60 protein-coding genes (2 of these 60 running past the window's edge) are annotated in these 54,671 nt (G+C 70.7%); 36 read left to right on the top strand and 24 right to left on the bottom strand.

Going from position 1 to position 54,671, the window contains the following annotated elements; all coding sequences use genetic code 11:
• Positions 1-79: the 3' portion of a citrate/2-methylcitrate synthase gene (locus tag HJ588_RS10885; RefSeq protein WP_171154838.1), read on the top strand. The gene continues 1,085 nt to the left of window position 1, outside the view; 79 of the gene's 1,164 nt are visible here — the last part of the coding sequence; the start codon falls outside the window, past its left edge; the stop codon is at positions 77-79.
• On the opposite strand, the gene HJ588_RS10890 is transcribed toward HJ588_RS10885, so the two are convergent.
• Complete coding sequence (locus HJ588_RS10890; RefSeq protein WP_171154840.1) at positions 34-1,194, bottom strand: citrate/2-methylcitrate synthase; 1,161 nt, start codon at positions 1,192-1,194, stop codon at positions 34-36. The genes HJ588_RS10885 and HJ588_RS10890 overlap by 46 nt on opposite strands.
• 74 nt (positions 1,195-1,268) lie before the next feature.
• On the opposite strand from HJ588_RS10890, the gene HJ588_RS10895 reads away from it, so the two are divergent.
• Positions 1,269-2,855: a protein kinase domain-containing protein gene (locus tag HJ588_RS10895; protein WP_171154843.1), complete on the top strand. Its 1,587-nt coding sequence runs from the start codon at positions 1,269-1,271 to the stop codon at positions 2,853-2,855.
• A 2-nt stretch (positions 2,856-2,857) separates the two neighbouring features.
• Here the strand turns inward: HJ588_RS10895 and HJ588_RS10900 are convergent, their stop codons facing one another.
• The 3 genes from HJ588_RS10900 to HJ588_RS10910 are packed head-to-tail and all read right to left on the bottom strand — an operon-like array spanning position 2,858 to position 5,390.
• Positions 2,858-3,670, bottom strand: coding sequence for an ABC transporter permease (locus HJ588_RS10900; RefSeq protein WP_171154845.1), 813 nt, complete (start codon positions 3,668-3,670; stop codon positions 2,858-2,860).
• Complete coding sequence (locus HJ588_RS10905) at positions 3,670-4,452, bottom strand: ABC transporter permease (protein WP_171154847.1); 783 nt, start codon at positions 4,450-4,452, stop codon at positions 3,670-3,672. Before HJ588_RS10905 ends, HJ588_RS10900 begins: the two co-directional genes overlap by 1 nt.
• Complete coding sequence (locus HJ588_RS10910) at positions 4,452-5,390, bottom strand: ABC transporter ATP-binding protein (protein WP_171154849.1); 939 nt, start codon at positions 5,388-5,390, stop codon at positions 4,452-4,454. The genes HJ588_RS10905 and HJ588_RS10910 overlap by 1 nt, the downstream gene beginning before the upstream one ends.
• Positions 5,391-5,526: 136 nt before the next feature.
• On the opposite strand from HJ588_RS10910, the gene HJ588_RS10915 reads away from it, so the two are divergent.
• Entirely contained in the window at positions 5,527-7,884 is a 2,358-nt protein-coding gene (locus tag HJ588_RS10915) for a GNAT family N-acetyltransferase (protein ID WP_171154852.1), read from the top strand.
• A gap of 46 nt (positions 7,885-7,930) precedes the next feature.
• Here the strand turns inward: HJ588_RS10915 and HJ588_RS10920 are convergent, their stop codons facing one another.
• Positions 7,931-8,821 carry a TIGR01777 family oxidoreductase gene (locus tag HJ588_RS10920; RefSeq protein WP_171154854.1) on the bottom strand — a complete coding sequence of 297 codons (891 nt, stop codon included), beginning with the start codon at positions 8,819-8,821 and terminating at the stop codon, positions 7,931-7,933.
• Between the two features lie 79 nt (positions 8,822-8,900).
• Between HJ588_RS10920 and HJ588_RS20020 the strand changes: the two genes are divergently transcribed.
• On the top strand, positions 8,901-9,599 hold the full coding sequence (locus HJ588_RS20020) for a helix-turn-helix domain-containing protein (protein ID WP_171154856.1): 699 nt from the start codon (positions 8,901-8,903) through the stop codon (positions 9,597-9,599).
• Between the two features lie 10 nt (positions 9,600-9,609).
• Here the strand turns inward: HJ588_RS20020 and HJ588_RS10930 are convergent, their stop codons facing one another.
• From HJ588_RS10930 to lpdA, 3 genes are all read right to left on the bottom strand, one after another.
• Positions 9,610-10,095: a VOC family protein gene (locus HJ588_RS10930; RefSeq protein ID WP_171154858.1), complete on the bottom strand. Its 486-nt coding sequence runs from the start codon at positions 10,093-10,095 to the stop codon at positions 9,610-9,612.
• A 186-nt stretch (positions 10,096-10,281) separates the two neighbouring features.
• Positions 10,282-12,216 carry a 2-oxoglutarate dehydrogenase, E2 component, dihydrolipoamide succinyltransferase gene (sucB, locus tag HJ588_RS10935; protein WP_171154860.1) on the bottom strand — a complete coding sequence of 645 codons (1,935 nt, stop codon included), beginning with the start codon at positions 12,214-12,216 and terminating at the stop codon, positions 10,282-10,284.
• A gap of 44 nt (positions 12,217-12,260) precedes the next feature.
• Positions 12,261-13,640, bottom strand: a complete 1,380-nt coding sequence (gene lpdA / locus HJ588_RS10940) for a dihydrolipoyl dehydrogenase (RefSeq protein WP_171154862.1) — start codon at positions 13,638-13,640, stop codon at positions 12,261-12,263.
• 183 nt (positions 13,641-13,823) lie between these two features.
• Here lpdA and HJ588_RS19435 point away from each other — a divergent pair, with 183 nt between their 5' ends.
• Complete coding sequence (locus HJ588_RS19435) at positions 13,824-14,003, top strand: DUF5302 family protein (RefSeq protein ID WP_171154864.1); 180 nt, start codon at positions 13,824-13,826, stop codon at positions 14,001-14,003.
• Between the two features lie 93 nt (positions 14,004-14,096).
• On the opposite strand, the gene HJ588_RS10950 is transcribed toward HJ588_RS19435, so the two are convergent.
• Positions 14,097-15,596 (bottom strand): leucyl aminopeptidase, encoded by a 1,500-nt coding sequence (locus tag HJ588_RS10950; protein WP_171154867.1) that lies wholly within the window; start codon positions 15,594-15,596, stop codon positions 14,097-14,099.
• A gap of 105 nt (positions 15,597-15,701) precedes the next feature.
• Here HJ588_RS10950 and gcvT point away from each other — a divergent pair, with 105 nt between their 5' ends.
• Complete coding sequence (gene gcvT, locus HJ588_RS10955; protein ID WP_171154869.1) at positions 15,702-16,805, top strand: glycine cleavage system aminomethyltransferase GcvT; 1,104 nt, start codon at positions 15,702-15,704, stop codon at positions 16,803-16,805.
• Positions 16,806-16,846: 41 nt separating this feature from the next.
• Here gcvT and HJ588_RS10960 read toward each other — a convergent pair whose 3' ends face one another.
• On the bottom strand, positions 16,847-17,383 hold the full coding sequence (locus HJ588_RS10960) for a bifunctional adenosylcobinamide kinase/adenosylcobinamide-phosphate guanylyltransferase (protein ID WP_171154871.1): 537 nt from the start codon (positions 17,381-17,383) through the stop codon (positions 16,847-16,849).
• A gap of 148 nt (positions 17,384-17,531) precedes the next feature.
• On the opposite strand from HJ588_RS10960, the gene HJ588_RS10965 reads away from it, so the two are divergent.
• The gene (locus tag HJ588_RS10965; protein WP_171154873.1) at positions 17,532-18,683 is read left to right on the top strand and encodes an NAD(P)-dependent malic enzyme; all 1,152 of its coding nucleotides are present in this window, start codon (positions 17,532-17,534) and stop codon (positions 18,681-18,683) included.
• Between the two features lie 45 nt (positions 18,684-18,728).
• Here the strand turns inward: HJ588_RS10965 and HJ588_RS10970 are convergent, their stop codons facing one another.
• From HJ588_RS10970 to HJ588_RS20025, 3 genes are read right to left on the bottom strand one after another with little or no spacing between them, the layout of a single operon-like run.
• Positions 18,729-19,358: a DUF937 domain-containing protein gene (locus HJ588_RS10970; RefSeq protein WP_171154875.1), complete on the bottom strand. Its 630-nt coding sequence runs from the start codon at positions 19,356-19,358 to the stop codon at positions 18,729-18,731.
• Positions 19,359-19,413: 55 nt separating this feature from the next.
• Positions 19,414-20,109: a response regulator gene (locus HJ588_RS10975; protein ID WP_343036673.1), complete on the bottom strand. Its 696-nt coding sequence runs from the start codon at positions 20,107-20,109 to the stop codon at positions 19,414-19,416.
• Positions 20,090-21,292 carry a histidine kinase gene (locus HJ588_RS20025; protein ID WP_171154877.1) on the bottom strand — a complete coding sequence of 401 codons (1,203 nt, stop codon included), beginning with the start codon at positions 21,290-21,292 and terminating at the stop codon, positions 20,090-20,092. The genes HJ588_RS10975 and HJ588_RS20025 overlap by 20 nt, the downstream gene beginning before the upstream one ends.
• A gap of 111 nt (positions 21,293-21,403) precedes the next feature.
• Here HJ588_RS20025 and HJ588_RS10985 point away from each other — a divergent pair, with 111 nt between their 5' ends.
• From HJ588_RS10985 to HJ588_RS10995, 3 genes are all read left to right on the top strand, one after another.
• A complete protein-coding gene (locus HJ588_RS10985; RefSeq protein ID WP_171154879.1) occupies positions 21,404-22,303 on the top strand; it encodes an ABC transporter ATP-binding protein in 900 nt (299 codons plus the stop codon).
• Positions 22,300-23,103, top strand: a complete 804-nt coding sequence (locus HJ588_RS10990) for an ABC-2 transporter permease (protein WP_171154881.1) — start codon at positions 22,300-22,302, stop codon at positions 23,101-23,103. Before HJ588_RS10985 ends, HJ588_RS10990 begins: the two co-directional genes overlap by 4 nt.
• Before the next feature lie 85 nt (positions 23,104-23,188).
• Complete coding sequence (locus HJ588_RS10995) at positions 23,189-23,401, top strand: hypothetical protein (RefSeq protein ID WP_171154883.1); 213 nt, start codon at positions 23,189-23,191, stop codon at positions 23,399-23,401.
• A gap of 82 nt (positions 23,402-23,483) precedes the next feature.
• Here the strand turns inward: HJ588_RS10995 and HJ588_RS11000 are convergent, their stop codons facing one another.
• Complete coding sequence (locus HJ588_RS11000; protein WP_343036674.1) at positions 23,484-24,089, bottom strand: DUF3043 domain-containing protein; 606 nt, start codon at positions 24,087-24,089, stop codon at positions 23,484-23,486.
• Between the two features lie 78 nt (positions 24,090-24,167).
• Between HJ588_RS11000 and HJ588_RS11005 the strand changes: the two genes are divergently transcribed.
• The 13 genes from HJ588_RS11005 to HJ588_RS11065 all read left to right on the top strand — a co-directional run bounded on the left by HJ588_RS11005 (position 24,168) and on the right by HJ588_RS11065 (position 35,811).
• Positions 24,168-25,559: a dipeptidase gene (locus tag HJ588_RS11005; RefSeq protein ID WP_425483540.1), complete on the top strand. Its 1,392-nt coding sequence runs from the start codon at positions 24,168-24,170 to the stop codon at positions 25,557-25,559.
• Positions 25,560-25,565: 6 nt separating this feature from the next.
• A complete protein-coding gene (locus HJ588_RS11010; protein WP_171154886.1) occupies positions 25,566-26,600 on the top strand; it encodes a glutathione S-transferase family protein in 1,035 nt (344 codons plus the stop codon).
• Positions 26,597-27,559: a nucleoside hydrolase gene (locus tag HJ588_RS11015; protein ID WP_343036675.1), complete on the top strand. Its 963-nt coding sequence runs from the start codon at positions 26,597-26,599 to the stop codon at positions 27,557-27,559. Before HJ588_RS11010 ends, HJ588_RS11015 begins: the two co-directional genes overlap by 4 nt.
• Positions 27,560-27,631: 72 nt before the next feature.
• Positions 27,632-27,838, top strand: coding sequence for a type II toxin-antitoxin system HicA family toxin (locus HJ588_RS11020; protein ID WP_171154888.1), 207 nt, complete (start codon positions 27,632-27,634; stop codon positions 27,836-27,838).
• Positions 27,835-28,218, top strand: coding sequence for a HicB family toxin-antitoxin system (locus HJ588_RS11025; protein ID WP_171154890.1), 384 nt, complete (start codon positions 27,835-27,837; stop codon positions 28,216-28,218). Before HJ588_RS11020 ends, HJ588_RS11025 begins: the two co-directional genes overlap by 4 nt.
• A 126-nt stretch (positions 28,219-28,344) precedes the next feature.
• Positions 28,345-29,040 (top strand): M50 family metallopeptidase, encoded by a 696-nt coding sequence (locus HJ588_RS11030; RefSeq protein WP_171154892.1) that lies wholly within the window; start codon positions 28,345-28,347, stop codon positions 29,038-29,040.
• A 162-nt stretch (positions 29,041-29,202) separates the two neighbouring features.
• Positions 29,203-30,231: a glycerate kinase gene (locus HJ588_RS11035; RefSeq protein WP_171154894.1), complete on the top strand. Its 1,029-nt coding sequence runs from the start codon at positions 29,203-29,205 to the stop codon at positions 30,229-30,231.
• A gap of 107 nt (positions 30,232-30,338) precedes the next feature.
• Positions 30,339-30,704, top strand: a complete 366-nt coding sequence (locus HJ588_RS11040; protein WP_171154896.1) for a HesB/IscA family protein — start codon at positions 30,339-30,341, stop codon at positions 30,702-30,704.
• A 132-nt stretch (positions 30,705-30,836) separates the two neighbouring features.
• A complete protein-coding gene (locus HJ588_RS11045) occupies positions 30,837-31,823 on the top strand; it encodes a carbohydrate kinase family protein (protein ID WP_171154899.1) in 987 nt (328 codons plus the stop codon).
• Between the two features lie 28 nt (positions 31,824-31,851).
• Complete coding sequence (gene aat / locus HJ588_RS11050) at positions 31,852-32,601, top strand: leucyl/phenylalanyl-tRNA--protein transferase (protein ID WP_171154901.1); 750 nt, start codon at positions 31,852-31,854, stop codon at positions 32,599-32,601.
• Positions 32,602-32,694: 93 nt separating this feature from the next.
• Entirely contained in the window at positions 32,695-33,624 is a 930-nt protein-coding gene (ctaC, locus tag HJ588_RS11055; RefSeq protein ID WP_343036676.1) for an aa3-type cytochrome oxidase subunit II, read from the top strand.
• A gap of 2 nt (positions 33,625-33,626) precedes the next feature.
• Complete coding sequence (ctaD, locus tag HJ588_RS11060; RefSeq protein ID WP_171154905.1) at positions 33,627-35,402, top strand: aa3-type cytochrome oxidase subunit I; 1,776 nt, start codon at positions 33,627-33,629, stop codon at positions 35,400-35,402.
• A 7-nt stretch (positions 35,403-35,409) separates the two neighbouring features.
• Complete coding sequence (locus tag HJ588_RS11065) at positions 35,410-35,811, top strand: aa3-type cytochrome oxidase subunit IV (RefSeq protein ID WP_171154907.1); 402 nt, start codon at positions 35,410-35,412, stop codon at positions 35,809-35,811.
• Between the two features lie 73 nt (positions 35,812-35,884).
• On the opposite strand, the gene HJ588_RS11070 is transcribed toward HJ588_RS11065, so the two are convergent.
• Positions 35,885-36,745: an alpha/beta hydrolase family protein gene (locus HJ588_RS11070; RefSeq protein WP_171154908.1), complete on the bottom strand. Its 861-nt coding sequence runs from the start codon at positions 36,743-36,745 to the stop codon at positions 35,885-35,887.
• A 25-nt stretch (positions 36,746-36,770) separates the two neighbouring features.
• On the opposite strand from HJ588_RS11070, the gene HJ588_RS11075 reads away from it, so the two are divergent.
• Positions 36,771-37,349: a PadR family transcriptional regulator gene (locus tag HJ588_RS11075; RefSeq protein ID WP_171154910.1), complete on the top strand. Its 579-nt coding sequence runs from the start codon at positions 36,771-36,773 to the stop codon at positions 37,347-37,349.
• Between the two features lie 7 nt (positions 37,350-37,356).
• Here HJ588_RS11075 and HJ588_RS11080 read toward each other — a convergent pair whose 3' ends face one another.
• Complete coding sequence (locus tag HJ588_RS11080) at positions 37,357-37,716, bottom strand: metallopeptidase family protein (protein ID WP_246241803.1); 360 nt, start codon at positions 37,714-37,716, stop codon at positions 37,357-37,359.
• Between the two features lie 121 nt (positions 37,717-37,837).
• Between HJ588_RS11080 and HJ588_RS11085 the strand changes: the two genes are divergently transcribed.
• Positions 37,838-38,836, top strand: a complete 999-nt coding sequence (locus tag HJ588_RS11085) for a sigma-70 family RNA polymerase sigma factor (RefSeq protein ID WP_171154912.1) — start codon at positions 37,838-37,840, stop codon at positions 38,834-38,836.
• A gap of 6 nt (positions 38,837-38,842) precedes the next feature.
• Positions 38,843-39,436 (top strand): TIGR03086 family metal-binding protein, encoded by a 594-nt coding sequence (locus tag HJ588_RS11090; RefSeq protein WP_171154914.1) that lies wholly within the window; start codon positions 38,843-38,845, stop codon positions 39,434-39,436.
• Here HJ588_RS11090 and HJ588_RS11095 read toward each other — a convergent pair.
• The 5 genes from HJ588_RS11095 to ctaE are packed head-to-tail and all read right to left on the bottom strand — an operon-like array spanning position 39,378 to position 44,637.
• Complete coding sequence (locus tag HJ588_RS11095) at positions 39,378-40,175, bottom strand: 2-phosphosulfolactate phosphatase (protein ID WP_171154916.1); 798 nt, start codon at positions 40,173-40,175, stop codon at positions 39,378-39,380. The two genes, HJ588_RS11090 and HJ588_RS11095, sit on opposite strands and share 59 nt — an antisense overlap.
• A 38-nt stretch (positions 40,176-40,213) precedes the next feature.
• Complete coding sequence (gene qcrB / locus HJ588_RS11100) at positions 40,214-42,007, bottom strand: cytochrome bc1 complex cytochrome b subunit (protein WP_171154919.1); 1,794 nt, start codon at positions 42,005-42,007, stop codon at positions 40,214-40,216.
• Entirely contained in the window at positions 42,004-43,146 is a 1,143-nt protein-coding gene (gene qcrA, locus HJ588_RS11105; RefSeq protein WP_425483549.1) for a cytochrome bc1 complex Rieske iron-sulfur subunit, read from the bottom strand. Before qcrA ends, qcrB begins: the two co-directional genes overlap by 4 nt.
• Positions 43,143-43,922 carry a cytochrome bc1 complex diheme cytochrome c subunit gene (qcrC, locus tag HJ588_RS11110; RefSeq protein ID WP_171154923.1) on the bottom strand — a complete coding sequence of 260 codons (780 nt, stop codon included), beginning with the start codon at positions 43,920-43,922 and terminating at the stop codon, positions 43,143-43,145. Before qcrC ends, qcrA begins: the two co-directional genes overlap by 4 nt.
• Positions 43,923-43,974: 52 nt before the next feature.
• Positions 43,975-44,637 carry an aa3-type cytochrome oxidase subunit III gene (ctaE, locus tag HJ588_RS11115; RefSeq protein ID WP_171154925.1) on the bottom strand — a complete coding sequence of 221 codons (663 nt, stop codon included), beginning with the start codon at positions 44,635-44,637 and terminating at the stop codon, positions 43,975-43,977.
• 320 nt (positions 44,638-44,957) lie between these two features.
• Between ctaE and HJ588_RS11120 the strand changes: the two genes are divergently transcribed.
• On the top strand, positions 44,958-45,398 hold the full coding sequence (locus HJ588_RS11120; RefSeq protein ID WP_171154927.1) for a response regulator: 441 nt from the start codon (positions 44,958-44,960) through the stop codon (positions 45,396-45,398).
• An 11-nt stretch (positions 45,399-45,409) separates the two neighbouring features.
• A complete protein-coding gene (gene trpD / locus HJ588_RS11125) occupies positions 45,410-46,474 on the top strand; it encodes an anthranilate phosphoribosyltransferase (RefSeq protein WP_171154930.1) in 1,065 nt (354 codons plus the stop codon).
• A 218-nt stretch (positions 46,475-46,692) separates the two neighbouring features.
• Here the strand turns inward: trpD and HJ588_RS11130 are convergent, their stop codons facing one another.
• From HJ588_RS11130 to HJ588_RS11140, 3 genes are read right to left on the bottom strand one after another with little or no spacing between them, the layout of a single operon-like run.
• The gene (locus HJ588_RS11130) at positions 46,693-46,974 is read right to left on the bottom strand and encodes an Lrp/AsnC family transcriptional regulator (protein WP_171154932.1); all 282 of its coding nucleotides are present in this window, start codon (positions 46,972-46,974) and stop codon (positions 46,693-46,695) included.
• 37 nt (positions 46,975-47,011) lie between these two features.
• On the bottom strand, positions 47,012-48,760 hold the full coding sequence (locus tag HJ588_RS11135) for a DEDD exonuclease domain-containing protein (RefSeq protein WP_171154933.1): 1,749 nt from the start codon (positions 48,758-48,760) through the stop codon (positions 47,012-47,014).
• 49 nt (positions 48,761-48,809) lie between these two features.
• Positions 48,810-49,406: a LysE/ArgO family amino acid transporter gene (locus tag HJ588_RS11140; RefSeq protein WP_171154935.1), complete on the bottom strand. Its 597-nt coding sequence runs from the start codon at positions 49,404-49,406 to the stop codon at positions 48,810-48,812.
• Between the two features lie 72 nt (positions 49,407-49,478).
• Between HJ588_RS11140 and HJ588_RS11145 the strand changes: the two genes are divergently transcribed.
• The 8 genes from HJ588_RS11145 to HJ588_RS11180 all read left to right on the top strand — a co-directional run.
• Entirely contained in the window at positions 49,479-50,348 is an 870-nt protein-coding gene (locus HJ588_RS11145) for a LysR family transcriptional regulator ArgP (protein ID WP_171154937.1), read from the top strand.
• 87 nt (positions 50,349-50,435) lie between these two features.
• Positions 50,436-50,654, top strand: coding sequence for a hypothetical protein (locus HJ588_RS11150; RefSeq protein ID WP_171154939.1), 219 nt, complete (start codon positions 50,436-50,438; stop codon positions 50,652-50,654).
• Between the two features lie 15 nt (positions 50,655-50,669).
• On the top strand, positions 50,670-51,527 hold the full coding sequence (locus tag HJ588_RS11155; RefSeq protein ID WP_171154941.1) for a hypothetical protein: 858 nt from the start codon (positions 50,670-50,672) through the stop codon (positions 51,525-51,527).
• A 10-nt stretch (positions 51,528-51,537) separates the two neighbouring features.
• Positions 51,538-51,981: an SRPBCC family protein gene (locus tag HJ588_RS11160; RefSeq protein WP_171154943.1), complete on the top strand. Its 444-nt coding sequence runs from the start codon at positions 51,538-51,540 to the stop codon at positions 51,979-51,981.
• Positions 51,981-52,967: a hypothetical protein gene (locus tag HJ588_RS11165; RefSeq protein WP_171154945.1), complete on the top strand. Its 987-nt coding sequence runs from the start codon at positions 51,981-51,983 to the stop codon at positions 52,965-52,967. The genes HJ588_RS11160 and HJ588_RS11165 overlap by 1 nt, the downstream gene beginning before the upstream one ends.
• Entirely contained in the window at positions 52,964-53,449 is a 486-nt protein-coding gene (locus HJ588_RS11170; RefSeq protein WP_171154947.1) for a hypothetical protein, read from the top strand. Before HJ588_RS11165 ends, HJ588_RS11170 begins: the two co-directional genes overlap by 4 nt.
• Entirely contained in the window at positions 53,450-54,409 is a 960-nt protein-coding gene (locus tag HJ588_RS11175; protein ID WP_171154950.1) for an ROK family glucokinase, read from the top strand.
• 41 nt (positions 54,410-54,450) lie between these two features.
• Positions 54,451-54,671 carry the 5' portion of an ROK family glucokinase gene (locus HJ588_RS11180; RefSeq protein ID WP_171155681.1) on the top strand. 799 nt of this gene lie beyond the right edge of the window, so the window shows 221 of its 1,020 coding nt (coding positions 1-221); its start codon is at positions 54,451-54,453; the stop codon falls past the right edge of the window.

Here is a 54,671-nt window from a genome sequence, read left to right on the forward strand (position 1 = left end):
TCACGATCGCAAGATCATCCGCCCGGGCTCGCGCTACGTCGGTCCGCTGCCCGACGCGGTCTCGGCCCGCCCGGTGTAGGTCGCACGCGGCCGGAAGCGCAGCGGGTGTCCCTGCTCCTCGATGCCGTGTGCGACGAACCCGGCGAGCCGGGAGATCAGGAAGATCACCGCACCGGCGTCCCGCGGCAGGCCGGCGCCGACGGTGAGTGCCGCCAGGCCGAGGTCGACGTTGGCGGCGCGTCCGTCGCGTCGCGCCACGCGCACGGCGAGTTCGTCGACCACCTCGACGACTTCCGGTGCGAAGCGGCCGACGGCGACACGCAGCACGTCGAACCGCGGGTCGGTGCCGGTGTAGATGGAGTGCCCGAATCCCGCTGGACTGTCTGGGATTTCGGCTCCACCGTCGAGCGCGCCGACCAGCAGGTCGTATGCCGCGGCCGACGCCTGCCCGTGACGCGGACCCTCGAAGGCCGACGCCCCGGCGAGCATCACCAGGTAGGGATCTGCCCCGGTGCTCGCCGCTGCTCGCGCCGCGAGGGTCGAGCTGGCGAGCTCGTGGTCGGCCATCAGCCCCAATGCCGTGTCGAGCGCCCGCAACTCGGCGTCGACCGGAGGTCGGTCGCTCAGCCCGGCCCAGAGGCCTGCGGCAACCGACGCGGCGGGGACGGCGGACGCTGCCAGCGTGGCGACCGCCGCGGCGATCGCCCGGCGCCCGGCCGTGCAGAAGTGGTGCGCGCAGAGGTCCGTTCGTTCGGGGTCGGTGGCCGCGGCGTGCTCGATCGCGAGGCGGATGCGGTCGGTGCGCGTTGCTGCGTCATACGCGATCGGGGCGGGGGTGCCGGTGGGCCAGGTCTGCGGTGGATCCGTTGCACCCCAGACGATTTCGGCGACTTCTTCGAAGGTCGAGCACTCCGCGAGCTCGCCGGCGTCGTGTCCGCGGAAGAGCAGCCGCCCTGCGGGGTCGAGACTGGTCACGGCCGTCTCGACGGTGAGTTCGAAGACGCCGCGTCGGGGCCGGTGGTGCCGGGCCGCGAGCCGGGTCACCTGGTCGCGGGCGAAACGCGACCCGTCGTGGCGTGATCGCCCGTCGTCGACGCGGTCGAGGAGGCCGCGGCTGACGTAGGAGTAGACGGTGGCCACCCGCACCCCGAGCAGGTCGGCCGCCTGCTGGGTGGAGATGAGGTCGTCGCTCACCCGCACCACCCTAATGACCGGGTGCCTGTGGACAACTTCTGCGGGCGCAGCCGTCGGGGTGCCACCGTGGAGCGGTGGATGTTTCCGGTGAATCCGACTGGGCCGCAAGGCTGTCCCAACCGATCCTGCCCGGCTACGAGGTGGTCGGTCCGATCGGCCGTGGTGCGACGGGCACGGTCTGGACGGTGCGGTCCGGCGACGGGGTGCGCTTGGCGGCGAAGGTGCTCGCCGCCGACGCCGGGCAGCTCGACTACGAGATCGCGGTCCTGGAGTCGATCCGCCACGCGCACGTCGTGCGGCTCGTGGACGTCGTGCTCGACGCGGCCACCGAGCCACCGGGTCTCGGGCTGGTGATGGAGCTGGCCGAGGGCGGATCCCTGGCCGAGACGCTGGCCCGTCGTGGGGTGCTCACACCGGGCGAGCTCGTGACCGTGTTGTGCCCGGTCGCGCGCGCTCTGCACGACCTGCACGGGCTCGGGCTGGTGCACGGCGACCTCAGCCCGGGCAACATCCTGCTCACCGGCGAGGGCAAACCGCTCATCGGCGATCTCGGTATGTCGCGGCTCGCGGGACACACCGGTGACGAGGTGTGGGCGACCGAGGCATGGGCCGCTCCCGAGGTGCTCGCCGGCGGCGCGGTCACGCCGGCATCGGACGTCTACTCGCTCGGTGCGATCGCCTGGCGCGCCCTGACCGGCGCGCCGCCGGAGCCGGCGGCACTGCGGGCCGACCTCGCGACCCTGGCTCCCGAGGTGCCGGAGCAGTTGCGCGACCTGGTCAATGCCGCTCTGGCACATACGGATTCGGCCAGACCGTTGCCGGGGGAGTTCGCCCTGTCGCTGTGGGGGTGCGCCGACCCGGAGCCTGCTCCCGTGCACGGCTCGCCCGGCCGCCGCGCAGCCTCCGCGGGCGCCGATCAAGACCCTGCGGAGTCACTCACCCGCCGGATCCGCGCGGAGGCGGCGCACGAGGAGGCCGCCGAGCACCCGCGCCGGGACCGGCGGCGCAGCAGCGGGCCCAGGCGCCGCACCGGCCGCCGCCTGCCGGGCGGGCGCTGGTCGCTCGCCGCGGCCGGGGTGCTCGGCGTGGCCGGTGCGGTGCTCTTCTTCGGGGTGCCGCGGACGTCGAGCGCTCCGGACCGGATCGCCGGGCCGGGTCCGGCGACTGCGGCACCCTCGGCGGCCTCCTCGCGAAAGGTCTCGGGGCCGCTGTCGAAGTCGCCACCGAAGTCGCCGTCGTCGCCTCGCACCACACCGTCACCCACGGCCGTGCCGGCAGGTCTCGGCGACGACCCGGTGGCGGTCGTGCAGGCCCTTGCCGACGCCCGCGCGGCCGCGTGGGGGAGCGGTGACCAGGATCGGCTGGATGCTGCCCTCGTCCCGGGTTCGGTTGCCGCGCAACGTGATCGGACCGACCTGGGCAAGGCCGCCGCGGCCGGGGCGAAGTATTCGGGGCTGGCCTTCCGGGTGCGTTCGGCGACGGTGCGGCCGACCGGCGGCGACACCGCGCACGTGACGGCCGTGATCGACCGCAGCGCCTACCAGGTGCAACTGGCGACCGGTCGTCGCACGGTGCCCGCCGGTGCGGCGCAACGCACCGAGGTGTCGGTGCAGTTGACCAAGGACGGCTGGCGCATCGCCGACTGGCGGGCGCCCGGCTGACCTCAGGTCAGCAGCAGCGCGTCGAGACGCCGGGCCACGATGCGGGTGCCGATCAGTCCCATCACGACCAGGTAGACCACCGACACCGCCGACGCCCAGGAGACCTCGCCGGTCGTGAGCTCCCGGCAGAGCACGACGCCCCGGTAGAGCGGCGTGCACTCCACCACCCAGCGCAGCCAGTCGGGGAAGGTGCTGACCGGGAAGAACGTGCCGGAGAAGAGGAACAGCGGCATCACCCCGAGCGTGATGTATTCGAAGTCCTGCCAGGAGCGCATCCAGGTCGTGAGCGCCATGCAGATCCCGGCGAAGGCGAAGCCGATCAGCAACGTCGCCGGCAGCGCGAGCACCGCCCACCACGAATGCACCATGCCGAGCGCCGCCATCACGAGGAGGAACGCCGCGGCGTAGATGCCCCCGCGCAGCAGCGCCCAGCTGATCTCGCCGCGTGCGACGTCCGCGGTCGTGCGCGGGGTCGCGAGGATCTGGTCGTACAGCTTGACGTACTTCAGCCGGAAGAAGACGTTGAACGTGGTGTCGAAGACCGCGCCGTTCATCGCCGACGCGGCGAGCATGCCGGGCGCGACGTAGTCGGCATAGGGCACGGTGTGGCCGCCCACCTCGAAGCCGGTGACCAGCTTGCCGACGCCGACACCGATCGAGAGCAGGTAGAAGACCGGCTCCAGGAAGCCGGTGAGGAAGTAGACCCACCCGCGCCGGTAGACCAGGTAGTTGCGGTAGATCAGCACACCGGTCGCGCCGGCCCGGGACAGTTGCCGGCCGGTGTCGCGCGTGAGGGCGCCGGAGGCGACGGACATCAGCGCACCAGCCTCCGCTCCAGGGCCCGTATGCCGAGCCAGGTCCCGCCGGCGGCACACACCCCGAGGTAGACCAGATGCGTGAGCGCCGCGGGCCACGACCACGTGCCGAGCGCGGCCATCCGGGTCAGGTCGACGCCCTGCCAGAGCGGGGTGACGCGGGCGATCCACTCCAGCACCGGCGGGAGGTTGCCGAGCGGGAAGAACGCGCCGGAGAAGAGGAACAGCGGCATCAGCAGCAGCCGGAACACCACGGTGAAGCCGCCCTCGTCATCGAGCGTGGCGGCGTAGGCGTAGACCGGCGCGGCGAAGGCGAGCCCGACGAGCAGCTGGATGAGGAAGACCCCGATCGCGCCCGGCACCGACGACCAGACCCCGAAGGGAGCCATCACCACCACGAAAACCGCTGCGCTGGAAGCGATCCGGACGACGGCGAAGGACAGGTGGGCGAGGGCGATGTCGGCGACCCGCAACGGGGTCGCGAGCATGCCGTAGTAGGTCTTGTTCCACTTGACCGCGCCCATCACCGGATAGGTCGTCTCCCCGAACGCCAGCTGCATGCTCTGACCGGCGAGCAGCCCCGGCACCACGAACTGCAGGTAGCTCCCCGCGCCGTCGAGCTGCGCGGGGTCGGCCTTGACGAAGCCGCCGAGCAGGACGCCCATCGCCAGCACATAGAGCAGCGGGGTCAGGAAACTGTTGATGACCGTGCCGCGCCAGGTGCGCTTGTAGACCGTCACCCAGTAGTCGAACAACCGGGCGGTGAGCGGCAGCGACGTCATCAGTCGACCAGGCTTCGGCCCGTGAGCCGGAGGAAGACGTCCTCCAGGGTGGAGCGGCGGGTCAGCATGCCGAGCGGCACCAGCCCCCGGTCGTGCACGGCCGCCGTGGTCGCCTCGCCGTCGTCGGTGTAGAGCAGCAGCCGGTCCGGCAGCACCTCCACGCGGCGGGCAGCGTCGCCGAGGGTGTCGGCCAGCGCCTCGTGCTCGCCGACCCCGAAGCGCAACTCCACCACCTCCCGGGTCGAGTGCTGCGCGATCAGCTCCGCCGGTGAGCCCTCGGCGACGATCCGGCCCTTGTCCATCACGACCAGACGGTCGCAGAGCTGCTCGGCCTCGTCCATGTAATGCGTCGTCAGCACGAGGGTCACCCCCTGCTGTTTGAGCCGGAAAAGCTTGTCCCACAACACATGTCGCGCCTGCGGGTCCAGGCCGGTGGTGGGCTCGTCGAGCAGCAGCAGCTCGGGGTCGTTGATCAGCGAGCGGGCGATCGTGAGCCGGCGCTTCATGCCGCCGGACAGGTCCTCGACCCGGGCGTTCGCCTTCTCGGTGAGCTGGGCGAAGTCCAGCAGCTCGTCCGCGCGCGCCCGGACCGTGGCCCGCGTCATACCGAAATAACGGCCGTAGACGATGAGGTTGTCGCGCACCGACAGCTCCGGGTCCAGCGAGTCCTCCTGGGGACAGACGCCGAGCCGGGCCCGGATCCGCGAGCCGTCGTCGGCCGGGTCACGGCCGAGGATGCGTAGCTCACCGCCGCTGATCGGCGACACCGCCGCCACCATCCGCATCGTCGAGGACTTGCCGGCGCCGTTGGGGCCGAGGAAGCCGAAGGACTCACCGCGCACGACCTCGACGTCGATGCCCCGCACGGCCTCGAAGTCGCCGAACGACTTGCGCAGGTCGCGGGCGCGAATCATCACCTCGGGCGTCGACAGCTCCATGCCCACGGACGCTAGCAACGCACTGCGACATACTCGCAGGACACGCCCCGGCGCGGTTGCGCCTTGGTCAGGTCAGGCGACCAGCCTATGCTGCGGGGCGCTCCCTGCCCCCCGACCCTGGACGGAATCCCCACCCGTGACCTTCACCGTGCGTTCGTGCAGCCCCGAGGAGTTCCTCGCCGTCGTCCATGCGGCCGGTGGGCGCGTGCCGGTCGAGCAGTCACCCGAATGGGCGGCGTACGACGACTCGCTGCCCGGGCGCGAGCACTGGCGCTACCTCGTGGTCAGCGACGGCGACGAGCCGGTCGCCGCGCTCAGCCTGACGTCCTTCTCCGGCCGCTTCCTCGAGCAGCTCTGGGCCAAGCACGGGCCGGTCTGGCTGTCCGGTGAGCGGTCGGCGGAGCGCGAGCGTGCGGTGCGCGACGCCCTGACGTCGTACATCCGCCGGGAGCGGCCGTCGGCGGCGGTGCTGCGTCTGCACACCGAGCACCGCGGCGACGACCTCGTCGACCCGCTGATCGCGGTCTTCTACGACCGCACGGTGGTGCTCGACCTCACCAAGCCCGAGGAGCAGCTGCTCGCCGAGATGTCGCAGAGCGGGCGGCGCAACATCCGCAAGGCGCTGAAGAACGAGGACCTGGAGTTCTCCGACGACACCGGCATCGGCGAGGAGGAGTTCAGCAAGGTCATCTACCCGATCTTCGAGGAGACCGGGCAGCGCGGCGGATTCGTGCTGCGCCCGGCGGCGTTCTACTACGAGATGCTGCGCCGGCTCGGCCCGCAGATCTGCCGGCTCTACACCGTGCGGCACCGCGGCGAGGTCGTCTCCTGGGCGCTCGTCACCGTGTATGACGGGGAGGCCGACTACTACTTCGCCGCCTCGTCGGCGCAGGCGCGCAAGCTGCTCGCCGCCTACCTCATGGCGTGGTGCACCATGCGCACGGTCAAGGCCGAGGGCGTGACGTTCTTCGACTTCCTCGGCAGCGGGTCGGACCGGGTGCCGGCGCTCAACACCCTCAACGAGTTCAAGACGTCGTTCGCCAAGAAGGGCGTCATCGACGCACCCGGACCGTGGGACGTCGTCCTCCGGCCGAACGTCATGCGCGCCTACCACGCGCAGCGGGCCGCACAGAGCGGCGCGGCCCGTGCGAAGGCGCTCGCGCGCGAGCTGACCCGCCGGGTGCCCCGCTCGAAGGCCGACCTGGTCGGCATCGTCGACGGGGCGACGTCACGGGCAGCGGCGGCCGTCACCCGGGTGCCGCCGCCGCGCACCTCCGCGCCGGCCGCGCTGCCGGTGGTGCTCGACTTCACGCTGTCCGGCTATGCGCTCGCTCGGGCCTTCCACGAGCGCTACGGCCTGGCCAGTGTGGCGCTGGTGCCGTTCGCGACCGGTGCGATCGCCGACTCGTCGGTGATCCCGCAGGTGCGTGAGCTCGGGCGAGAGGCGGTGACCGACCACGAGATTGTGCTGCGGGCGCTCCGGGAGGTCGCCAAGGCCAATCCGGGCCTCACCGTCATACCGCTGACCAACAACGACGCGCTGGTGCAATCGCTTGCGGCTGCACGGGATTCGCTGGGCAAGAACGTCGTCGTCCCGCACGAGACGCCCGAGATGCTGCACCGCGTGTCCGACAAGCACTCCTTCAACCAGCTCTGCGCGGCAGCGGGCGTGGCGACGCCGCGCACCGAGGTGCTTGACTTCGCGGCCGGCCGGCCGGACACCGCCGGCGTCGACCTGCCCTGGCCGCTGATCGTCAAACCCGCCGACTCCGGGCTGTTTGCCGCGCTGCGGCTGCCGGGCAAGAAGAAGCTCTACCGCATCGACGACCGCGCCGGCCTCGACGCGCTGGTCGACCAGCTGGCCGAGGCAGGGTTCACGGGCGAGATGCTCGCGCAGGAGTTCATCCCCGGCGACGACCTGCTGTCGATCACGCTCTACCGGGCGCGCGACGGCCAGATCACCCTCGCCCGCGCCTCGGAGGTGCTCATGCAGGACCCGCGCGCGGCCTACCTCGGCATCCCGGACGTGCAGGTCGTCACCGAGCTGGACGACGCGATCGAGCAGGGGGCGCGGATCCTCGCCGAGGCCGGCTACCACGGCTTCGCCAACCTCGACGCGATCCGCGACCCGCGCGACGGCCGGGTCGTGTTCTTCGAGATCAACCCGCGCTACGGCCGCAACTGCCACTACGCGACCGCGACCGGGGCAAACGTCGCCGAGCAGCTGGTCGCCGACCTGATCGACGACGCGCCGGTGCAGGCGCCCCCACTGCAGGGGGAGCTCGTCTACACGACCGTGCCGCCGCGGTTCGTCGAGCGTTACCTCGGCGGCGAGGCGGGCGCGCGGGTCAAGGCGCTGGCCGCGGACGGGCGGGTCGCCGATCCGTTGGTGTATGACGGCGAACGCAACCCCAAGCACCGGGCGTATGCCGCCATCGCCGCCCGTAACCACGCCCGCGCCTACCGCGGCCAGGCACCGACGCTGCGGGTATGACGGTGCGCTTCTGACGCGTTGCGTCTGATCGGTTGCTGCTGACGGGTCAGGCCGCAGCGTAGCGCATGGCGTCCTCGATGCTGCGGTGCCGCCACTGGAAGTCGTTCTGCTGCAACACTTTCGGGCGCATCCGGGTGCTGGCGACGACGTCGTCCGCAAACTCGCCGAGCACGAGGCGCAGCCCGAATTTCGGCGCCGGGAAGACCGTCGGCCGGTGCAGCACCGAGCCGAGCGCCTTCATCGCGTCGCGCTGGCGGACCGCCGCCGGCGTCGACAGGTTGACCGGGCCGGTGATGTCGGCGTCGTCGACGAGGTGGGTGAGCGCGGCGATCTGGTCGGCCAGGGTGATCCACGACCACCACTCCCGGCCGTTGCCGAGCGGACCGCCCAGCCCGAGCTTGGCGAGCGGCAGGACGCGCTTCATCAGCCCGCCGCCATCGGGCGCGAGCACCAGGCCGGTGCGGGCGAACGCGACGGGCAGGCCGGCCGACACCGCGGGCGCCGCAGCCGCCTCCCACCGCTGCACCAGGTCGGGCAGGAAGCCGGTGCCGGGCGCCGAATCCTCGTCGACCTCCTCCTCGCCGCGGTCGCCGTAGTAGCCCATCGCGGAGCCGCTGACCAGCCGCACCGGCGTGTCCAGCCCGGCGAGCGCCTCGGTGAGCGTGCGGGTGCTGTCGACCCGGGAGTCGATCAGCGTCTGCTTGTAGGACGCAGTCCACCGGTGATCGCCGATGCCCGCTCCCGCGAGATTGACCGCAGCCGAAATGCCTTGCAACGCTTCAGGATCCAGCTGTCCCGCGGCGGGATCCCAGCGGACCTCGCCGGGAGACTCCGGCGCTCGCCGCACCAGTTTGACGACCTGGTCGCCGCGGTCGGTGAGGGCACGGGAGAGCGCGGTGCCGATCAGCCCGGACGATCCGGTGATCGCTACTCGCATGGGGGACCTCCACTTGCGTCGGAACGGGTGAAGGACCAGTCCAGCACACTTGCCGGGGAATGCTGGCAGAGTCGGCCCCGTGAGCAGCGAGTGGTCGAGCAGCTACCGGGAGTGGGCCGCGGCGCCGGGCATCACCGCCTGGACGAGTGTCAGTGGGCCGCGTCCGGTGCGAGTGCTGCCCGACGGCTGTCTCGACCTGATCTGGACCGACGGCGCCTTGAGCGTCGCGGGGCCGGACACCGCCGCAAGGCTCGTGCCGGACGAATCCGCGCGCCGGCGCGTGGGACTGCGCTTCGCGCCCGGCGTCGGGCCGGCCGTCCTCGGTCTGCCGGCGAGCGAGCTCACCGACCGGCACGTCGCGGCGGCCGATGCGCTGCCGTCCGGCCGGGGGCGGTCGCTCGAGCGCGGCCTGCGTCATACGGGCGGGATGGGGGAGGAGGTCGTCGCCGGGTTGCTGGCGTCACTCGACCCCGCGCCCGCCGATCGCGTCGTCCTCCGCCTGGCGTTGCTCGCCGCAGACGGCACCCCGCTGCCGCTGATCGGGCGAGAGCTCGGGCTGAGCCCGCGACAGGTGCACCGCCGGTCCGTTGCGGCGTTCGGTTACGGACCGAAGCGACTGCACCGGATCAGCCGCTTCCAGCGGGCGCTGCGCGAGTTGCGTGCAGGCGTCCCTGCCGCGGAATGCGCTGTGCGGAACGGCTTTTCGGATCAGGCGCACCTCAGCCGGGAGGCACGGGCGCTCGCCGGCGTGCCGATCCGGGACCTGCTCACCGGCTGACGGGAGCGGGTCAGGGCAGCGGCGCGAAGATGTCGACGCCGTTGCCGTCCGGGTCGAGCACGGTCGCGTAGCGCTGCCCCCACGGCGCGTCGAAGGGCGCCAGCGAGCCCTCGTGGCCGGCGGCGGTGACCTGCTCGTAGACCGCGTCGACGTCCGCGGGGGAGTCGACCAGCAGGGCGAGCCCGATGCGGCCGCCGCGCACCGGCTGCCAGTCGGGATGGAAGGACCGCACCGTCGACTCGGGGTCCCACGCGAGACGCATGCCGCCGTCGAGGGTGATCTCGACGTGCGGCGCGTCGTCGACGCCCTCCGGGATCGGCAGGCCGAGCAATCGGTAGAAACGCAAGGACGCGGGCAGGTCGGCGGTCACGATGCCGACGAGGTCGACGCGGGCGTTGCGGGCCGGTCCGGTGCTGGTGCCGGTGTGAGTGGGGGCGTCAGTGCCGGTGCCGGTGGCGTTGTCAGTGCCGGTGCTGGGGCTGGGTTGTGTCGTCATACCGACAACGTATGGCGAGCGCGCGCCCCCGTCGTGAACGTTTCGGACACCGCCCGCCCGGGCCGACAGGCCCACGTACGCACCGAGGGGCCCACGAAATCCAGCGGACTTGGTGGGCCCCTCGGGACCGTTGTGTGCCTCTCGATCAGGTGGTGCGAGCGATCGAGGTGGTGCGGGTGAAGGCGCTCAGACCTCGAACGCGCCCTCCTCGAGCCGCTCCTTCATCGCCGTGAGGAAGCGGGCCGCGTCGGCGCCGTCGACGATCCGGTGGTCGTAGGACAGCGCCAGGTAGACCATCGACCGGATCGCGATCGTCTCGCCGCCGTCGGCGTCGGTCACCACCACCGGTCGCTTGACGACCGAGCCGGTGCCGAGGATGCCGACCTGCGGCTGGTTGATGATCGGGGTGTCGAACAGCGCGCCGCGGCTGCCGGTGTTGGTCAGCGTGAAGGTGCCGCCGCCGAGCTCGTCCGGCGTCACCTTGTTGCTGCGGGTGCGCTCGGCCAGGTCCGCGGTCTTGCGCGCGAGGCCGGCGATGTTGAGGTCGCCGGCGTTCTTGATCACCGGGACGAACAGGCCCTTCTCGGTGTCGACCGCGATGCCGAGGTTCTCCTGCGGGTGGTAGACGATCGACTCGCCCTCGACGCTGGCGTTGAGCTGCGGGTAGGCCTTGAGCGCCTCGACCGCGGCCAGCGCGAAGAACGGCATGAAGCTGAGCTTGACGCCCTCGCGCTGCTCGAACGCGGTCTTGTTGCGCGCGCGCAGGCGGGCGATCTTGGTGACGTCCACCTCGACCACCGTGGTCAGCTGCGCCGACACCTGCAGCGACTCGACCATCCGCTGCGCGATCAGCTTGCGCATGCGGGTCATCTTCTCGGTCGTGCCACGCTTGGCCGAAACCTCAGGCACCGCAGACGATTTCGACGATGCGGCTGCGGCGGGCGCGTCGCCTGCCGGTGCCGGGGACGCGGCAGCGGCCGGCTGCTCGGCCGGCTTGGCGGCGTCGAGCACGTCCTGCTTGCGGATGCGGCCACCGACGCCGGTGCCCTTGACCGTCGACAGGTCGACGTCGTGCTCCGCGGCCAGCTTGCGCACCAGCGGCGTGACGTATGACGCAGGCTCCTCCCGGTTGGAGCTCGCGGCGGGAGCCGGAGCACTGGCCGGCGCGCTCGCCGGGGCCGGTGCCTGCGGGCTCGGCGGCGGGGTCTGCGACGCGGCCGGTGCGGCCGGCTGCGCGGGCTGCTGAGGTGCCGACTGCTGGGGAGCTTCCTGCTTCGGCTGCTCCTGCTGCGGCGCCTCCTGCGGGGCGGCCTGCTGCTTCGGCTGCTCCTGCTGCGGCGCCTCCTGCGGGGCGGCCTGCTGCTTCGGCTGCTCCTGCTGCGGAGCCTCCTGCGCGGGCGCGGCCGCCGCGCCGCCGCCGGATGCTTCGCCGCCGATGACCGCCAGGTCGGCGCCGACCGGCACGGTCTCGTCCTCCTGGACCAGGATCTTGCTCAGCTTGCCGGCGATCGGCGACGGCACCTCGGTGTCGACCTTGTCGGTGGAGACCTCGAGCAGCGGCTCGTCGACCGCAACCTCTTCGCCCTCGGCCTTCAGCCACCGGGTGATGGTGCCCTCGGTGACCGACTCGCCCAGGGCCGGCATGGTGATCTTCTCGCCGCCGCTGACCTCGCCACCGGTGTTCGCGACCGGCTGCTCGGCGGGCTGCTGCTGCTCGGTGGAGGGCGCCTCGGCCGGGGCGGCCTGCGACGCGGGCGCCGCCGACTGCTGCGGGGCGGCCTGCTCCTCCTGCTGCTGCGCCTGCTCCTGCGGGGCGGCCTGCTCCTGCTGCGCCTGCTCCTGCTGGGCGCCGCCCGACCCGGAGTCGCTCGCCGGGGCGGCGGCACCGTCACCGATGACCGCGAGGTCGGCGCCGACCGGCACCGTCTCGTCCTCCTCGACGAGCACCTCCTGCAGGGTGCCGGCGACCGGAGACGGGATCTCGGTGTCGACCTTGTCGGTGGAGACCTCGAGCAGCGGCTCGTCGACCGCAACCTCTTCGCCCACCTGCTTGAGCCAGCGAGTCACGGTGCCCTCGGTCACCGACTCGCCGAGTGCTGGCATTGTCACGCGTTCAGACATGGATGACAGTCTCCTTGATTCTGTATGCAATCTGCAGGCGGGTCTCACGCATGGGCGTGGAGCGGCTTTCCGGCGAGCGCGAGGTGGGCCTCGCCGAGCGATTCGTTCTGGGTCGGGTGCGCGTGGATCAGACCGGCCACGTCGTCCGGCAGCGCCTCCCAGCCGACGATGAGCTGGGCCTCGCCGACCTGCTCACCCATGCGGGCGCCGATCATGTGGACGCCGACGACGGCCCCGGTGTCGGCGGCGCGCACGACCTTCACGAAGCCCTGGGTGGCGAGGATCTGGCTCTTGCCGTTGCCGCCGAGGTTGTACTCGTAGCTGCTGACCTCGCCGTGCCGTTCGTGCGCGGCCTCCTCGGTCAGGCCGACCGACGCGATCTCGGGCTCGCAGTAGGTGACCCGCGGGATTCCGCTCTCCTCGATGACCGCCGGCTGCTTGCCGGCGATCTCCTCGGCCACGAAGATCCCCTGCGCGAATCCGCGGTGCGCCAGCTGCAGGCCGGGCACGATGTCGCCGACGGCGTAGACGCCCGGCACCCCGGTGCGCAGGCGCTCGTCGGTGATCACGTAGCCGCGGTCCAGCGTGACGCCGGCCTCGGCATACCCGAGGTCGTCGGTGACCGGGCCGCGACCGACGGCCACGAGCAGCAGGTCGGAGGTCACGGTCTCCCCGGACTCCAGGGTGACCGTCACGACGTCACCGTCCTGGCTTGCGTCGGTCAGCTTCGCGCCGGTGAGCGCCGTGATCTTGCGCTTCTTGAAGGCGCGCTCGAGCTGCTTGGAGATCGCCGGGTCCTCGGCGGCGACCAGCCGGGGGAGTGCCTCGACGATCGTGACCTCGGAGCCGAACGAGTTGAAGACAGAGGCGAATTCGACGCCGATGACGCCGCCGCCGAGCACGGTCACCCGCGACGGCACGTGGTCCAGGCTGAGCGCCTGGTCGCTGGTCATGATCCGGCCGCCGAGCTCGACGCCGGGCAGGGTCTTGGCGTAGGAGCCGGTCGCCAGCACGATGTTCTTGCCGGTGAGCACGCGGTCTCCGACGGTGACCGTGGTGGGTGAGGTGAGGCGTCCGGTGCCCTCGACATACGTGATGCCGTGCGACTTCACCAGGCCCTGCAGACCCTTGTAGAGGCGGCCGATGACGCCGTCCTTGTAGCTGTGCACGCCCGACATGTCGACCGACTCGAACGTTGTCTTGACGCCGAACTTCTCACCCTCGCGGGCGGTGTCGGCGACCTCGGCCGCGTGCAGAAGCGCCTTGGTCGGGATGCAACCGCGATGGAGGCAGGTGCCCCCGACCTTGTCCTTCTCGACGAGCGCGACGCTCAGGCCGAGCTCCGCGGCGCGGAAGGCGCAGGCGTAACCGCCGCTGCCGCCACCCAGGATCACGATGTCGTACGAATCGGCTTCTGCCGTCATTGCTCGAAGCGCTCCCTTGCGTCTCGTCGCCGATGAGGTGTGGTGCATCGCCATCTTGGCACTGTCGGTCACGTCACGCGGCGGCGGCACCGATACCGATGGCGTCGATCACCGGCTAATCACTGGTTGGGGCGGTGCCCGCCGTGCGAGAGTGGCCGGACCGCAACAACGAGGAGGTCGACCGTGACGGACAAGAACGGGCCCAGCGACGAGGTCAAACGCAAGTTCCGCGAGGCCCTGGACAAGAAGCACGCGCACGGCGGCAAGGACGTTTCCGACAACTCCGAGCACTCCAAGGTGCACGGCACCCACGGCGCGGAGACCAGCGGCGCGCAGCAGATGTTCCGCCGTAAGTCGGGCTGACCGGACTGCTCTCGAGACAAGGACAACCCGCACCGAGTGTTCGGTGCGGGTTGTCCTTTGTGTCGCGTATGCCGGGTCAGGCGCGTCGCGGGATCAGGCGCGGCCCTCCGCGAGCTGCACGAGCGTGCGCACCGCGAAACCGGAGGCGCCGGTGTCGATGTAGCCGTACTTCTCGTCGGTGGAGTATGCCGGGGCCGCGATGTCCAGGTGCACCCACGGCAGCTGGTTGCCGTCCTTGTCGTCGCCGACGAAGTCCTGCAGGAACAGCGCGGCCACGATCATCCCGCCCATCCGCGGGCCGGTGTGCTTGGTGTCGGCGACGAGCGACTTCATCCCCGAGCGCAGGTGCTGCAGCAGCGGCATCGGCCAGAAGTCCTCGCCGGCGGCGGTGGCCGCGGCGACGACCTCGTCCCGGGTGGCGTCGTCGTTGCCGAGGGCGGCGGCGGTGCGCGAGCCGAGGGACAGCACGGCCGCGCCGGTGAGGGTCGCGACGTCGACGATCAGGTCGGGCTTCTCGCGGGAGGCGAAGCAGAGGCCGTCGGCCATCACCAGGCGTCCCTCGGCGTCGGTGTTGATGACCTCCACGGTCTTGCCGTTCGGCATGGTGACGACGTCGCCGGGTCGCTGCGCGTCGGCGCCGGTGAGGTTCTCGGCCAGGCAGAGGTATGCCGTGACGGCGACCGGCAGGCCGAGCTCTGCGATGGCGGCGATGCCGGCGGCCACCGCGGCGGCGCCCGCCATGTCGCACTTCATCGTGATCATGCCCTCGGCGGGCTTGATGCAGAGGCCGCCGGAGTCGAAGGTGATGCCCTTGCCGACGAACGCCAGGTGCTGCTTGGCCTTCGCGGGCCGGTAGCTGAGCGTCACCAGGCGCGGGGGCCGGGCCGAGCCGCGCCCGACGCCGACCAGGCCGCCGGCGTTCGCCTTGGCGAGGGCCTTCTCGTCCTGCACCTTGACCTTGACGTTGCTGCCGGCGAAGTGCTCCTTCACCTGCTCGGCGAAGGACGCGGGGTAGAGGTCGAGCGGCGGGGTGTTGACCAGGTCCTGCGCCCATGCGCGCTGCTCCGCCACGACGCCCGCCCGCTTCACGCCGGCGCGGACTGCCTTGTCCTTGGCCAGCGGGGAGAGCACGGTGACCTTGGCGATCGGGGTGGCGGTCTTCGTCGACCGGTAGGCGTCGAACTCGTAGGCACCGAACAACGCGCCCTCGCCGGTCGCGACGACCAGCTCGGTGGTCTCGGCCGGGAACGCGAAGGCGACCGCCTTGGCCTTGCCCCGCAGCGCCCGGGTCGCCGCCCCGGCGGCGCGTCGTACGGCCTCCACGTCATCGGTGGTGGGCGCCGAGTCCAGCCCGGACCCGCTCACCACGACCAGCCCGTCGACACCGGGAACGCCTGGCAGACGGACGATTTCGTCGGCCGCGCCGGTCGCGGACAGCGCCTCGAGCGCGTTGTCGACGTGTTCCTGCGCGGCCCGGTCGAGCGCGGTCGCCGGCGCGACCCTCGCCTGTCCGTCCTGCTGCACGGCGAGGACGACGACCGCGTCGGCCTTGCTCTTGCTGGCGGATGTGTCTGTCACGGTCAACGTCGGCACGACGCGGGGCTCCTTCTGATTCGAAATTCGGTCGACGCGGACGATACGCCGCGACGGTGAGAGTCGCCGCACGGTGTCGCCGGTGCCCCGGCTACGGTGCGGTGCATGACTGCGGAGCCGAAGACGTCCCCCTTGCACGACCGCCATGTGGCCCTCGGTGCCAAGCTAGCCGATTTCGGCGGATGGCAGATGCCCATCGAGTATCCGGGTGGCGGGGTGCTGCGCGAGCACACCGCGGTGCGCGAGCGCGTCGGCATCTTCGACGTCTCGCACCTCGGCAAGGCGCTGGTCAGCGGGCCGGGCGCGGCCGACTTCGTCAACTCCTGCTTCACCAACGACCTGCGCAAGGTGGCACCGCCGAAGGCGCAGTACACGATGTGCCTCGACGACGCGACCGCCGGCGTCGTCGACGACCTGATCCAATACTTCACCTCCGAGGACGAGATCTTCGTCGTGCCCAACGCGGCCAACACCGCCGAGGTGGTGCGGTTGCTGCAGGCCGCGGCGCCCGAGGGCATCGAGATCACCGACCAGCACACCGAGTACGGCATCATCGCGGTGCAGGGCCCGAAGGCGCCCGAGGTGGTCGCGGCGCTGGGGCTGCCGACCGACCTCGACTACATGTCCTTCCGGGTCGCGCAGTGGGAAGGCCGCGAGGTCATCGTGCTGCGGTCGGGCTACACCGGAGAGAAGGGCTTCGAACTCGTCCCGCGCTGGGACGACACCCCGGCGCTGTGGGACGCACTGGTCGAGGCGATGGCGCCGTATGACGGCCTGCCGTGCGGACTCGGCGCTCGCGACACCCTGCGCACGGAGATGGGCTATCCGTTGCACGGCAACGACCTGTCGCTCGACATCACCCCCAACATGGCGCGCGCCGGGTGGGCGGTCGGCCGCGGCAAGGACGCGTTCTGGGGCAAGGAGGCGCTGCAGCGGCAGAAGGACGCCGGCGGCTACCGGCTGACGTGGGGCCTGCTCGCGACCGGGCGCGGCATACCGCGCACGCACTGCGCGGTGAAGGACGCCTCGGGTGCGGTGATCGGCGAGGTCACCTCGGGCACCATGTCGCCGACCCTGAAGCAGGGCATCGCGCTGGCGTTGCTCGACCGTGGCGTGGCCGAGGGCGACGAGGTCGTCATCGACGTGCGCGGTCGCGACCTGCCGGCGAAGGTGGTCAAGCCGCCGTTCGTGCAGGTCGAAACCGCCTGAGCGACAACAGTTTCGGGCCGACCTGTTCGGTGGACTCGGGGTCAGTGGACGCGGGGGCTGTCGCTGAGGTCGAGCGCGCGGCCGCCGACGACGAGCACGACGTGGGGGAGCGCCGCGCCGATGAGTCGGTTGGCCTGCGCCACGGCCAGGTGCAGCGTGCGGCCTTCGTCGGTGCCGGCATCCGGCGCCCCGCCGGCGTCGGTGCTCACCAGCACCACGTCGAACGGCACGCCGAGACAGAGCGTGACCAGCTCGTCGGCGGCGCCCGCGACCGTGTGCAGCGCGCGGCCGGTGTCCGACGACGCGTCGGCCCGCTCGAGCAACTGCCGCACCCACGCGGTCAGGTCGGGCACCAGCACCGCGTTGCGGGCACGCAGGATGGTCCGGGCGAGGTCGTCGGTGGGGGTGGGCGACCAGTGGTCCGGCCACGCGGCGGTGTCGTTGCCCGGTGCGGGCTCCTCCTCGCCGAGGGTGGCGACCGTTGCCGCGTCCTGCCCCGCCAGGAGGCTCACGGCATACCTGCCGTGCCCACTGCCCTGACCCCCGAGCACCAGAGTCGCCGGCACCAAGCTCACCATCCTCGTCACTGTCGTTCGTCACACGCATCACACGCGTCGAAGCGAGCGTAGCCATCGAACGTCGGTTCGGGGAGAGGGGTGAGCCCCGCCGCCGTCTCGTGAGAAGCGGTCGCCCGAGCGCAGCCCGATGTGCTTGTCTGATGCCGCCATGAGTGAGAGCAGCCCCACACCCGATGTCAGCGGACCGGTTTTCGTCGCCCACGAGGGCGGCAAGCTCGAGTCGGTACCGACTAAACCGCTTCGTGACCGGGACGACCTGTCACTGCTCTACACCCCCGGTGTCGCCGACGTGTGCCGCGCGATCGCGGCCGACCCCGAGCTGTCCTTCCGCTACACCACCCGCCACAACACCGTCGCGGTCGTCACCGACGGCACGGCCGTCCTGGGCCTTGGCGACATCGGCCCCGAGGCCGCGCTGCCGGTGATGGAGGGAAAGGCGGTGCTGTTCAAGCACTTCGGCGGGGTCGACTCGGTGCCGGTGTGCCTGGAGACCGGCCCGGTGGAGGAACTCGTCGACGCCATCGCGCGCATCGCGCCGACCTACGGCGGCATCAACCTGGAGGACATCTCCGCGCCGCGCTGCTTCGACATCGAGGATGCGCTCAAGGAGCGCCTCGACATCCCGGTCTTCCACGACGACCAGCACGGCACGGCGATCGTCACGCTCGCCGCGCTGCTCAACGCGGCCACGGTGGTCGGTCGGGAGCTTCCCTCGCTCCGGGTCGTCATCGCCGGGGCGGGTGCGGCCGGTGTCGCGATCGCGAACATCTTCGAGCGTGCCGGCATACCCAATGTGGTCGTGGCTGACTCGCGAGGCGTGATCTCCCGGTCCCGCGAGGACCTCGGACCGCACAAGCGCAAGCTCGCCGAGAGCACCAACCCGCGCCAGGTGACCGGCTCACTGGCCGACGCACTCGACGGCGCCGATGTCTTCGTCGGGGTGTCCGGTGGGTCGGTGCCGGAGGACGCGATCGCCCGAATGGCAGACGGCGCAATCATTTTCGCGTTGGCCAACCCCGACCCCGAAGTGCACCCCGAGGTCGCCGCACGGCACGCCGCGGTGGTCGCCACCGGGCGGTCGGACTTTCCCAACCAGATCAACAACGTGCTGGCGTTCCCGGGGCTGTTCCGCGGTGCGCTCGACTCCGGCGCCAAGGCCATCACCGAGCAGATGAAGCTCGCCGCCGCCGAGGCGATCGCGGCCCTGATCGAAACGCCGACCGCCGACGAGATCGTGCCGTCGGTGTTCGACGAGCGCGTCGCGCCGGCGGTCGCGGAGGCGGTCCGGGCACACGCCTGAGCCCGGCCCGCGGTCTGCGGCCGGACCTGCGTCGCGGGCCCGGGCCTACTGCTTGCGGCCGCCGCCGAGCAGTCCGCCGAGGATCTCGCCGAGTCCACCGGGCAGGGCACCGGCCTGACCCTGCGACGCGCCGCCCTGGCCGCCACCGCCCAGGATGCTGCCGAGGATGTCGCCGAGGCCGCCGCCGCCACCGGTCTGCTGACCGCCGGTGGGTGCCTGCTGCTGACCGGCCGGCTCCTGGCCGCCCGCGGGAGGCTGCGCACCGGTGTTGCTCCCGGTCGGCTGCGGCGCCTGCTTGCCGCCGAGCACCCGGTCGGCGAGGTACTTCAGGACGATCGGGGCGAGGATCGGCAGCAGTTTGCGGACCAGGTCGTTGCCGCCGCCGAGGCCGCCGAGTTGCTGCACCACCTGGTCGGTGTTGCCGCCGAAGACGTTGCCGACGATCTTGTCCGCCTCCTCCGGCTGGACGGTCGAGGGGTCGCGGTCCTGGTGCTGGCTGAGCGCCTCGGTGAGCGACGCCGCGCCGCCCGCGTCCGCCGCATTGGCCTGCATGCCGCCGAGCAGCGCCGGCACGACCTGCTCGGCCGCGGCCTGCACCTGCTGCGGGTCGGAGCCGACCTGCGCGGCGATCTGGTCGATCGGGAGCTGACCGAGGATGTCCGATGATGCGCTCATTGCTCGTCCTTGTCGTGAGTGACGGATGACGCGGTGAGCGTAGCGGCCCGAGGGCTCAGTCGGAACGGCTCGATTCGTGCACGAGGATCGCGACCTGCACCCGGTTGTCGGCGGCGAGCTTGGTCAGCACCCGCGACACGTGCGCCTTCACGGTCGGCACGCTCATGTAGAGCTGGCGCGCGATGTCGGCGTTGGACAGGCCCTCGCCGATCAGAGCGGCGACCTCGCGCTCGCGGTCGGTGAGCACGGTGAGCTTGTCGCGCGCGGCCTGACGATCGCGGTCCGGTCCGGCCGTCACCCGGTCCACCAGCTGCCGGGTCACCGACGGCGACAGGATCGGGTCGCCGGCGGCGACCGCCCGGACGGCGTCCACCAGACGCTCGGGCGGGGTGTCCTTGAGCAGGAAGCCGCTCGCGCCGGCGCGCAGCGCCTGGACGATCAGGTCGTCGGAGTCGAACGTCGTCAGCACGATCACCTGAGGCGGATCTGGTTGCGCCAGAATCCGTTTCGTCGCCTCGATGCCGTCCATGACCGGCATCCGGATGTCCATCAGGACCACGTCGGGCCGCTCGGTCGCCACCGTCTGCGCACCTGCCGCCCCGTCGGCCGGGTCGGCGGCCAGCACCTCGATGTCGGCGGCGCCGCGCAGGATGATGCGCAGGCCCGCGCGCACCAGGGCGTCGTCATCGACGAGCAGCACCCGGATGGGCGTCGACGTGGTGGACGGGTCCTCAGGAGTCGGCGAGCTCACCGGGCCACGGTAGCCGGGCACGGACCACGAAGTCGCCCGCCCGGTCGCGTCCCGAGGTCAGCTCGCCGCCGACCAGGACCGCCCGCTCGGTCGCCCCGACCAGACCGAGGCCGGCACCGGGCAGCCCACCGTCGGCGTCCGACGCAGGCGGCAACGGGTTCCACATCCGCAGCCGCAGACTGTCCCCGTCGTGGCGCAGTTCGATGTGGATCTTCTTGCCCGGAGCGTGTTTTCGGCGGTTGGTCAGGCCCTCCTGGACGATGCGGTAGGCGTTGCGCGACACCAGGTCGCTCAGCCCGCTGAGGTCCGACGGCATGTCGAGCTCGGCCGGCCCGTCGGTGCTCTCCGCGGTCGACACCAGTGACGGCAGATCGGCCAGCGTCGGCTGCGGCGCGTCCGGCGCGGCTTCCTCACCGGCCGGCGGGTCACGCAGCACGCCCAGCACCTCGCGCAGCTCGCTGAGCGCGGCGTGGGCGTTGTCGCGGATGATCGCCGACGACTCCTGCAACTCCTCCTGGCTGAGGTTCGTGCGGTAGGCGAGGGCACCGGAATGCATGGCCACCAACGAGATGCGGTGAGCCAGCACGTCGTGCATCTCCCGCGCGATGCGGGATCGTTCGGCGACCCGGGCCTGCTCGACCCGCAGCTGCTGGCGGCTCTCGGCGTCGAGCAGGCGGTCGTGCAGACCGGCGATCAGCAACCGGCGCGCCCCGATCGCCAGGCCGGTCGCGATGCAGAAGCCGAGCGCGAGGAACCCGAAGACGTAGGCGGCGATCCAGTCGCCCTCGGTCTCCTCCGGGGAGTGGAAGAACCACTGGTAGACGACCCCGCCCGCCAGGTAGACCACCGACGCGACGATCACCGGACGCCATCTGCGGTGGGTGGTGAGCGAGATCAGCGCGATCGCCGCAGCGCCGTTCGCAGCCGTCGACAGCGCGCACACCGCACCCAGTGTCAGCGCGATCGCGAGCGGCCACCGGCGCCGAAACAGCAACAGCACCAAGGAAATCAGCCCGAGCAGGATGTCGAGCAGGATCCAGTTCTCACCGTCCCGATAGCCGCGCACATCGTTGGCGGCCTGGGTGATCACCAGCAGCGCGCCGACGGCGACGGCCAGCAACTCCCGCCACGTCTCACCCCAGATGTGCCGGCGACGGCTGACACCGGGAAGCGCGAGATTCACGCCGACCAGCGTATGCGTCCGCGGGCGCAGCACCACGTCATACCAAAGTCGGGGTCGGATCCAGCCCCGCGGCCGATGTGCGACCGACCTTCGGATTGCCAGGCTGGAGCCATGATCAAAGTCGAGGACCTGACCCGCCGCTACGGTTCGTATGCCGCGGTCGACTCGGTGTCGTTCGAGGTGCAGCCCGGCACGGTGACCGGCTTCCTCGGACCGAACGGCGCCGGCAAGTCGACCTGCATGCGGATGATCTGCGGCCTGACCCCACCCACCTCCGGCACCGCGACCGTGCTCGGCAAGCCCTATGCCGAACTGCCCAACCCGGGCCGGCACGTCGGCGTGCTGCTCGACGCGGCCGCCCAGCACAACGGCCGCACCGGCCGGGAGATCCTGACGCTCGGGGCGATCATGATGGGTCTGGAGCGGCGACGCGTCGACGAGATGCTCGAACTGGTCGGCCTCAACAAGGAGGAGTCCCGGCGCCGCCTGCGTGACTACTCGCTCGGTATGCGGCAGCGGCTCGGCATCGCCCACGCGTTGCTCGGCGACCCCAAGGTGCTGATCCTCGACGAGCCGGCCAACGGCCTGGACCCCGCGGGCATCCGCTGGATGCGCGGCCTGCTGCGCGGCTTCGCCGACGAGGGCGGGACCGTCCTGCTGTCGTCGCACCTGCTGCACGAGGTCGAGGTCGTCGCCGACGACCTCGTCGTCATCGGCCGCGGCAAGATCGTGGCCGAGGGCGCGAAGTCGGCGCTGCTGTCCGCGGCCGGCACCACGGTGCGCACCACCGACGACCAGCGGCTGGCGAACGCGCTGGAAAGCGCCGGTTTCGGGGCAAACCCGGCCACCGGCGGCGGCATACACACCGACGCACTGCCCGAGCAGGTCGGCCGCATCGCACTGGAGCACCAGGTCGTGCTGACCGAGCTGCGCCAGGCGGGCACCGCCGGCCTGGAGGAGATGTTCCTGCAACTGACCGCGGCCGACGCACGTGAAGGAGTGGCGGCATGACCACACAACTGATGGCGGACGAGCGGATGCCGTCCCGCATCGCCGACGAGACCATCACCGGGGTGCCGTTCGCGCGCCTGGTGAAGCTCGAGCTGCGCAAGCTCGTCGACACGCGCGCCGGACGGGTGCTGCTTGCGGTCGTGGTGGCGCTCCTGGTCGGCATCTCGCTGATCCCGATGCTCGCCGGCAAGCCGACCGAGGACAAGAACTTCAACGACTTCCTGCAGATCGGCTCGATCGTCCTGCAGTTGCTGCTGCCGATCATCGGCATCCTCGCGGTGACCAGTGAGTGGTCGCAGCGCACGGGTCTGGTGACGTTCACGCTGGAACCGCGTCGCACCCGCGTAGCGCTCTCCAAGTGGGCGGCGTCGGCGATCATGGGCCTGCTCGGTGTCGCCACCGGCTTCGCCGTGGCCGCGGTGTTCACCCTGCTGACCGACATCGTGCGGGGCAGCGACCCGTCGTGGAGCATCAGCTGGGAGGTGGTGCTCGGCATCGTCGTCGGGCAGCTGCTCTACATCTCGATCGGCGTGGCCTTCGGCATGCTGATCCAGAACACCCCCGGCGCGATCGTGGCCTACCTGCTCATTCCGAGCCTGTGGTCGATGGTCGGCAGCTTCTCGTGGATGGCGAACATCTCCGCGTGGGCCGACACCACCAAGACGATGGGGCCGTTGCTGGACGCCAGCATGCAGGGCGACGACTGGGCCAAGCTCGGGGTGTCCTTGCTCATCTGGCTCGTCATCCCGATGGTCGCGGGCATCTGGCGGATGACCCACAGCGAGGTGAAGTCCGGCTGATCGGCCGCTTCACCGACGACGAAACCCACTGGGCCCATCGGGGGAGTCCAGTGGGTTTTCGTCTGCCCTCACTAAGGTTGCCCGCATGAGCGGATGGACCTGGACCTACGAAGACACCGCTGGCGCCGCGCTCCGTGCGCCCGAACTCGTCACCACGGTCTTCCCGACCCAGAACGACGCGGAGAGCTGGCTGGGCGAGCACTGGCGGTCGCTGGCCGACGCCGGGGTGGCGGCGGTGACGCTGCACGAGGACGACGCCGTCGTCTACGGGCCGATGCCGCTGTCCGACGGCTCCTGACGGGTCTTGACGGGGGCTGAGCGCTCCTGACCTGGGGCGTGATCGGCGCCCCGTGGTCAGCGCGTCAGATGTCGAGGGCGCGTCAGATCTTGTCGCCGCGCTTGACGCGGGGCATCGGACGGCGGCCCATCCGCAGCTGGAAGGCCCGCATGATCGTGTATGACGTGGTGCCGCGCGGCGGTTCGGTGTGGAAGCGCTCGCGGATCTGCTTCTTGATGCGGCGCAGCACCAGCACCGAGTCGACGATGCCGACCAGCACGACCAGCCACAGGAAGAAGAACGCGGCCATCTGCAGGCTGCGGTTGGGCAGCACGGTCAGCACCAGGACGACCAGCATCAGCGGCAGCAGGATCTCGCCGAAGTTCCAGCGCGAGTCGATGTAGTCGCGGATGAACGCCTTGACCGGGCCCTTGTCCCGCGGCGGCAGCGCCTTCTCGTCGCCCCGCGCGAACGCCTCGCGCTGCTCGAGGCGCGCCTTGCGAGCCTCCTCGCGGGACTGCTTCTTGGCGGCCTTGCGGTCGACCGGCACGAGCGGCTTGCGGCGGGCGGCCTCCGCCTCGCGGCGGCTCGGGGTCGGTCGGCCCTTCTTCGGGGTCACTCCCGCCTTCGCGGCGTCCTTGTCGAGGTCGACGGCGATCGCCTCGGTGGGGGCTTGCGAGGTCTCAGGGGTCTTGTTGCGGCCGAACACGTGCCCCAGTCTACGGTCTGTGCCGGATCGCTCCGGCCACGACGACCGGCGCCCGCCATACGGTCTAGCGTGGCCCCCGTGACTGACGACACCGCCGCCTCCGTTGCTCCTGATGCCTCTGATGCTGCTGACGCCTCTGATGCCCTGCGCACCAAGGTCCACGCACTCATGGACGGTGTCCGCGCCGATCTCGAGGCGCTGACCCGCATCCCCAGCGTCTCGCTCGACTCGTTCGACCAGACCCAGGTCGACCGCAGCGCCGACGCGGTGGCCGACCTGCTGCGCGCCGAAGGACTCGAGGTCCAGATCGTCCGCGAGGGTGGCCGCCCGGCGGTGATCGGACGCCTGCCGGCGCCGGAGGGCGCGCCGACCATCACCCTCTACGCCCATCACGACGTGCAGCCGCCCGGCGAGGACGCCGACTGGGACACCCCGCCCTTCGAGCCGACCGAACGCGGCGGGCGGCTCTACGGCCGAGGCGCGGCCGATGACAAGGCGGGCGTGATGGCCCACGTGGCCGCATTGCGCGCACACGACGGCAAGCCGCCGGTCGGCGTCAACATCTTCGTCGAGGGCGAGGAGGAGGTCGGCTCGGACTCGCTCGCCACCATCCTCGACAAGCACGGCGACAAGCTGGCCGCCGACGCGATCGTGCTGGCCGACTCCACCAACTGGAAGGTCGGCGTCCCGGCGCTCACCACCACGCTGCGCGGGATGATCCGGGTCGTGGTGACCGTCCGCACGCTCGACCACGGCATCCACTCCGGCATGTTCGGCGGCGCCGTCCCCGACGCGATCAGCACGCTCATCCGGCTGCTCGCCACCCTCCACGACGACGCCGGCGACGTCGCCGTCGCGGGACTGAAGTCGGGGGAGGCCGCCGACCTCGACTTCGACGAGGCGCGGTTGCGCGAGGAGAGCGGCCTGCTCGACGGCGTGCAGGCGATCGGCACCGGCTCGCTGCTCTCTAGGTTGTGGACCAAGCCGGCCATCACCACGATCGGCATCGACGCCCCGGCGGTCGACGTCGCGTCCAACACGCTCGTGCCGTCCGCGCGGGCCAAGGTGTCGATGCGGATCGCGCCGGACGAGGACCCGCGCGCGGCATACGACGCGCTGCGCAAGCACCTGGCCGACCACGCGCCCTGGGGCGCACAGGTCGAGGTGAGCCTGGACGACGAGGGTGCCGGTTTCGACGCCGACGCCCAGGGGCCGGTGTATGACGTGGCGCGCGGCTCGTTCACCGACGCGTGGGATGGCACGGAGCCGGTCGACATCGGCGTCGGCGGTTCGATCCCGTTCGTCGCGGCGTTCGCCGAGAAGTTCCCCGATGCCGCGATCCTCGTGACCGGCGTCGAGGACCCCGACTCCCGCGCCCACGGCGCCAACGAGAGCCTGCACCTCGGCGAGTTCGAGAAGGTCTGCCTGGCCGAGGCGCTGCTGCTGGCCCGGCTGCCGCAGGCGAAGTGAGGACCGATGGCACAGGGCAGTTACGTCGAACCGTCGTTCACGCGCGACACCAACTACATCCCCGATCGCATCACGCGTGACGCGCGGGACGGCTGGCCGGTGGAGCCGGGTCGCTACCGGTTGATCGCCGCGCGCGCCTGTCCGTGGGCGAGTCGCGCCATCATCGTGCGACGGCTGCTCGGCCTCGAGGACGCCATCTCGATGGGGCTGGCCGGACCGACCCACGACGCGAACAGCTGGACCTTCGATCTGGACCCGGGCGGCCTGGACCCGGTGCTGCAGATCCCACGGCTGAAAGACGCCTACGACGGGCGGTTTCCGGACTACCCGCGCGGCATCACCGTGCCGGCGATCGTCGACGTGCCGACCGGCGGCGTGGTCACCAACGACTTCGCGCCGATGATCACCGACCTCGCCACGCAGTGGACCGAGCACTTCCGCGACGGCGCGCCCGATCTCTACCCGGAGCCACTGCGGGCCGAGATGGAGGAGGTGATGCGGCGCGTCTACACCGAGGTCAACAACGGCGTCTACCGCTGCGGCTTCGCCGGCAGTCAGGAGGCGTATGACGAGGCGTACGGCCGGCTGTTCACGGCCCTCGACTGGCTGGAGGAGCGCCTCGCCGGGCAGCGTTACCTCATGGGCGACGCGATCACGATGGCGGACGTCAACCTCTTCACCACGCTGGTCCGCTTCGATCCGGTCTACCACGGGCACTTCAAGTGCAATCGCGGCAAGCTGATCGAGCTGCCCGCGCTGTGGGGCTACGCCCGTGACCTGTTCCAGACGCCCGGCTTCGGCGACACCGTCGACTTCACCCAGATCAAGCAGCACTACTACGTCGTGCACCGCGACATCAACCCGACCGGCATCGTCCCGATGGGCCCGGACCTCAGCAACTGGATGACCCCGCACGGCCGGGAATCCTTGGGCGGCAAGGCATTCGGTGACGGCACGGCCCCGGGGGAGATCGCCGTCGCCGAGCGGGTGCCCTCCGCCGACAACCCCGTGCTCGGGCCGGACGGGCTGCTGCTGACGTGACCACTCCGGTCGTGATGGACGTCGACACCGGGGTCGACGACGCGTGCGCGCTGCTGCTCGCCGCGCTGCACCCGGCCCTCGATCTGCGGGCGGTGACGTGCGTCGGTGGCAACACCGATGCCGCCCAGGTCACCCGTAACACGTTGGCAGTGCTGCAGATCGCCGGTCGTGATGACGTGCCGGTTGCGATGGGGGCGGAGCGGCCGCTGCTGGAGGAGCCGGTGCACGCCCGCCATGTGCACGGCGAGGACGGGATGGGCGACCTCGGCTGGGCGGCAACGGACCGCGCTCCCGACCGGCGGCACGCCGTCGAGCTGCTGCGCGACGTGTTGCTCGACTCGACGGACGACCCGGTCACCCTGGTGCCGACCGCCCCGATGACCAACATCGCGCTGCTGTTGCGGACCTATCCCGAGGCAGCACAAGGGATTTCACGCATCGTCTTCATGGGAGGCGCGGCGCGTCACGGCAACGCGACCGCCTCGGCCGAGTTCAACGTCTTCCACGACCCGGAGGCCACGGCGATCGTGCTCGACGCCGCGGCCGGGCTCGGCATACCCGTGACGATGTATGGCCTGGACGTGTTCTACGGGCCGGCGGTGACGCGTGAGCAGGCTGCGTCGTTGGCGGCCGTCGGCGGCCACGGCCCGGCTCAGCTGGCCGGTGAGCTCGTCGCATTCCAGTGCGACCGCTTCGGATCCGACTCGGCCACCATCGGCGACGCCGGTGCGGTCTGCGCCGTGATCGACCCCGACGGCATCCGCACCACCCCGCTTCCGGTGCGCGTCGAACTCGCCGGACGCTGGTCCCGCGGCCAGACGATCGTCGACCCCCGCGACTGGAGCGGCGACCTCGACCACGACCCGCACGGCCGCTCCCGCGCCGTCGTGGACGTCGCCCTCGAGGTGGACGCGCAGCGCTACGCGGACCTCTGGCTCCGCACGGTCGGCGGCAGCTGAGCGCGGCACCCGTTCACACTAAAGTGTCTATCTCTCTTGACTTGTTTGCGTCTATAGCGCTTGACTAAACTGGTGATTGCGGGGAAGCCGAGCCGCGAAGTCCAGAAGATGCTGCGCGACGCGGGCTGGGTCGTCGTTCGCAGGCGTGGTTCGCACACGCATTGGACCTGCCCGACGGCTCGCCACTCGTTCAGCCTCCCGGATGGGCACAAGTCGATCAGTCCTGGAGTCCTGCGGAAGCTGCAGAAGGCCATGAGCGAGTGCAAGGAGAGCGCGTGATGGAGTATGAGATTCACGCCCGCCATGAGGACGGCTGGTGGATGATCGACATCCCTGCCATCGACGGTCTGACTCAGGCACGTCGCCTGGCGGACGTGGAAGCCGAGGCTGCCGACTACATCATGGTTGATCAAGATGTGCCGCCCTCGGCCGTCTCGGTGAAGGTGACGTCAATCGTGGCGGGCGGACATGAATTCGGCGGCGTGCTAGGTGATCTCGTCCTGGTCAGAGCGAAGGCTCGGGAAGCGGAGGCCGAGGCGATGTCACAAGCGCGGCGGGTGGCCCTCGAGTTGGCTGACTCCGACGTTCCGGTGCGGGACATCGGTGCGGCGATCGGAGTGTCATATCAAAGAGCGCACCAGTTGGTGTCGGGGAAGTAGAGCTCCGGCCGCCGCAAGACGAAGGTAGCTGCCGCCGTTGGCGACCACGTCTGCCGCGCAACGGATTTCGTTCGGCACAGCGATTTCATAGCGGAACACCGCGGCCGCGCCGCCCGTTGCGATGGCGTGGACCAGTGGTGGCAGCGCGCGACGGCGACGAACGCGCCGCTGGACGCGCGGGTGACCGCGGCTCTCGCCCTCGTGGCCGCCGCCTGCATCCTCTGGGCTCCTGCGTGGCGCGCGAGCCGGCACGTGGTGACGGTCGCTCACGAGGGTGCGCACGGCGTCGTGGCACTGCTCGCCGGGCGTAGCCTGTCCGGGATACGGCTGCACTCGGACAGCTCAGGCCTCACGGTCTCTCGCGGCCGAGCTCGCGGATTTGGCATGGTCGCAACGCTTTTCGCCGGGTATGTCGGTCCCGGCGTGCTCGGCCTGCTGCTCGCGTCGGTGCTGCACAGCGGTCACGCGGTTGCCGCCCTCTGGTTGCTGCTCGGCGCGCTGACGTTGCTGTTGCTGCAGATTCGCAACCTCTACGGGCTCTGGGTGGTGCTGGTCAGCGGGATCGCGCTCTTCGCGGTCACCTGGTGGCTCTCCGACGACGTGCAGGTCGGTGTGGCGCAGACGATCACCTGGTTCCTGCTCCTTGCCTGCCCGTGGTCAATCATCGACCTGCAACGCACCCGGCGCGCCGGACGCGGGCGCGGCTCCGACCCCGACCAGCTCGCACGCATCACCCCGATCCCGGCCGGGCTGTGGGTCACACTGATGCTCCTTGTCGCGCTCGCCTGCCTGGGTCTCGGCGGATGGCTGATGCTCGCCTGATTCCCGGCATACGCTGGGTTGATGGACCTGGAGGACGTCGACGCCTTCACCCGCACCCTCGCCGGCTGCACGCGGAAGGGCCATCCGGGGCGGCTCGCCTGGTATGGGTCGGCGTGGGACATGCAGCGGCGGCACTGAGCGACCGACCCGCACAATGGAGCGGTGCGCGTCCTCATCTGCAGTGACCACTGGGCCGACCTGTCCGCCGACGCGGTGACCGCCGCGATCGCCGAGGGCTGGCAGCAGCGGCAGCCCGACGTCGAGGTCGAGGCGGTGCCGTTCTCCGCCGGCGGCGTCGGCTTCGTCGACGCGGTGGAGCGGGCACTCGGGGGAGCGGTCGGCGCGGCCGGCCACCTCGACCACGACGGCGTGACCTACCTCGATGCCGCCGAACTCAGCCCGGGCGGCGACTCCACCCGGCTCGGTCACGCCATCGGAGCGGCCCTCGACCAGGGCGCCGGCCGCGTGGTCGTCGGCGTCGGCGAGGTCGCCGGGGTCGACGGAGGGCACGGGCTGATCACCGCACTCGGCGGGCACCCCGACCTCGCTGTCGCGCTGCCGGCGGCCCGTGAGCGGCTCACCGGCATACGGCTGACCGCAGCCTGCGACACCGACATCCCGTTGCTGGGCCTGCAGGGCGCGGCCGCGGCGGCCGTCGAGGGGCTCGGCTGGAGCAAGCAGCAGGCGCAGGACCGCGAGCGATCGATGGGCGCGTATGCCGATCAGGTGCGCCGGCTGATCCCGGCCCGCAAGGACCTGCTCACCGGCAAGGAGCACCGTGCCGACCGCGAGGCAGGAGCCGGAGCGGGCGGCGGCATCGGTTTCGCGCTCGCCGCCCTGGGCGGGCGCCTGCGTCCCGGCCCGGAGCTCTTCGCCGAGACTGTGGGGCTCGCCGACCGCGTCGCCGCGAGCGACCTGGTCGTGGTCGGCACCCGTGTCTTCGACTGGCGCAGCCTGGAGCACGCGGTCGTCGCGACCGTCGTCGGCGCGGCCGGCGACGCCGCCCGACCGTCGCTGGTGCTCGCCGAGCAGGTCGAGGTCGGCCGCCGCGAGACCATGTCGCTCGGGGCGTCCGCGGCATACGCCCTCGTCGACCCGATGAGCCGTCGCCCCGCGCCGGCTCGCGCCGATCTGCCGCAGGCGTTGCAGGCCATGGCGCGCCGACTGGCAGGCACCTGGCGCGGAGTCTGAGCCGGCGACGTACGCTGGTGGGACAGACGCGGGAATGATCGACCGGCACCCACTGTTGGACCTGCTGACCGTGACCCCGTTCATCCGTGCGAGAAGGAATTGATGCAATGAGCGTCGACACCAACGCCACCCAGGCCACCACCGACACCCACGGTGTCGTTCTCACCGACGTCGCCGCCGGCAAGGTCAAGAGCCTGCTCGAGCAGGAGGGTCGCGATGACCTGCGCCTGCGCGTCGGCGTGCAGCCGGGCGGCTGCTCCGGCCTGATCTACCAGCTCTACTTCGACGAGCGCACCCTCGACGGTGACCTCGTGCGTGACTTCGGCGGTGTGGAGGTCGTCGTCGACCGGATGAGCTCCCCCTACCTCGAGGGCGCCACCATCGACTTCGCCGACACCATCGAGAAGCAGGGCTTCACCATCGACAACCCCAACGCGGGCAGCTCCTGCGCCTGCGGCGACAGCTTCAGCTGAGTCTTGGGTCGCTGAGCCCGGGTCCCGGCAGACCAGCACCCGGCCAGCACCCGAAGCAGCACGAAGGGCGGCACCGAACTGTGGGTTCGGTGCCGCCCTTTGTGCTGTCGGCGTGGAGGATAGGTTGTCGGCATGAAGATCGCCGTCACCGGTTCCATCGCGACCGACCATCTGATGACCTTCAAGGGACGCTTCGCCGACTCGCTCGTCGTCGAGCAGCTGGACAAGCTGTCGCTGTCCTTCCTCGCCGAGGACCTGCAGATCCGCCGCGGCGGAGTCGCGGCCAACATCTGTTTCGGGATGGGCAACCTCGGTCTCTCGCCGATCCTGGTCGACGCGGTCGGTGAGGACTTCGCCGACTACCGCTCCTGGCTGGAGCGGCACGGCGTCGACTGCGAGTCGGTCTACGTCTCGCAGACCAAGCACACCGCCCGCTTCGTGTGCACCACCGACGACGACATGGCGCAGATCGCCACCTTCTACGCCGGTGCGATGAGCGAGTCCCGCGAGATCGAGCTCGCCCCGGTCGCGCAGCGCGTGGGCGGCCTCGACCTGGTCATGGTCGGCCCGTCCGACCCGGAGGGCATGCGCCGTCATACGGTCGAGTGTCGGCAGCGGGGCATCCCGTTCATCGCCGACCCGAGTCAGCAACTCGCCTTCGCCGACGGCCCGTTCATCCGTGACCTGATCACCGGCGCCGACTACCTGTTCACCAACGAGTACGAAGCCCACATGACCGAGCAGAAGACCGGCTGGTCGGCCGACGACGTCCTCGGCGAGGTCGGCACCCGGGTGATCACCAAGGGCAAGGACGGCGCGGTGATCCTGCGCAAGGGGGAGGACCCGATCGAGGTGCCGGTGGCCGGCGAGGTCCGGCGGGTCGACCCGACCGGCGTCGGCGACGCGTTCCGCGCGGGCTTCCTCGCCGGGCTCACCTGGCAACTGCCGCTGCGCACCTGCGCCGAGGTCGGCTCGATGCTCGCGACCTACGTGCTGGAGACCGTCGGCACCCAGGAGTACGTGCTGCGCCAGGGCGAGTTCCTGCGCCGGCTCGGGGAGGCGTACGGCGACGACACCGTCGCGGCCGTGGAGCCGCATCTGCAGTGCCCGCGCGCCTGAACCTCAACTCGAGGTTGAATCCCTGACCATGCCGGTCGAGCCGCCGCCCACCGAGTGGAACCTCGGTGACCAGGATCAGCACCTCCCGCAGGATCTGATCGCGGTCGGCGCCGACCTCGCGCCCGGCACCCTGCTCGCCGCCTACCGCAGCGGGCTGTTCCCGATGGGGATCGGCGACGACGGGCGGCCGCCGATCGGCTGGTGGTCGCCGGTCCGCCGCGGCGTATTGCTGCCCGGGGACCACCGGGTCCCGCGGTCGTTGCGACGGTCGCGCCGGCGGTTCCGCGTCAGCACCGACGAGGCCTTCGACGAGGTCGTCGCGGGCTGCGCCGACCCCGGCCGGGACGGCCGCTGGATCACCCGCGACGTCGCGCGGGCCTACGCCCGGCTGCACGACCTCGGCTGGGCGCACTCGATCGAGGTGTGGGACGAGGGAGAGGGGACCGGCGAAACCGGCGAGACGCGCGGGACAGGTGAGCTCGTCGGCGGGCTCTACGGCGTCTGCACCGGCGGGTTGTTCGCGGGGGAGTCGATGTTCCACCGCGCCACCGACGCCAGCAAGGTCGCGCTCTGGGCGCTGGTGGAGTTGTTCTTCGCCGACGGCGACCCGCGGCGGCTGATCGACGTGCAGTGGCAGACCGACCATCTGCGCACGCTGGGGGTCCGGGAGATCGGCCGGCGCGACTATCTGCAGCGGCTGTCCGCCGCGCAGCCCCTCGCCATACCGCCCGTATGGCGCGACGAACCCGCCCGAGGGGTGGGCCCCGCTCCGGCATAAGGCAATTGGGCGCGACGCGGGGCACCGCCCTGGCGACGTGAACGAACGGGCCTGGGATAGGGTTTCCCCGTGCCCGGATCAGACAATCGCCACGTGAAATCCACACGTCGCTCACAGCCCCCGCGGGGCCGTCGGCGTGCAAGGGTCGGCTTCGCCGGCCTGATCGGTCTCAGCGCGCTCGTGCTGACGGGGTGCACCCCCGTGGAGAAGCGCGGCTACCTGCCCGACGGGGTCACCAACCTGTCGAAGCAAATCGAGGATTTCTGGGTGTCCAGCTGGGTCTGGGCGCTGGCCGTCGGTGTGCTGGTCTGGGGCCTGATCCTCTACTGCGTGGTGCGCTACCGTCGCAAGAAGACCGACGTGGGCCTGCCGCCGCAGCTTGCCTACAACGTGCCGATCGAGATCCTCTACACCGTGGTGCCGGTCTTCATGGTCGCCGTGCTCTTCGGCAAGACCGTCGAGCTCGAGAACAAGATGCTCGACACCAGCCAGAAGCCGGACGTCACCGTCAACGTGGTCGGCAAGCAGTGGTCCTGGGACTTCAACTACGTCAACGCCAAGGTGTATGACGCGGGCGTCCAGGCCGACATGACCGCGCCGGACCCGGAGGAGACCATCCCGACGCTCTACCTGCCGGTCAACAAGCGGGTCGAGTTCGTGCTCACCTCCCGCGACGTCATCCACTCCTTCTGGGTCATCCAGTTCCTGCAGAAGATGGACATGATCCCGGGCAAGGTCAACAAGTTCGCGGTGACGCCGACGCAGATCGGCACCTACCAGGGCAAGTGCGCGGAGCTCTGCGGCGCCTACCACTCGCAGATGCTGTTCAACGTCAAGGTCGTCAGCGAGGCCAACTACAACGCCAAGATGGCGCAGCTGCGTCAGCGCGGCAACGTGGGCTTCCTGTCCAACGCACTCGACCGCAACGGTTCGGAGATCGAGTCCAAGGACGCCGGCAAGCTGCAGCAGTACCTGCCGCAGGGCGTCGACAACTCCGAGATCGTCACTGAAGGAGCGAAGTAGCAATGGCGAGCATCGCAACTCCTCGGGTCGGTGACTCCGGCGACACCGGTGACGCGCGCTCGGCGGCGCGCACCCGCACCCGCCACCCCGGGCGCACGATCGTCAAGTGGATCACCGCCACCGACCACAAGGTCATCGGCAACCTCTACTTCATCACCTCGTTCGCGTTCTTCCTGATCGGTGGTGTGCTGGCGCTGCTCATCCGCGCCGAGCTGGTCGCGCCCGGTCTGCAGGTCGTCGACAACCCCGAGCAGTTCAACCAGCTGTTCACCATGCACGGCACGATCATGCTGTTGCTCTTTGCGACACCGCTGTTCGCAGGCTTTGCCAACGCGATCATGCCGCTGCATATCGGTTCGCCCGACGTGGCGTTCCCGCGGCTGAACATGTTCGCCTACTGGCTCTACCTGTTCGGTGCGTGCATCACCACCGCCGGCTTCCTCACCCCGCAGGGTGCGGCCGCCTTCGGCTGGTTCGCCTACGCGCCGCTGTCCAACGCGACCTACAGCCCCGGCCTCGGCGGCAACCTGTGGGTGTTCGGCCTCGCCCTCGCCGGCTTCGGCACCATCCTCGGGTCGGTCAACTTCATCACCACGATCATCTGCATGCGCGCGCCCGGCATGACGATGTTCCGGATGCCGATCTTCACCTGGGGTATCCTCATCACCTCGATCCTCGCGCTGGTCGTCTTCCCGGTGCTCGCCGCGGCGATGTTCGGCCTGGGCGCCGACCGGGTGATGAACGCGCACGTCTTCGATCCGGCGACCGGCGGCGCGATGCTCTGGGAGCACATGTTCTGGTTCTTCGGGCACCCGGAGGTCTACATCATCGCCCTGCCGTTCTTCGGCATCATCTCCGAGGTCCTGCCGGTCTTCTCGCGCAAGCCGATCTTCGGGTACAAGACCCTGGTCTTCGCCACGATCGCCATCGCCGCCCTGTCGGTGAGCGTCTGGGCGCACCACATGTACGCCACCGGCCAGGTGCTGCTGCCGTTCTTCGCCGTCATGACGATGCTCATCGCGGTGCCGACCGGTGTGAAGTTCTTCAACTGGATCGGCACGATGTGGGGCGGCTCGCTCACCTTCGAGACGCCGATGCTGTGGGCGATCGGCTTCCTGGTCACCTTCCTGTTCGGTGGTCTGACCGGCGTGATCCTCGCCAGCCCGGCCCTCGACTTCAACCTGACCGACTCCTACTTCGTGGTGGCGCACTTCCACTACGTGGTGTTCGGCACGGTCGTCTTCGCGATGTTCGCCGGCTGGTACTTCTGGTGGCCCAAGCTGACCGGCCGGATGCTCGACGAGAAGCTCGGCAAGCTGCACTTCTGGCTGCTGTTCATCGGCTTCCACACCACCTTCCTGATCCAGCACTGGCTGGGTGTGAAGGGCATGCCGCGTCGCTACGCCGACTACCTGCCGGCCGACGACTTCCAGTGGATGAACGACATCTCCTCGGTGGGCGCCTTCATCCTCGGCATCTCGATGCTGCCGTTCATGTACAACGTCTGGAAGACCTGGCGCACCGCGCCGATGGTCAACACCGACGACCCGTGGGGTTACGGTGCGTCGCTGGAGTGGGCGACGTCCTGCCCGCCGCCGCGGCACAACTTCGACTCCATCCCGCGGATCCGTTCGGAGCGTCCGGCGTTCGACCTGCACCACCCGGAGGCCGCCGCCTGGTCGGTCAAGGCCGCACCGGACACGCTCTCCCAGCTGGTCGGCTCGGCCGACCACGGTGCCCAGAGTTTCGCCGGCGAGTCCAGCCCCAAGGAGAAGTGACGCTGCCGTGAAGGTCGAATTCAAGCTGTTCACCCTGCTGTTCGCGTTCAGCGCGATCATGGGGGTCATCTACGGCATCTTCTCCAAGTGGGAGGAGCCGGTCGGCACTGTGGCGCTGTTCCTCACGTCCGGGCTGTGCATCATGATCGGCGGGTTCCTGTGGTGGACCGGCCGCAAGATCGACCTGCGTCCGGACGACGATCCGCTCGGGGAGATCTCCGACGTCGAGGGCGACTACGGCTTCTTCAGCCCGCACTCCTGGTGGCCGCTGTTCCTCGGCGCGTCGGGCGCGCTGATGTTCCTCGGTATGGCGGTCGGCTGGTGGCTGGTCATGCTGGCCGTCCCGTTCGTCGCGGTCTCCGCGATCGGCTGGGTCTTCGAGTACTTCCACGGCGAGCACTCCATCTAAAGCCGCTCCCGCACGTAGCTCCGCACGCAACGCCCGCCATACCCCTGCAGGTATGGCGGGCGTCGCGGTGTGCTCACCCGCCGGCGTAGTTGCCGCCCAGCCAGGACACGATGGTCGCCAGCAGCGGCGTCGGGTGATCGGCGCCGGCGCGGTAGCTGGTGACCAGGTCCCACCCGTGGCCACTCGGGGTGGCGACGAAGCGGTGCGGACCCGACGCGGTCGCGGTGGCCGCCTGGAGCGTTGCCGCGTCGGTGTCGGTGTCGTCCTTGCTCGCGGCGACCAGCAGCGGCGTGCGGAGGCCGCGCGCGGCGGTCTTGGCGTCCGGGACGTCGGACCGGTTGGTCGGGCCGGAGAGGTCCACGGTGACGTCGGTACCGGACGTGCGGGCGGTGCCGAGGGCGATCGACCCGCCCATCGACGCGCCGACGACCCCGACCCGCGTGGCGCCGTGGGACCTGGCCCAGTCGACCGCGCCGCGCACCTGCTGGGCGGGGGAGAGCGTGCAGGTCGACTCGCCATACCCGCAGAGGTCGATCGAGAGCGTGCGAATTCCCTTGTCGGCGAACAGCTTCGCGCCGGTCGTCCAGCCGCACAGGCCGTCGCCGTTGGTCTGGTGCAGCAGGACCGCGACGGTGCTGCCGGTGCCGCGTTCGGCAGCGGACAGCCGTTGGCCGGCGACCGTGAGCGCGACCCGCCGGGTGCCGGCCGCGATGTCACCGCAACGGTCGACGAGGCTGACCGGTGTGCTGCTGGTGGCCGATGACGGGGGAGCCGGGACGCCTGATGGGGTGCCGGTCGAGGTGCCGGTCGGGGTGACGGTCGTCGATGCGCTCGGGGCGTCGCTGCCGGACTCGGCACCGCCCGCGCCGGATCCCGACGAGCCGCAGCCGGCGAGCAGGACCGTGGACAGCACCAGGGCAAGTCGCGCACGCATATGACAACTTTGACATAGTTGGGGGATGGTGGCAGCGGAATCGACGCAGCAGGTGTCGGCGCTCGGGCGGGCGCTGCTCAGCGTGTTGTGCCGGCGCGAGGCGACCGGTTACGAACTCTCCCGGGTGATGAGCACCTCCACCGACTACTTCTGGTCGGCGCGGCACAGTCAGATCTATGCCGAGCTCGCCCGTCTGGAGGCTGCTGGCCTCGTCCGGCACACCGACATCGCCGCGGCCGGCCCGCGGCAGAGCAAGCGCTACGCGGTGACCGGCGACGGCCGCCGGTCGGTGCTGCAATGGCTGCGCAGTGAGCCCGAGGCTCACGTCGACCGCGACCCGGTCATCCTGCGGGCGCACGCCCTGTGGCTGCTGCCACCGGACGAAGCCGCGCAGGTGCTGGCCGGCATCGAGCGGGCGAGTAGGGAGCGCCTCGCGCTCTATCAGTCGTTCGAGCGCGCGCTCGACGAGGAGGGGCAGGGGAGGGTGCCCGGCCATCCGGACTTCGGCAGCTGGGCGACGGTCCGTGCGGGCATCGAATTCCACCAGGGCAGGCTGCGCTGGTGCCGTGACGTCCGCCGCCGCCTGCAGCAGTCGGAGGGCTGAATGCGCCTCAGCCCCAACCGAGTTCGTGCAGCCGGTCGTCGTCGATGCCGAAGTAGTGACCGATCTCGTGCAGCACGGTGACCCGGATCTGCTCCAGCAGGTGGACGCGGCTGTCGCTGTAGCGGGTGAGCGGTCCGCGGAAGATGTAGATGTGGTCGGGCAGGTTGCCCAGCCCGTAGCCCTCGCCGCGCTGGGTGAGCGGCACCCCGACATACAGGCCGAGCAGGCCCTGCGGACCGTCCGCGGGCGGTTCGTCCTCGACGGTGATCGCGACGTTGTCGAGCCGGTCGAGCAACTCCTGCGGGATGGAGTCGAACGCGTCGCCGACGGCTTCCTCGAACTCGGCACGACTCATCGCGATCGGCATGGCGCCGAGCCTACGTGGCGCCGACCGATGAGTTTCGGCGTCGCCGATTGTCGATCATTGTCGACACCGGTGCGCAGCAGAAGTGACATGCTGACGAGGACCTGGAGAGGGAGCGTGGCGCATGACCCAGCAAGCCGTGACCGAGGACTTTCCGGCGGTCAGCGAGCGGTACCGGCGCGAGATCTTCGCGCACTGCTACCGGATGACGGGCTCGACGCAGGACGCCGAGGACCTGGTCCAGGAGACCTACCTGCGGGCCTGGAAGGCGTATGACGCCTTCGAACACCGCTCCTCGGTGCGCACCTGGCTCTACCGCATCGCCACCAACACCTGCCTGACCGCGCTCGACGGCCGGGCCCGCCGGCCGTTGCCGACCGGGCTCGGCCAGCCGAGCGTCACCGTCGCCGACCCCATCGTCGAGGACTCCGAGGTGCCGTGGCTGCAGCCGGTGCCGGATGCCGTCGTCGACACCGACAGCCGCGACCCGGCGGCGATCATCGGTGCTCGCGAGAGCATCCGGCTGGCGTTCATTGCCGCCCTGCAGCACCTGCCGCCGCTGCAGCGCGCGGTGCTGGTGCTGCGTGACGTGCTCGCCTGGCGGGCCAAGGAGGTGGCCGACGCCCTCGGCACCTCGGTCGCGAGCGTGAACAGCGCGCTGCAGCGGGCGCGGGCGCAGCTGGCCGCGGTGCAGGCCACCGAGGACAGCGTCCGGGAGGACACGCTCACCGCCGAGCAGCAGGACCTGCTCGACCGCTGGACCGCCGCCTTCTGGGAGAAGGACATCGACGCGATCACCCGGCTGTTCACGCAGGACATCGTCTGGGAGATGCCGCCGCACGTCGGCTGGTATCAGGGCGCCGACGTGGTCGCCGAGCTGATCGACACCGCGTGCCCGGGCAGGCGGCACACGATGCGCATGGTGCCCACCCGCGCCAACGGGCAGCCCGCCTTCGGGCTCTACCTGCGCGGGGACGGCGGCCGCTATCACCCGTTCCACCTGCAGGTGCTGACCCTGCGGGAAAGTGCGGCCTCGCACGTCGTGGCGTTCTTCGACCAGGAGCTGTTCGCCACCTTCGGGCTGCCGGCCGTGCTGCCGGCCGACGACGCACCGGCCGGGTGAGGACCCGTGACGACCGCGGCTCACGCGAGCTCGACGGCCGTCGGCGCCCAGCTCCTGGCGTCGGCCACGTCATACACCTGCACGATGCTGGGGCGCGTGCGCGACAGTGACCTCGCTCGCCGAACCCCTTGTGAGCGTTGGGATCTCGCCGCACTGTTCGCCCACATGGAGGACTCTCTGCTCGCGTTCACCGAGGCGGTGACCGGCGCGGTGTCGATGAGGTCACCGGTGACGGGACGGTCCTCGGTGGAGCCGGTGCGCCGGCTGCAGACGCTCGCCGGCGAGCTGCTCGGGGCCTGGGAGCCGCCACCGGAGCGCGGCGCGACCCGCATCGGCACCGCGCCGATGGCGACCTCGCTCGTGGCGGCCGCCGGTGCGCTGGAGATCGCGGTGCACGGCTGGGACGTGGGGGAGGCGACCGGCGGGGCGGACCCGATCCCGGCGGCGCTGGCCGGTGAGCTGCTGGCGGTGGCGCCGGTGCTGATCGGCCCGCACGACCGCGGCGTCCGCTTCGCGGCGGCACGCCCGATCGTGGCCGGCGCTAGCGAGTCCGATCGCCTGCTGGCGCTCGCCGGGCGTCGACCAGCGCCCCGTCGGTGAGCACCGGCACGACCTCGCTGGTGTCGAGTTCGGCGGCGACCGCGACGTCGGCGCCGAAGCCCGCGTCGTGGAGTTCCCGACCACCGGCGCACTCGCGCAGCACAGCGGGGAGGTCGTGCCGTACCGCGGCGAACGCGTCCGCGGCGACCTGCGCCTCGACCGAGCGCGGACCGTGCCGCAGACCCGACACGATCGCGCCGGCGCCCCACAGGTCCTCCACGGCGGGGCGCAGGGCACCTGACGGCCACTGCTCGCCGGCCGGTATGACGATCACCGGTCGCGGCGACGCGGCGACCTCGGCGTCGATCCACTGGGCGACCGCGCTTGCGTTACGCAGCGCACCAACCAGGACGGTCGCCCCGGCGTCGGCGAGGGCGGCCACGATCGTGGAGCCATTGGGCGACGGCAGCAAGAGCCGCTCCGGTGCCGCCTGCCGGATCGTGACGGGGGAGAGGGACACCGCTCCGGGCGGTCCGTCTCGGGCCTCCAGCCGGCCGACGGCCAGGGTGGCGGCAAGCTGTTCGGCGCGTCGTGCGGCGCTGTCGTCCCGCCAGCGGTGCGGGTGAACGACCGCGCCGAGTTCGACCGCGACGGTGGCTGTGGTGGAGAAGCTGAGCACGTCCACCACGACGGCGATCGAGCCGGCCTCGACCAGGGCGGCCGCTCCGGCCAGACCCCATTCGACGCGAACCGGCCGTGACCGCTGACGGTGTGCGTCGAGGACGCGGTCAGCGGTCACGGCCGGTTCGGCGGTGTTGATCGAGCGGGTGCCGGGCGCTAGTGCTTGCCGGCGTCGGCGTGCTCGCCGGGGTGACCGTAGGCGTGAGCCTCACCGATCTCCTCGGCGCCACCGTGCATGAGGCCGCGCTCGGCGTCGTCCGGGTGGGACTCGATCGCCTCGTGTGCGTGGCCGTCGTGGTGCGCGGCCTCGAGCTCGGCGGGGGTCACCGGCTCGATCCGGTCCTTGAAGTAGTAGTGCGACAGCCGGGCCCGCAGGCGGTCCTTGCGGGCACCCTTGCGACGCACACCGTTCTCGTCGGTGGCCGGGGGCAGCTCGATCGGGGCCTGCGCGTCATACGCCACCAGCGGCCAGCGCTGGAAGTCGTCGAGGTTCTGGTGCGCCTCGAAGAACTTGCCCCGGCCGGTGCGGACGATCCGGCCGCTCTCGCGGCCGTGCAGCACCAGCTCGCGGTCGGCCCGCTGCAACGACAGACACAGTCGCTTGGTCACCCAGAAGACGATGATCGGCATGATGATCAGGCCGATCTGGAACGCCCGGGTGATGTCGTTGATCGACAGGTTGAACTTGATCGCGATGATGTCGTTGCCGCACGCGGCGAACAGGATCCCGTAGAAGGTGATCGCGGCCATGCCGAGCCCCGTGCGGGTCGGCTGATTGCGCGGCCGGTCCAGGATGTGGTGCTCGTTCTTGTCGCCGGTGACCCAGGCCTCGACGAACGGGTAGGCGCCCATGATCGTCCAGAGGATCGGCAGCAACAGCACCGCACCGATCATGATGTTGAAGCTGAACGTGAAGCCGAGCACGGTAAACTCCAGGAAGCCCGGCAACAGTCGCAACGCACCGTCGGCGAAGCCCATGTACCAGTCCGGCTGGGAACCGGCCGTCACCATCGTCGGCTCGTACGGGCCGTACATCCAGATCGGGTTGATCGTCACCAGACCGGCGATCAGCGCGGTGACGCCGAAGACGACGAAGAAGAAGCCGCCGGCCTTTGCGGCATACACCGGCATCAGCGGGAAGCCGACGACGTTCTTGTTGGTGCGGCCGGGGCCGGGGTACTGGGTGTGCTTGTGCACCATCACCAACAGGATGTGCGCGGTGAACAGGCCGACCAGGATCGCCGGCAGCAGCAGCACGTGGATGGTGAAGAAGCGCGGAATGATGTCGTGCCCGGGGAAGCCTCCGCCGAACAGGAAGTAGCTGATGTAGGTGCCGATCACCGGGACCGACAGGATGAAGCCCTGCATCGCGCGGATGCCGGTGCCGGACAGCAGGTCGTCGGGCAGCGAGTAACCGATGAAGCCCTCGACCATCGACAGCAGCGCGAGCAGCAGACCGATGATCCAGTTGAGCTCACGCGGCTTGCGGAACGCCCCGGTGAAGAACACCCGGAACATGTGCAGCGCGATCGAGACCAGGAAGATCAGCGCGGACCAGTGGTGGATCTGCCGGATCAGCAGACCACCCTTGACGTCCATCGAGATCTTCACCGTGGAGGCGAAGGCCTCACTCATCTGGACGCCCTGCAACGGCACGTAGGAACCGTTGTAGGTGGTCTCGCCCATCGACGGCACGAACCAGAAGGTGAGGAAGGTGCCGGTGATCAGCAGGACGACGAGGGAGTACATCGCCATCTCGCCGAACATGAACGACCAGTGGTCGGGGAAGACCTTCTTGAGCAGGAAGCGCACACCCTTGGCGGCGCCGGTGCGCTCGTCCACCCAGTTGGCGACGGCACCGACCGGGCCGCCGTTGCCGGCGGGCGCTTCCTTCTTGTCGTCTACGCGCAGCGCGTCGGCGGTGCTGCGGGCGGTCGTGGTGTCGCTCATCGGTCACGCTCCCAGAAGCTCGGACCGACCGGCTCTTCGAAGCCGTGCGGTGCGTAGAGGTAGCCGGCGTCGTCGACCTTGATCTCCAGCTGCGGCAGCGGCCGCTTGGCCGGCCCGAAGATGACCTTGCAGTCCTCGGTCAGGTCGAAGGTCGACTGGTGGCAGGGGCACAGCAGGTGGTGCGTGGTCTGCTCGTAGAGGCCGACCGGGCAGCCCACGTGGGTGCAGATCTTGGAGTAGGCGACCACACCGTTGAGGCCCCAGTTGCGCTCCCGGGTGCTCTTGATCTTGTCCTCTTCGAGGGAGATCAGGATGACCGAGGCCTTGACCTTCTGATTGAGGGGATCGGCGGTGTCGTTGATGCCCTCGGGCAGCACGTGGAAGACCGAGCCGAGCGTCACGTCGGACAGGCGGATCGCGGTGCCCTCCGGGTCGCGCATCAGGCGGCGGGGGCGCATGACCGGCTTGCCGTCCTTCATCACCGGCTTGCCCTCGGCGTCGAGCACCGGCACCTCGGTGTCCCACAGGGTGGTCTTGAGGTCGTCGGCGACATCCTTGGCCGGGCCGAGCCCGCCCACCAGCTGCAGACCGAGCGGCAGGGCGAAGAGCCCGAGTGCGCCACCGAGGGTGTACTTGATCAGCGGGCGCCGCTTGAACTGCGAGGACTCCACGCCGTCCATGACGACCTTGACCGCGCCATCGCGGGCCTCGTCGTCCGAGCGCTGCACGTGGCGCTCCTCGACGACCTCGGTGTCGGACATCAGGGTCTTGGCCCAGTGGATCGCGCCGAGGCCGATGCCGAGCATCGACACCGCGAGCGTCACGCCCAGCGCGACGTGCAGGGCACCGACCTTGCCCAGGATCGGCAGGGTGACCGCGGTGCCCTCGCCGATGACGAAGTAGCTGACGATGAACAGCACGGTGGCGATCATCGACAGGGTGAACAGGCCGGCGACCTGCCGCTCGCTGCGGCGGGCGGCTGCCTCGTCGTGGTCGCCGAGGCGGTGGACGTGCGGCTCCAGGCCAGGGTTGCTGAACCGGTCGGGCAGTGCCCGGTCGTCGTCGCGGGTCGTGACGACTCCGCCCGACTCCTCCTTGGCCACTGCGCCCTCCTCCGGGGTTGATTGGTTGCTCATCAGGCCGCCTTCTTACCGAGCCAGACCGCGATGCCGATCAGCATGCCGATGCCGATGGTCCACGCGAACAGGCCCTCGGGCACTGGGCCCAGGTTGCCCAGGCTCCAGCCGCCGGGGCTGGTCTCGGTCTTGACGTTCATCAGAAAGGACACGATGTCCTTCTTGTCCTGCGGGGTCAGGTTGGTGTTGTTGAACACCGGCATCGACTGAGGACCGGTGAGCATCGCCTCGTAGATGTGCTGGCCGGAGACGTCGGTCAGCTTCGGGGCGAACTTGCCGCGGGTGAGCGCACCGCCGGAGCCGGCGAAGTTGTGGCACATCGCGCAGTTGACGCGGAACAGCTCGCCACCCTTGGCGATGTCACCGCCGCCGCTGGTCAGGTCCTTTGAGGGGATCGACGGGCCGGGGCCGAGCGAGGCGACGTATGCCGACAACTGCGAGATCTCCTCGCTGCTGAACTGGACCGGGCCGCGCTGGGCCTGGACGCCGGGGTTGGCGAGCGGCATACGGCCGGTGCCGACCTGGAAGTCGACGGCTGCGGCGCCGACGCCGACGAGCGACGGACCGCCGTTGCCGCCGGCGGCGTCAAGGCCGTGGCAGGAGGCGCAGTTGGACTGGAACAGCTTCTGGCCGGCGGCGACCGTCTTGCTGTTGTCCGGCGCCGCGTCTGCGTTCTTGGGGGCCAGCGCGGCATACAGACCGCCGGTGATGACCAGACCCAGCAGCAGGACCAGCAGGATCGCTGCCGGGTGCCGGCGGCGGGCGGTGAGGGAACTCACGAAGTCGTCCTGTCGTCGTCGGAGGAAGGGGAGACGGGCATGTCCGGACCGATCACTTCAGCAGGTAGATGGTCGCGAACAGGGCGATCCAGACGACGTCGACGAAGTGCCAGTAGTAGGACACGACGATCGAGCCGGTGATCTGGTGGTGGGTGAACTTCTTGGCGGTGAAGGTGCGGCCGATGATCATCAGGAAGGCCAGCAGACCGCCGGTGACGTGCAGGGCGTGGAAGCCGGTGGTCAGGTAGAACATCGAGCCGTAGGCGTCGGAGTCGAGGGAGATGCCCTCGCCGAACATGTTGGAGTACTCGAAGACCTGGCCGGACACGAAGACCGCGCCGAAGAGGTAGGCGAGGACGTACCACTCGCGCATGCCCCAGCTGCCGACCTGCCACAGCTTCCCGTCACGGGCCGGCTTGCCCTGCTCGGCCTTGAAGACGCCGAACTGACACCAGATCGAGGAGATCACCAGGATCACGGTGTTGGCGAACGCGAAGCCGACCTCGAGGTGGCCGGTGCGCTCGGCCCACAGGTCGCCGGCGACCGAACGGATCGTGAAGTACATCGCGAACAATCCCGCGAAGAACATCAACTCGCTGGCCAGCCACACCATGGTGCCGACGGCGGTCAGGTTCGGTCGGGTCACGGGGCCGTGACCGGCCGGGATGCTGGGGTTGCTCGAGTGAGCTGTCGTTGCGGTCGCCACGGGCGCCATTATGGCCCCATCGGCGCTCGCGAGCACGCCGACCCCCCGATGCAATGGCGGTGGCGGCGTTCGTGTTACCCGCTGGTTCGCGGGATGGTGCGGAACCGGCGAGTTCCTTTTCGTCTGAATGGAACTGCGCGGCCGTGCTGGTTTAGGCGTTCCTTACCGGTCGTTCGTGGACGGCGACCGGCGTGCGGGCGGTCCGGGTCGTGCGTCGTTGTGCGTTCGTGGTGGTGTCTTCTGTGCTGTCGCGCCCAACGACCGACTGCCGCAAATGGTGCCCGCACCTGGTCCGGCTGGGGCTCGGGACGGCCAGTAGCATCGAGGCCATGAGCGCTTCCTCCGCAGTCGTGCCGGCCGGCGACAGCACCGACACCGGATACCAGTTGACCGTCCTGCTCTACAGCGACGACATCGCCACCCGCGACGCGGTGCGCCTCGGTGTCGGACGCCGCCCGGCCAAGGACGTCGAGATCGTCAGCTGGCGCGAGTGCGCGACCCCGGCCGCGGTCGTGGAAGCCGTCGAGAAGGAGAAGTACGACCTGCTCGTGCTCGACGGCGAGGCGGGCAAGCTCGGCGGGCTCGGCCTGTCCAAGCAGCTCAAGAACGAGATCTTCGACTGCCCGCCGATCCTGGTGCTCACCGGGCGCCCGGCCGACGGCTGGCTCGCGGCCTGGTCGCAGTGCGACGCCGCAGTGCCGCACCCCATCGACCCGCTGACGATCGGGGCGGCCATCGCCGACCTCGCGCGTCGCGGCCCCGCAGTCTGAGCAGCCGCCCGGTGGCCGCCGAGACGACCTGGCCGGGACTGCTGGGGGCGCTGCTGGACGGACGGGACCTGAGCGCCGCGGACGCCTCCTGGGCGATGGACCGGATCATGTCCGGGGAAGCCACCGTGTCCCAGATGGCCGGGCTGCTGGTGGCGCTGCGCGCCAAGGGTGAGACCGCCGACGAGCTTCGCGGTCTCGCCGACGAGATGATCCGGCACGCGGTGCCGATCGAGGTCGCCGGCCGCACCCTCGACATCGTCGGCACCGGAGGGGACGGCGCCCACACCGTCAACATCTCCACGATGTCGGCGATCGTCGCAGCCGGCGCCGGCGCGACCGTCGTCAAGCACGGCAACCGGGCCGCCTCCTCCAAGTCCGGTGCCGCCGACGTCCTCGAGGCGCTCGGGGTGCGGCTGGACCTGACCCCGCAGCAGGTCGCGCAGACCGCTCGGGCGGCCGGCATTACCTTCTGCTTCGCGCAGACCTTCCACCCGTCGTTCCGGCACACCGCACCCACCCGCAGCGAACTCGGGATCCGCACCGCGTTCAACGTGCTCGGGCCGCTCACCAACCCGGCGTCGCCGCGCTATGCGTCCGTCGGCGCCGCCGACCCGCGGATCGCACCGCTGATGGCGGACGTCTTCGCCGAGCGGGGCAAGAGTGCCGCGGTCTCACGCGGCGACGACGGCCTCGACGAGGTCACCGTGACCACCACCTCGACGGTCTACTGGGTGAGCGACGGCACGGTGAGCAAGCACACGGTCGATCCGGCCGCGCACGGCATCGCGCTGGTGCCGATCAGCGCGTTGCGGGGCGGGGACGCCGCGCACAACGCCGAGGTCGTGCACGCGCTGCTGTCGGGCCGCAGGGACGCCGTCCGCGACGCGGTGGTGCTCAACGCGGGCCTGGCGCTCGCGGTCGCCGACGCGGGGGAGCAGCCCGGACGATTCGGCCGGCATGACGGCCTCGACAGCGCGCTCGAGGTCGGTATGGCGCAGGCCCGCGAGTCGATCGACTCCGGCGCGGCTCAGGCAGCCCTCGACCGGTGGGTCGCCGCCACCGCCCAGAACGCCTGATCCGGAAGGGGATTCCCCGGTCGCGGCTGGTGTCGCGGGTTGTGCACGGTGTGGCTGCGTTGCGCGTGCGTAGGGCGCGAGCGTCGCGACTTGTGCACGGTCCGGCCGTGGTGAGCGTGCGTAGGGCGCGACCGTCGCGACTTGTGCACGGTGTGGACGCGCACCGGCGGCCTCGGCACGTTCGGTGGCCCGGCGCGTTCGGCAGCCGCGCTGCGGGGTCAGTCGTCGAGGCCGATCGCGAACGCGGCGCCGAGGTCCTGGGTGGAGTAGGTGCGGAAGGCGATGTGCGTCTGGGAGTCGCGCACGCCGTCGACCTTGTTGAGGCGGTCGGCGATCACGTCGGCGAAGTCCTCGTGTTTGGCGACCTTGGCGACCGCGATCAGGTCGACGTCACCGGTGACGCTGTAGACCTCGGCGATGCCGTCGATCTCGCTGATGGCCTGCGCGACCTCGGGGATGCGGTGGACGTCGGCCTTGATCATCACGATCGCGGAAATCATGCGCCGAGCCTAATGCGTCCGGACTGGCCGGCCGTGCTCAACCAGCGCGTCGCCGCAACGCGGTCGACTCCTCGAATCCGGTCACCTCACGCGCGGCGGCCAGCAGCGGCTCGAGCGCGTCGCGGGCCCCGACGGCTCCGCCGACCGGGCAGGTCCAGGTGCCGTCGATCTCCACGATGCGCACACCTGGCTGCTCCAGCCAGCGCAGGACCTTCTCGGTCTCCTCGGGATGTGCCGCCGGGACCGGCGCCGCGGGCCGCGCGACGTGCTCGGCGCTGTCACGCAGCGCCTCGATATAGCTGCGTGGATCGGCTCCCGGCGGGCACACCGTCGCGCCGGCGAATCGGCCGTACCGCACGCAGGTGAACTCCCAGCCGCCGGCCGGGGTCGGAGCCGCGGCCACGAGCTCCGGGCTGACCGCGAGCGGGTTGATGCGCTGCGCCCGCGCCGCCGCGCGGACCAGCGCGAGCATCCGGTCGCGCACCACCGCAGCGTCCTCGAAGCGCTCGCCGGCGGCGAGGCTCTGCAGCCGCCGGTCGAGGGCATCGAGCACGACGTGGCCGTCGCCGGCGAGCACGTCCGCCGCGGTGCGTGCCAGCCGGGCGTAGTCGTCCTCGGACTGCGAGCCGGTGCAGGGCGCCCCGCACCGGCCCAGCTCGGCGAGGGCGCACGCCGCGCCGGTGCCCTTGCGCGACAGCTTGGTGGTGCACTGCCGCAGCGGGAGCACCTCGTGCACGGCGGCGACCGCCTGCTCGGCGACGGCGCGCGAGCCGAACGGGCCGGCGTAGGTCGCGCCGTCGTCGCGCACCTCGCGCACGATCGACAGCCGCGGGAACGCCTCGACCGTCAGCTTGAGCCACATCGCCCGCTCCGGATGCCGGGAGCGCTTGTTGTAGCGCGGTTTGTGCTCGGCGATGAGACGCAGCTCGCGCACCTGCGCCTCGAGCGTCGTGTGACACACGATGGGCGTGACCGACGTTGCCAGCCGGACCATTTCGGCCATCCGGCTGCGCTGCTCGCTGGCCGTGAAGTAGCTGCGGACCCGCCGCTTGATGTCGATGGAAGTGCCGATGTAGAGCGGCCGGTCGTGCTCGTCCTTGAAGACGTAGACCCCGGGTGCCGACGGCAGGGAGTCGGCGAGGAAGCGCTTGCGGCGCTGATCGGGCGAGACCCGGCGGGTGTAGGAACGCAGCTCCTCGAGCGTGTGGACGCCGAGATTGCCGACCCGCTCGATGAGGCCGTGCAGCACGTCGACCGTGGCGCGTGCGTCGTGCAGGGCGCGGTGATCGGGGGTGGTCGTCGCACCGAACAGCCGCGCGAGCGAGGAGAGCTTGTGGTTGGGTGCCTCGTCGCGGGTGACCAGCTGCCGGGCCAGGTGCACCGTGTCGAGCACCTGATTGCCGGGCCAATCGAGTTGCAAACGCTCGCAATTGACCTTCAGAAAGGTGATGTCGAAGCCGGCGTTGTGCGCAACCAGCACGGAGTCGCCGATGAACTCCAGGAAGGCCGGCATCGCGCTGTCGATGCGTGGGGACCGGGCGACCATCTGGTCGGTGATGCCGGTGAGCACCGAGATGAACGCCGGGATCGGCTCGCCGGGATTGACCAAGGTCTGGAACTCGCCGACCACCGCTCCGGCACGCACCTTGACCGCACCGATCTCGGTGATGCGGCAGTCGGTCGCGCTGCCACCGGTGGTCTCCAGGTCGAGCACGACGAACGTGACATCGGCGAGGGAGGTGCCGAGATCGTCGAAGGTCGCCTGGATCGGCGCGGCCGGGTTCATGCCACAAGACGTTAGGTGTCGGGTCTGACAATGCCGGTGCGCCGCGCCGTCATCCGGCGACGAGGAGTGCGGCGATGACGAGCATCGTCATACCGATGAGGACGTCGATGAGCTGCCACGTGCGCGGTCGGCGTATGACGTCGGAAAGCAGTCGCGCGCCGTAGCCGAGGGCGGTGAACCAGAGCACGCTGCCGAGCGATGCGCCGGCCGCGAACCACCAACGGCCCTGTGCGCCATGCTGATTGGCCAGGTTGCCGAGCATGAGCACGGTGTCGAGGTAGACGTGCGGGTTGAGGAAGGTCAGCGTCAGCGTGGTGGTCACCACGGACGCACGGCGAACCGGAGTCGACGCTCGCAAGCCCTGCGGATGCCGGGCGGCGAGCAGCGACCGCACCCCGAACCACACCAGGTATGCCGCGCCGAGCCACTTGAAGACGGTGAGCGCGGTCGGGTGGTCGCGCACGACCGCACCGAATCCCGCCACCCCGGCGAGGATCAGCGCGAGGTCGGCGACGGCACAGATCGCCACGACCACGCCGACGTGCTCGCGGGCGAGGCCCTGGCGCAGCACGAACGCGTTCTGCGCGCCGATGGCGACGATGAGCGAGAGACCGGTCAGCAGGCCGGTGAGCAGTGTGAGGGGCATCGGCAGCGACGGTAGGTGTGTTCGGCCTCTGAATGCCAGCGAATGTTTCTACGCAATCATTAGAATTGTTTCATGAACGATGAACAGCTCGGCGCGTTGATCGCAGTGGTCGACGAGGGCACCTTCGAGGCCGCTGCCCGGCGACTTCAGATCACGCCGTCGGCGGTGAGCCAACGCATCAAGGCGCTGGAACGTCGCGTGGGTTCGGTTGTGGTGCAACGTAGTTCGCCATGCAGGCCGACCGCGGCAGGTGACGTGCTGGTGCGGCTGGGCCGGCAGCGTGCGGCGCTCGACGCCGATGCGATGGACGCGCTCGGGCACGCTCCCGGTGTCGAACGGCTGCCGGTGGCCGTCAACGCCGACTCGCTCGCGACCTGGTTTCCCGCGGTGTTCGGGACCGCGGCCGGCTGGCCGGACGTCGCGCTGTCACTCCGGGTCGAAGGGCAGGACCACACAGGAGGCTTGCTGCGATCCGGCGAGGTCGTGGCGGCCGTGACCGCCGATCCGGTTGCGGTGCAAGGGTGTTCGGTGACCCGGCTGGGCGCGATGCGATATCTGCCGGTGGCGACGCCGGCGCTGCGGGAGGCGCACCGCAAGGGCAACGGCGTGGACTGGGCGCGCCTCCCGACGGTGCAGTTCAACGACCACGACGACCTGCAGGCCGCCGTGCTGCGCCGGCACGGCGTCGAGGAGTCGGTCACCACCCATCAGGTCCCGTCCTCGGAGGCGTTCGTGCAGGCGATCGCCGCCGGACTCGGCTGGGGCATGCTGCCGATCGCCCAGGCACGTGACGGCCTGACCGCAGGCACCCTGGTGCGGCTGTCCAGCACCGACCACGTGGACGTGCAGTTGCACTGGCAGTCGTGGCGACTGCGCACAGCGCGCCTGGACCGGCTGACGGAGGCTGTTGCCGATGCCGCGCGGGTCCTGCGCGGGCGGTGACGGCCGGGGTTGTCATACCTCACACCTAGCGTCGTCGGTGAAGGGCTCATCAGTGGCCCGCTGACCAGGACGATGGAGGTGACAGACATGCAGATCGATTGCGAGACCTGTCCGGTGCGCGAGCGGCAGTGCGCCGAGTGCATGGTGACCGCGTTGCTCGAGCTCGCGCCATTGGAGCAACGACTCGACGACGACGAGCGCCACGCCGTCGACACCCTCGCCGCGGCCGGGCTGATCACCGCACAGGAGGCGACGTCCGCCACGGCCCGCATCGAGCCGTGGGACCCGCTGCGGTCGACCGGGTGAGCTACGGTCCACCGGGTGACGGGTCGGATGGTGCGCTGCCTCGGCGGCGTGCTGCTGACGGCCCTGACGGTCGCGGGGTGCTCGTCCGGCACGGGCCCAGCGCCGGGCGACGGCGGCTCGACGCCGACCGCCTCCTCCCGCAGCGTGCGCGCCGCGGGACTGGTGGTCACCGGCACCGCCACCGACGGCCGCCTGCAGACGGTCGCGCGTGACGCCGAACAGGCGATCCGGCAGGTGCGCGCGATGTGGGGGTCTCAGGTGCTGCGCGACACCGTGCGCATCGAGGTGCCTGCGGACGAGGCCGGTTTCCGGTCCCGCGGCGGAGGAGGCGGCACCGGCCGCGAGAGCGGGCAGATCGCGGCGACCACGACCACCGACGGGCGGGTGGTGCTCAGCCCGCGGCTGTTCGACGCGGTGACCGCGCAAGGCATCGAGGTCGTCCTCACCCACGAGCTCACCCACGTCGCGCTCGGCCAGGCGACGTTGACCGGAGTGCCGCGCTGGGTGCTCGAGGGATCCGCGGAGGTGACGGCATTCGGGCCGACCGGGCTCGGGCTGACCGAAGCGGCACCCACCCTCGCTGCCCAGGTGCGCGCGGGCAATGTGCCGGCCGGGCCGCCCGCGGACGCAGCCTTCGAGGCCGGCCCCGAGGCGGCATACCAGGGCGCCTATGCCTGGTGCCGCTTCCTGTTCGACCGCTACGGCGGCGCGACGTTCACCCGATTCGTGCGCGCGGCCGACGCGGGTCAGCGCGACGCCTTCCAGCAGGCGTTCGGGGTGCAGGCCGCGTCGCTCGGTGCCGCCTACCGACAGTTTCTGCGCGACGCCATCGACGGGGCCGGACCGACCGGCTCGACGTCCTCGGGCCGGTAGGGTCACGGGCATGGCTGACAGCACCCAATCCTCGGTGGTGATCAAGGCGAGCCCGGCGCAGGTGCTCGACGTGATCGCCGACTTCGACGCCTACCCGGAATGGACCGGTCAGATCAAGAGCGCCGAGGTGCTCAGCGAGGACGCCGACGGCTGGCCCGAGCAGGTGCAGCTCACCCTCGACGCCGGCGTCATCAAGGACACCTACACCCTCGACTACACCTGGGACGTCGTCGAGGACGGCACCGGCGTCGTCTCCTGGACGCTGGTGAAGTCGACCATCCTGAAATCGCTCGACGGGGTCTACCGGCTGGTGCAGGACGGTGCCGGCACCCGGGTCACCTACGAACTCACTGTCGACGTCAGCATCCCGGTCATCGGCATGCTGCGCCGCAAGGCGGAGAAGACCATCATCGACACCGCGCTCAAGGGGCTGAAGAAGCGCGTCGAGGGCTGATGAGCCCCAGCCTCCAGCTGGTCTGCGGACCCGGAGCCGGCGATGCGTCGGCGTGCGCCGCCGAACTCGCGCTCGCGGCGGCCGACGCCGGGCGTCCGGTCACCCTTCTCGCCCTCGACCCGTATGACGGGGCGACCGCGCGCGTCACCGACCCGAGGGTGACCACCCTCGCCGGCGACGACGCCGCGACCCCGCCCGTCGCGAGCGAGCTGCTCGCCGCCGTCGGGGTGCCGTCGGATCTGCTTGACGACCTGCACGCCACGACCACCGCCGCCCACCTGCGGCTGCTGTGGTCGGTGCCTGTGGAGGCCGGCCCGGAGCACGTGGTCGTCATCGACGCAGGGGCGGCCGGCCCCGAGCTGGCCCGGCTCGGCGTCACGCTGCCGCGCACCGTGCGCAGGGCGATGCCGCTCGGCGGCGGGATGCTGCGCAGCAAGCGGCCACTCCTCGCAGCGGCGCTCGGTGACCGGTGGCCCGCGGCAGCGGTGACCGACGGCATCGCCCGGGCGGCCGAGCGAGCGACTCGGCTGCGTCAGGCCTTCAGCGCACCGACGAGCGGCGCGGTCGTCGTCGGCGATCCCGGCGACCGGGCGACCGAACGGCAGGCAGTCGGCGTGGCGCTGAGCGCCGTGCGGGTGCGCCTCATGCCAACCGTGCCGCCCGGGTCGACCGTGCCGACCGGGTCGACCGTGCCGCCCGGGTCGACACCGGACCTGCCGGCGTTACTCGCCGCCGGGCCGCGGGTTATCGACATACAAGCTCGGGGCGATGGTTATCTGTGGCGAATGCCGTTGCCGTTGAACGACTTTCGCGAGCTTCGACTCCGGCTCCTGGACGACGCCCTGGCGCTGTCGGCGCAGGGCCACGGCTCGGTGCTCGACCTGCCGACGGCGTTGCGGCGATGCCACCCGTCCCGCGCCCGGTTGCGAGACGGCATGCTTGAGGTCGCATTCGACCCTTCGACGCAGCAAGGAGCCACCTCGTGACATCCGGGGAACCGCCACGGCCGGACAACGGCGCGTCGTCGGTGGCCGACGAGGCCGCCCGGCTGGCCGAGACGTTCGCGGCGTGGGCGCGCACCACCGGCGAGCACGCCGCCGAGTCCACGCCCGAGTCCGCGCCCGACCCCGCCCCCGAAGCCGCCGAGCAGCCCGCCCGGCAGCCCGCGGCCACTGAATGCGATTGCGCGACCGGTGGCGGGGTGCAGACCGTGTGCCGGATCTGCCCGGTGTGCCGGCTCGCCGGTCTGGTCGAGGCGGTCCAGCCGGAGCTGATCGACAAGGTCGCCGACCTGCTCGGCATGGTCGCGACCAGCCTGCACGAGGTCGCGGCCGACCGCCGCGGCACGACCCGGCAGCCCGGCACGACCCGGCAGCCCGGCGCGGGCGAGGGCGATGGCCGAACCGCCGACCGCGCGCGACGCGACGACGGCATCGACATACCGGTCACGGACGGGGAGGACGAGTAGATGGGCAAGTGGGGCATCGGGGTCGACATCGGCGGCACCAAGATCGCCGGCGGTGTCGTCGACGCGGCCGGCCGCATCGTGCGGCGGGCACGGCGGGACACCCCCGCGCACAGTCCGGACGAGATCGCCGCGGTCACCGCCGAGGTGATCCTCGAGCTGGCCCGCGCCGAGGACACCGACCCTGCGGGCGTCGGCGTGGCGTGTGCCGGATACATCGACAAGGTCGGTTCGACGGTGCTCTTCGCCCCGAACCTCGCGTGGCGTGACGAGCCGCTCAAGGCCCGGCTGTCCGCCGTCGTGGAGTTGCCCGTGCTCATCGAGAACGACGCGAACGCCGCGGCATACGGCGAGTTCGTGCAAGGCGGCGGCCGTGATGTCGACGACATGATCATGCTGACCATCGGCACTGGGGTCGGTGGCGGAATCATCAACGACGGCAACCTGATTCGGGGCGCCTACGGCATCGGCGGAGAGGTCGGTCACCTGCGCGTCGTGCCCAACGGCATCCGATGCGGGTGCGGCAACCGCGGGTGCTTCGAGGCTTATGCCAGCGGCACCGCGCTGGTGCGCGAGGCGCGCGAACTCGTGCGGTCCGGCAGTCCGCACGCCGGGCGGCTGTCCGAGCTGTGCGGTGGCGACGCCGAGCAGCTCAAGGGCAAGCACGTCACCGAGGCGGCCGTCGCGGGCGACCCGGCGGCGGTCGAGCTGCTCGCCGACCTCGGCCGGTGGATCGGTGAGGCGGCGGCGTCGCTGGCCGCGCTGATGGACCCGCAGCTGTTCGTGATCGGCGGCGGCGTCGCCGACGCCGACGATCTGCTGCTCGACCCCATCCGGGTCGGCTACGAGCGGCAGCTGACCGGCCGCGGGCACCGGCCGGAGGCGACGTTCGTGCGTGCCGAGCTCGGCAATGACGCCGGCGTGATCGGTGCGGCCATGCTCGCCATGGAACTCGAGGAGTGAACACCCGGGCAATGAACTCCGAGGCAACGAACTCCGAGGCAATGAACTCCGAGCACAACCAACCCACCAACGTCACCCCCGCCGCACCGCTGGCCATCGGCATCGACATCGGCGGCACCAAGGTCGCCGGCGCGCTCGTCGACGCCGAGGGCAACGTCACCACCCGGGTCCGCCGGGACACCCCGCACCGCTCGACCGAGCCACGCGTGGTCGAGGACCTGATCGTCGAGGTCGTCGAGGAGGTGGCCGCCACCGCGGACCG

This window comes from Flexivirga aerilata (assembly GCF_013002715.1).
GTDB lineage: Bacteria > Actinomycetota > Actinomycetes > Actinomycetales > Dermatophilaceae > Flexivirga > Flexivirga aerilata.

What these genes read in the sequence shown, in the direction of transcription:
- HJ588_RS10900 (WP_171154845.1), bottom strand. Translation starts at nt 3,670, where the DNA reads ATGTCCGTCGCCTCCGGCGCCCTCACGCGCGACACCGGCCGGCAACTG.
- HJ588_RS10905 (WP_171154847.1), bottom strand. Translation starts at nt 4,452, where the DNA reads ATGACGTCGCTGCCGCTCACCGCCCGGTTGTTCGACTACTGGGTGACG.
- HJ588_RS10910 (WP_171154849.1), bottom strand. Translation starts at nt 5,390, where the DNA reads ATGGAGCTGTCGACGCCCGAGGTGATGATTCGCGCCCGCGACCTGCGC.
- HJ588_RS10920 (WP_171154854.1), bottom strand. Translation starts at nt 8,821, where the DNA reads ATGCGAGTAGCGATCACCGGATCGTCCGGGCTGATCGGCACCGCGCTC.
- HJ588_RS10930 (WP_171154858.1), bottom strand. Translation starts at nt 10,095, where the DNA reads ATGACGACACAACCCAGCCCCAGCACCGGCACTGACAACGCCACCGGC.
- sucB (WP_171154860.1), bottom strand. Translation starts at nt 12,216, where the DNA reads ATGTCTGAACGCGTGACAATGCCAGCACTCGGCGAGTCGGTGACCGAG.
- lpdA (WP_171154862.1), bottom strand. Translation starts at nt 13,640, where the DNA reads ATGACGGCAGAAGCCGATTCGTACGACATCGTGATCCTGGGTGGCGGC.
- gcvT (WP_171154869.1), top strand. Translation starts at nt 15,702, where the DNA reads ATGACTGCGGAGCCGAAGACGTCCCCCTTGCACGACCGCCATGTGGCC.
- HJ588_RS10960 (WP_171154871.1), bottom strand. Translation starts at nt 17,383, where the DNA reads ATGGTGAGCTTGGTGCCGGCGACTCTGGTGCTCGGGGGTCAGGGCAGT.
- HJ588_RS10965 (WP_171154873.1), top strand. Translation starts at nt 17,532, where the DNA reads ATGAGTGAGAGCAGCCCCACACCCGATGTCAGCGGACCGGTTTTCGTC.
- HJ588_RS10970 (WP_171154875.1), bottom strand. Translation starts at nt 19,358, where the DNA reads ATGAGCGCATCATCGGACATCCTCGGTCAGCTCCCGATCGACCAGATC.
- HJ588_RS10985 (WP_171154879.1), top strand. Translation starts at nt 21,404, where the DNA reads ATGATCAAAGTCGAGGACCTGACCCGCCGCTACGGTTCGTATGCCGCG.
- HJ588_RS10990 (WP_171154881.1), top strand. Translation starts at nt 22,300, where the DNA reads ATGACCACACAACTGATGGCGGACGAGCGGATGCCGTCCCGCATCGCC.
- HJ588_RS10995 (WP_171154883.1), top strand. Translation starts at nt 23,189, where the DNA reads ATGAGCGGATGGACCTGGACCTACGAAGACACCGCTGGCGCCGCGCTC.
- HJ588_RS11010 (WP_171154886.1), top strand. Translation starts at nt 25,566, where the DNA reads ATGGCACAGGGCAGTTACGTCGAACCGTCGTTCACGCGCGACACCAAC.
- HJ588_RS11040 (WP_171154896.1), top strand. Translation starts at nt 30,339, where the DNA reads ATGAGCGTCGACACCAACGCCACCCAGGCCACCACCGACACCCACGGT.
- HJ588_RS11045 (WP_171154899.1), top strand. Translation starts at nt 30,837, where the DNA reads ATGAAGATCGCCGTCACCGGTTCCATCGCGACCGACCATCTGATGACC.
- aat (WP_171154901.1), top strand. Translation starts at nt 31,852, where the DNA reads ATGCCGGTCGAGCCGCCGCCCACCGAGTGGAACCTCGGTGACCAGGAT.
- ctaD (WP_171154905.1), top strand. Translation starts at nt 33,627, where the DNA reads ATGGCGAGCATCGCAACTCCTCGGGTCGGTGACTCCGGCGACACCGGT.
- HJ588_RS11070 (WP_171154908.1), bottom strand. Translation starts at nt 36,745, where the DNA reads ATGCGTGCGCGACTTGCCCTGGTGCTGTCCACGGTCCTGCTCGCCGGC.
- HJ588_RS11075 (WP_171154910.1), top strand. Translation starts at nt 36,771, where the DNA reads ATGGTGGCAGCGGAATCGACGCAGCAGGTGTCGGCGCTCGGGCGGGCG.
- HJ588_RS11080 (WP_246241803.1), bottom strand. Translation starts at nt 37,716, where the DNA reads ATGCCGATCGCGATGAGTCGTGCCGAGTTCGAGGAAGCCGTCGGCGAC.
- HJ588_RS11085 (WP_171154912.1), top strand. Translation starts at nt 37,838, where the DNA reads ATGACCCAGCAAGCCGTGACCGAGGACTTTCCGGCGGTCAGCGAGCGG.
- qcrB (WP_171154919.1), bottom strand. Translation starts at nt 42,007, where the DNA reads ATGAGCGACACCACGACCGCCCGCAGCACCGCCGACGCGCTGCGCGTA.
- ctaE (WP_171154925.1), bottom strand. Translation starts at nt 44,637, where the DNA reads ATGGCGCCCGTGGCGACCGCAACGACAGCTCACTCGAGCAACCCCAGC.
- HJ588_RS11120 (WP_171154927.1), top strand. Translation starts at nt 44,958, where the DNA reads ATGAGCGCTTCCTCCGCAGTCGTGCCGGCCGGCGACAGCACCGACACC.
- HJ588_RS11130 (WP_171154932.1), bottom strand. Translation starts at nt 46,974, where the DNA reads ATGATTTCCGCGATCGTGATGATCAAGGCCGACGTCCACCGCATCCCC.
- HJ588_RS11135 (WP_171154933.1), bottom strand. Translation starts at nt 48,760, where the DNA reads ATGAACCCGGCCGCGCCGATCCAGGCGACCTTCGACGATCTCGGCACC.
- HJ588_RS11140 (WP_171154935.1), bottom strand. Translation starts at nt 49,406, where the DNA reads ATGCCCCTCACACTGCTCACCGGCCTGCTGACCGGTCTCTCGCTCATC.
- HJ588_RS11145 (WP_171154937.1), top strand. Translation starts at nt 49,479, where the DNA reads ATGAACGATGAACAGCTCGGCGCGTTGATCGCAGTGGTCGACGAGGGC.
- HJ588_RS11150 (WP_171154939.1), top strand. Translation starts at nt 50,436, where the DNA reads ATGCAGATCGATTGCGAGACCTGTCCGGTGCGCGAGCGGCAGTGCGCC.
- HJ588_RS11160 (WP_171154943.1), top strand. Translation starts at nt 51,538, where the DNA reads ATGGCTGACAGCACCCAATCCTCGGTGGTGATCAAGGCGAGCCCGGCG.
- HJ588_RS11165 (WP_171154945.1), top strand. Translation starts at nt 51,981, where the DNA reads ATGAGCCCCAGCCTCCAGCTGGTCTGCGGACCCGGAGCCGGCGATGCG.
- HJ588_RS11175 (WP_171154950.1), top strand. Translation starts at nt 53,450, where the DNA reads ATGGGCAAGTGGGGCATCGGGGTCGACATCGGCGGCACCAAGATCGCC.